Below are 55884 nucleotides of genomic sequence, written 5' to 3'. Positions count from 1 at the left end.
AAAGAAAATGGCCGCCAACGCCGACGATCCCAACAAGGAATGGACCAAAGAAGAGCTCATCGCCCGCGGCGAGAAAGTCTATGGCGCGAACTGCGTGGCCTGTCACCAGGCCAACGGCAAGGGCGTACCCGGTTCGTTCCCTGCGCTTGACGGCGACAAGACGGTGCTGGGTCCCAAGGACGCTCAACTGCAGACGGTGCTGCACGGCCGTCCCGGTACCGCGATGGCGGCGTTTGCCGGTCAGCTGAATGACGTTGAAATCGCCGCCGTCATTACCTATACGCGCCACGCCTGGAGCAATGCGGGCAAGGGCGAAGACCCCGTGGTACAGCCCAAGGACTCGGTGGCCAAGCGCTAGTCGCCGGCCCCGGCCCTTGTTGTAGTCGCACCCGTTACGAGACACGACCGGCCCCGTCAAACGAGGCCGGCACATAGCAGGAAGGAGTCGATCATGAGCAGCGTCACTGTAGACCACGTGTCGCCAGGCCACGGACAGGGCCACGACCACGGCCACGATGACCATCACCACGCGATCCCTACGGGATGGCGCCGCTGGCTATTTGCGACCAACCACAAAGACATCGGGACGATGTATCTCATCTTCTCGTTTGTCATGCTGCTCGAGGGCGGCACGCTGGCGCTGTTGCTGCGCACCGAGCTCTTTGAGCCCGGGCTGCAGTTCTTTCAGCCGGAGCTGTTCAACCAGTTCACCACCATGCACGGCCTGATCATGGTGTTCGGCGCGATCATGCCGTCATTCGTGGGCTTTGCAAACTGGATGATTCCGATGCAGATCGGCGCGTCCGACATGGCTTTTGCCCGCATGAATAACTTCAGCTTCTGGCTGCTGCCCGTGGCTGCCATCATGCTGACGGCATCGTTCTTTGTGCCAGGCGGCGCGACGGCTGCCGGCTGGACGCTGTATGCTCCGCTGTCGGCCCAGATGGGCCCAGGCATGGACCTGGCTATTTTTGCCGTGCACATCATGGGCGCGTCGTCCATCATGGGTGCGATCAACGTCATCGTCACGATTTTGAACATGCGTGCACCGGGCATGACGCTGATGAAGATGCCCTTGTTCTGCTGGACCTGGCTGATCACGGCGTTCTTGCTGATTGCCGTGATGCCCGTGCTGGCAGCTGCCATCACCATGGTGCTGACCGATCGCCATTTTGGCACCGGCTTTTTCAACGCGGCCGCCGGCGGTGACCCGGTGCTTTATCAGCACGTGTTCTGGTTCTTCGGGCATCCCGAGGTCTACATCATGATCTTGCCGGCGTTCGGCATCGTGTCGGCCATCGTGCCCGCCTTTGCCCGCAAAAAGCTGTTCGGCTATGCTTCCATGGTGTATGCGACCTCGGCGATTGCGGTGCTGTCGTTCATCGTGTGGGCTCACCACATGTTTACCACCGGCATGCCCGTCACCGGCCAGTTGTATTTCATGTACGCCACCATGTTGATTTCCATCCCGACCGGGGTAAAGGTTTTCAACTGGATCGCGACCATGTGGCGCGGTTCGATGACCTTTGAAACCCCGATGCTGTTCGCGGTGGGCTTTATCTTTGTGTTCACCATGGGCGGCTTTACGGGCCTGATCCTGTCGGTCGCGCCCATCGATATCCAGGTGCACGATACCTACTACGTGGTGGCGCATTTCCATTACGTGCTGGTGGCTGGCTCGTTGTTCGCCCTGTTTGCAGGCGCCTATTACTGGGTACCCAAATGGACCGGCCGCATGTACAACGAAAAACTCGGCAAATGGCATTTCTGGTCGACGCTGATTTCGTTCAACGTGACGTTCTTCCCGATGCACTTCCTGGGTCTGGCCGGCATGCCGCGCCGCTATGCCGACTACGCCGCGCAGTTCACGACGTTCCACCAGATCGCCACCATCGGCGCATTCTGGTTCGGCCTGTCGCAACTGCTGTTCCTGTACACCATCCTGCGTTGTTACCGTGGCAAGGGCGAGGTCGCTGCCGCAAAACCCTGGGAAGGCGCCGAGGGCCTGGAATGGACCGTGCCATCGCCGGCCCCGTTCCATACCTTTGAAACGCCGCCCGAGGTCAAGTGAATCCGACTCGCAGGTTGTCATGACTCCAGAACAACGTCGTCGTAACCGGATTATCGGATTGGTCTTGCTGGCGCTGGTGGTGGCCATCTTTGCCTGGACCTTCTTTCGAGGTTCGGCGACGCTGGGTGGCGTAGCCGTGAAGTAGGTAACCATGACACACGACATCCGGAATGCCTCGCAACGCAAGCTGAATTTCCTGCAAACGCTGAAAGCGGTGTTGTGGGGCATGTTTGGCGTGCGGCGCGGGGCAGGCTACGAAGAGGATGCGGGCAAACTGAATCCCGTGCATCTGATCGTGGCCGGCGTGTTGGCTGGCGTGATTTTTGTGTTGGTGCTAGTCGCTATCGTGCGATGGGCCGTGGCTAGTTTGAGCTAAGGAGAAGACCATGAGTGCAAGCCACTCGGTTCAAGGAAAAGAGGCACCGTACTACTACGTACCGGCGGATTCTGCTCATCCCGTGCGCAGCGCTGTGGCTTTGCTGGCAACGGGGATAGGCGCGGCTGCCTGGGTCAACGATGTCAGTTGGGGAAAGTGGCTGGTCCTGGCCGGGATACTCAGTCTGATAGTCGTGTTGTATTTCTGGTTCGGCGACGCTATACACGAGTCCGAGACGGGAATGAACAGCAAGCGCATCGACCTGTCGTATCGCTGGGGCATGAGCTGGTTCATCTTTTCCGAGGTCATGTTCTTTGCGGGTTTTTTTGGCGCGCTCTGGTACGTGCGTACGATCACGACGCCCTGGCTGGGAGACCTGGACCACAAACTGATGCTTTGGCCGGATTTCCAGGCGGCATGGCCGAATTTCGGGCCGGCAGGCGTCGTCGAGCATTTCCAGACGGTCGGCCCGTTCTGGCTGCCCACCATCAACACCGCCTTGCTGTTGTCCTCGGGCGTGACGCTGACCATCGCGCACCATGCCTTGCGTGAGAACCATCGCGGTAAAACCATGTTCTGGTTGTTTGCGACCGTGGTGTTGGGCTTTGTGTTTGTGGCCTGTCAGGCTTATGAATACCATCACGCCATCACCGAACTGAATCTGAAATTCAACTCAGGCGTGTATGGGTCGCTGTTCTACATGTTGACTGGATTCCACGGCTTTCACGTCATTATGGGCGCGACCATGCTGACGGTGATCCTGATTCGTTTGATGCGCGGACACTTTACGGCCGACCATCATTTTGGTTTCGAGGGCGCAGCCTGGTATTGGCACTTTGTGGACGTGGTCTGGCTCGGCCTGTACCTGTTCGTGTATTGGTTCTAAATCGTCTGAGCGACCGCGAATGCCCCCGTCAGGGGGCATTCGCACACCAGCGATTGTGATTTGCTGCGAGGGAATGCACCGACGGCCGTATTGTGGCCGGCCAGCCACGCTGGCGCTCATCGATAACCGGTGCTTTCGATCCAGCCCATATGATGGGCGAACAAGACAAACAGAAATAGGGCGACCGACAGCCCGATACGTACGGTCAGTGCGTTGACGGTCCGATTGGTCGTGCCCTTGTCTTTCATCAAATAAATCAGCGCAGAGGCGAGACTGGCCAAAATACCGATGAATGCCAAGACGACAAATATGCGCATTTTGGCCTCCGGGTAAAACGGAATTATTGCAGACATGGCTCATTCAGTTCGGCGTATCTTTGCGGCTTTGGTATTGCTGGGCGTAGCCGTTGCAGTGCTGGCGTCACTGGGGGCGTGGCAACTGCGCCGTGCCGATGAACGGCGAGCCATTGCCGCCAGTATCGAGGCTGGACGGGCACAGCCGCCATTGGTATTGACCCCCGAGACGCAGTCCGATGTGCTGACTGCCTGGCGGCCGGCCCAGGCCACAGGGCAATGGCTGAATCAATACAGCGTCCTGCTGGATAACCGCAATCAGGACGGCAAGCCCGGCTATTGGCTGGCCACGCCGCTATTGCTGGACGCCGCGAGTCACCGGGCGGTGCTGGTTCTGCGAGGCTGGTTGCCGCGCTCGCTGTCCCCCCCGTCGTCTTCATCTCCGTCACCCAGGTCATCGGCGCCGCAATTACCCGACACGCCGGCCGGTGTGCAGTCCGTCATCGGCGAGCTGTCTGCGCGCGTGCCTCGTTTGTTCGAACTCTGGTCATTGGGCGGCGCGTCGCAGGGGCAGTTACCCGACGCGCTGCCTGCCGCGGACGGCCGTGTGCCTCAAGTCCAGAATCTGGAGTTGCCCGCCTATGCTCGAGCCACCGGTCTGAGCCTGCTGCCGGCCGTGCTGATGCAAACGCGTGGCGCGGATACACTGGTGCGCGATTGGCCCCAACCTTCGGTCGATTACAACCAGAATCGGGGTTATGCCTTGCAGTGGTTCTCGTTCGCTGCGATTGCGGCGGCTGCCTGGCTGGTGCTGGCATGGCGTGCCTTGCGCCGCCGGCGCGAACGCCAATTCGATGGTTCCCAGAACCCTTGAATGTGTCGCCGGTCTGATCATTCATTCTTGCACAGGAAAACGCGCGTGGCCCAAGTAACTCCTACTGCTCCTGCAAAAAAACGCTCGCTGATGCCGCTGGTATTGGTGTTCCTGTGCACCTTGGCACCGATTCTGGCGGCCTTTGTCATGTACAACAACCCGCAATGGTGGCCGGACGACTCCAGCAACTACGGCACCTTGATCGAGCCGCAGCGCCCCATGCCGAGCGCGAGCGAGCTGCAATTGACTACACTAGAGGGCAAGCCTTTCGATCTGCAAAGCTTGAAAGGCAAATGGTTGCTGCTCAGTGTGGGTGAAGCGGCCTGCCCGGAATCCTGCGCCCGCAAGCTCTTCATCACCCGTAATTCGCATGCCAGCCAGGGAAAAAACGTCGATCGTCTGGCGCGTGTCTGGTTCATCACTGACGACGGCGACGTCCCCGCCAAAGTGCTGGAGGCCTACCAAGGCACCATCATGGTCCGGGCGCGGCCCGAGCAATTGGCGCGTTTCCTGGTGGCGCGGGATGCGGGGGCGCCTACCACCCCCACCTCTGGCCAGCCGTCTGATTCACCTGTTCCATCGTTATCGAATTCCTCTTCATCCGGTCAATCCGCTTTATCCGCCCCTTCGGACCTATTGGGGCCCATCTGGGTCATTGATCCTCTGGGCAATCTCATGCTGCAGTTTCCCCCAGAGGCCGATGGCGTCAAGGTGCGCAAAGACATCAGCAAACTGATCTATAGCTCGCGCATTGGCTGACGGCCGGTCTTACTATGCAACACATCAAACAACGTTATCGCAAGCTGGTTTTCTTCACTTGGTTTCTGACGCTCGACCTGATCATGTTCGGTGCGTTTGTGCGCTTGACCGACTCCGGGCTCGGCTGCCCGGATTGGCCCGGCTGCTATGGCAAGGTGACGCCCCTGGGCGCCATGGGCGACATTCATCAGGCCACGCAATCCATGCCCTACGGGCCGGTCACGCTTTCCAAAGCGTGGATCGAGATGATTCACCGCTATGTCGGTGCGTTTCTGGGCATGTTGATCATTGCGATTGTGTTCATGGCTTGGCGTTATCGCCGCGAACTGGGGCGTTCTCCGGCGTTGGCGGTCGTGACGCTGGTTGCGGTGTGCGTGCAAGGGGCTTTTGGCGCCTGGACGGTGACGCACAAGCTCATGCCTGCCGTGGTGACCGCGCATTTGGTGCTGGGCCTGTCGCTGCTGGCGCTGATGACGTGGCTGTCGGCCCGCGAGCACCCGCATGCGCCGCTGCCGGCCACTGCCATCCGATGGCGTCCCTGGCTGATCGTGGGCGTTGCGCTGTTGGCCGTGCAAGTCGCCCTGGGGGGCTGGGTCAGTACGAACTATGCCGCCTTGGCATGTCTGGATTTTCCGACCTGCCACGGGCAATGGCTGCCGGATATGGATTTTCACGGTGGTTTTTCCATCATCCGGGGGCTAGGTGAATTGCCCTCTGGCGAGATGATTTCCCAGCATGCCCTGACGGCAATTCACTGGGTACATCGCAATTTTGCGTTTGTAGTGTTGATTTACCTGGGGATTTTGGCGTGGCGCCTGCGGGCGGAGCCCGGCCTGAGGGGGCCGGCCACCCTGACCTTGGCCCTGCTGGCGGCACAGTTGTGTACCGGTTTGACCACGATTTTCTTCCAGTGGCCCTTGCTGATTGCAGTGTTACATAATGGGGGCGCAGCCGGGCTGACCCTGGCCTGCGTGGTCATGTTGGTGCGTCTTTCCAACGCCGGGCGCCCTGCTCCGACCGCCTGATGGCCGTCAGCGTTTAAAATAGCCCCATTATGTCCAGTCTTGCCGCTCCTCAATCCGGCCTGCTACGCCAGTATCTCGTGCTGACCAAACCGCGCGTGACACAACTGGCGGTGTTCTGTGCCGTCATTGGTATGTTCCTGGCCGTGCCAGGCGTACCTGATCTCAACCATGTCGTTTTTGGCACGCTCGGTATTTGGCTCTTGGCCGCCGCGGCCTTTGCCATCAATTGCCTGATCGAACAGGAAGTCGATGCGCGCATGCTGCGCACGGCTCGCCGCGCTACGGCGCAGGGCACGATTTCGTCTGCCCAGGTCATCACGCTGTCGGGCTTGCTCGGCGGGGCAGGCATGCTGGTGCTGTATCACCTGGTCAACCCGCTGACCATGTGGCTGACGTTTGCCACATTTGTGGGTTACGCGATCATCTACACCATCATTCTCAAGCCGCGCACGCCGCAGAATATCGTCATCGGGGGGCTGTCGGGTGCGATGCCGCCGGCCCTGGGCTGGGCAGCAGTCGCGAATTCCGTGCCGGCCGAGGCATGGATACTGGTATTGATCATTTTCATCTGGACGCCGCCGCATTTCTGGGCGCTGGCCCTGTATCGCAGGCACGATTACGTCAAATCGGGCCTGCCCATGCTGCCGGTCACGCATGGGCAGAAATACACGCAGTTGCAGATCCTGCTGTATAGCCTCGTGTTGCTGGCCTCGACCACACTGCCCTATATCATCCGCATGAGCGGGTTATTCTATTTGGCATCGGCACTCGTGTTGGGCGCCGTGTTTGTCGCCTACGCCTGGCGGCTTTATCGTGAATACAGCGACGAGCTGGCGCGCCGGCTGTTCCGCTTTTCCATCCTGTATCTGTCGCTGTTGTTCGCCGCGTTGTTGGTGGACCACTGGGCCGGCATATTGCTTTGACCTGGGAGATCCCGTTTCATGTCCGTGTTTTCTACCCATCGCCGTGCCGTGCTGCGTGGCGCGGCTGCCCTTGTGCTGACGAGTGCTCTGGCCGCCTGCGGCGATCCTGCACCGAAATTCAAAGGTAACGACATCTCCGGTACGCAATTGGGTAAAGCGCTGGCATTGAATGACCATAACGGCCAGGCGCGCACGTTGCAGGATTTCGCCGGGAAAGTCGTCGTGGCATTTTTCGGCTTTACCCAATGCCCCGATGTTTGCCCCACGGCCTTGGCAGAGCTGTCGCAGGTCATGCAGAAACTGGGGCCCGATGCCGATCGCGTCCAGGTGTTGCTGATCAGTGTCGATCCCGAGCGCGATACGCCCGAGATCCTCAAGCAATACGTCACGACGTTCGACCCGCGTTTCCTGGGATTGACCGGCACGCCCGATCAAGTCAAAGCCACGGCCGCCTCGTTCAAGGCCTATTACGCCAAGGTCCCGACCGGGGACGGCAAGAACTACACCATGGATCACACTGCCGCGTTTTACCTGTTCGACGGTAAAGGCGAGTCGCGTGTGCTGGCCAACAGCACCATCGGCGTTGAGGCGATGGTGCACGATATCAAGCTATTGCTCGACTGATCATCGGCCTATTTGTCGATCCAGGGCGATTGCTGCCAGAGCTTGCGAAAATTGGCTTCGCCCACCTCCAGTTCCTTGGCGTAATCCGCTGGCGCCAAATAGCGCAGCGGGGCGAACATATCGCGCGCCTTGGCCTGAAACTCCGGATCTTGCATAGTCTTGTTCAAGGCATCGACCAGCTTGTCGCGCACATCCGCCGGCAGACCCTTGGGCGCGGCCAGGCCGCGTAATGAGGCCAGCTCGATATCGAAACCCTGTTCCTTAAAGGTGGGGATATCGGGCAGCGCTGATGAACGCGTCGAACCCATTTGCCCCAGGAAATGCAGCGGCGTGCCGCCTTTTTTGTATTGCAGAACTTCGCCGACGTTGATGGCGCCGATCATGATTTCGCCGCCTGCCACTGCGCCGCGCACTTCGCCCGCGCCCTTATAGGGCACATGAGTCAGCTTGGCGCCTGACGCGCGTGCGAATTGCAGCATCGCCAAATGGTCATCAGAGCCTGTGCCGGTCGTGCCGACGGTGGCCTTACCCGGTTTTTGCTTGGCATAGGCAGTCAGATCGGCCAAGGTTTTCACTTGATTGGTCTCGAGCACCGCGAAAGCCCCGGGATCATCGACAACGTTGCCAATCAGATCAAAGCTCTTCCAGGTGAATGAGGTTTCGCGCTCAATGGGGATCGTGAGCAGATTCGGGGTGTTGATGAAACCGATGGTGTAGCCATCCGGCTGCGCACGCGCGAGCTCCGCAAAACCGATGGCGCCGCCCGCACCAGGCCGGTTCAGCACCACAATGCGGCTGTCGCTACCCAAGTACTTCTGTAGAAACGGCGCCATCATGCGGGCGACCAAATCCGTCCCGCCGCCAGGGCCATACGACACGATGAAATTAATAGGGTGCGAGGGATAGTTAGCGGCCTGTGCCGTGCCTGTCAGGCCCATTACCGCGCCAAGGCAGGCTGCGCTCGCCGTCAAGCGAATGAAATGGCGCCGCAAGTTCAGAGTCTGCATAAGGTTGTCTCCTGGTGATGGCGGATGTCCCGCTCGTTTTCAGAAAGAATGCCGGCCAAGGCGCTCTAGAAACCGTGGCCAGACATCGGGGTTCAACAGACGTGGCGGCCGTTCGCCGCGCAGCATCATGATGAGTTGTTCTGCCGCGCCTCGCGCGACATTGCGCCGGGCTTCGTGGGTCACGCCCGCCGTATGAAAACTTCCTACGACGTTGTCATGCTGCAGCAGCGGGGCGTCGTTGCCCGGAGGCTCCTGATCCCAGACGTCCAGGCCAGCGCCCGCCAAGTGACCGCTGGTCAAGGCCGCATTGAGCGCGGCCTCATCGTGAATGCCGCCACGGGCCGTGGTGATAAATACCGATCCGCGCTTCATGGCGGAAAATTGATGCGTGCTGAACATCCCGCGTGTCTGAGCATTCAGCGGGCAATGCAGCGAGACGACATCCGCGGTGGCCAGCAACATGTCCAGATCCATCGGTTCGGCTCCGCGTTCGCGGATCGTCGTTGCATCCAGCAGCGGATCATAGGCGCACACACGCATGCCAAAACCCTGTGCGATCCGCACTACCCGGCGGCCAATTTCGCCGACGCCGATCAGGCCTATGCAGGTGCCTCGTATTTCATGGCCCATCAGCGATTCACGGCTGAAGCCGGTCGCAGTGCGGAGTTGCTGGTGAGACAGGACGATGCGTCGCTGTACGGCCAGCAGCAAGGCAAAGGTGTGTTCGGCAACCGAGTCCGCATTCATGCCCGCCTGGTTCACGACGGCTACGCCCGCCTCGGTGCACGCGGCCACGTCGATGGTGTCGTAGCCGGCTCCTGAGGACGAGACGCAAAGCAGCTCAGGGCAATTGCGCAGCAATTCGCGTGAGACAAACCATTCGTGCGGGAGCTCGTCCTTGGCCGCCGAAGCCAGATAGGCATGGGCCTGCTGCAGCTGGGCTAGCGTGTGATCCTTGTTGCCGCGGGCCGGCAATACCGATAGCGTGGCCGATTGCGCGACCAGTTCATCAAAAATCGGATTGACCCACAGGTCCAATCGGCAAACAAGAGGTGTCATTCTCAAACCGTCCTTTAACGTGCGGTGCGCGCTAAGCCGCCGCGCTCGGACAAGCAAGGGACAGTGCGCGGGGCCGGATGCCTACTCAGGCAGTCGCGGCGCGCAAGTCTCCATGATGTCGTTTCGAGGACTGTACGGAACTTATGTGGTGAAATAAAGCGAATATTTTTCCAAAAAATAAAACGCTTTTAGGAAACAAAGATTGGCGAGAAAGGCGTGCAAAGGCGCCGCGCGCATGCCGTCGACTCAGAGCATGCAGCTGGGCGCGTGAAAATCAATGGTCTCCACAGCCAGTTTGCGCATGCTTTCCAACATGGGCCGGGTATCGTCGCGCCGCCATTCAAAGCAATATTGCAGCGGCGTGAGTGGCGGAAACTCCGCCAGCAGCACCATTTCGCCGCGTTGACACAGCAACTGTGCCCAGGCGCTCGGCAAAAAGCCTACGCCCAATCCCTGGCGGATGATCCCCGCCACTGCGCCCCAGCTGTTGCACGACAGCGTACGTCCGGGAGCAAGCCGGTTGCTGGTCAGCCATTCGTCCAGGATACGGATGACGCCGGAGTTATGCGGCAGCGTCACCAGTGTCAGCTCGGACAGTTGTGCAGGTAGTGCCGGGCCGCGCCGGCCGAGCGCGCGAGGTGTGCCCACCCACGAGAATTCCACCTGCCCGATGGTGCTGGACGCAATGGCGGGTCGGGACGAGGGGCCGCCGATGATCGCGAAATCGAGCTCTCCTTCCTCCAGCTTGTCTTCTACCAGATGGCCGACATCGGCAAAGGGCTCGACCCGCAAATCGGGATGATCGCGCTGAATGGCCTCGATAAACTGCGGCATCCACGTCCACGAGGTCAATTCCCCCACGCCGAAACAGCAGCGCCCCGAGTAGTTCAGATGTGTGCCGGCTTGCTGCATGAACAGGTCCGCTCCCCGCAGCAACTCCTTCGCATGAGGCAGCAGGTGATCGCCCAACGGCGTCAGCGTTGCGGTGCGTGCGCTGCGATTAAAGAGTTGCGCGCCCAGCGACGTCTCCAGTTCGCCGATGCGTTTGGAGAGCGACGAGACGGAGATATTCAAACGGTTGGCGGCAATAGCGAAGTTCTTGCAGATTGCTGCCCAATAGAACGCTTCCAGTTGTTTGAGAGTCATATCTCGCCCGGCGGTGGGAAAAAAGCGAAATCAAATATATCAATAAATTCGCTTTTCTGAGATAAACCGTCGCGGACGCTACACCGGGCAATGCCCTTTTCACCCATGCGCTGCGCGCCACGCCTGGTACGCGGCCAGCGCCGCAGGCGTCAACTCGGCCGGCGTGATCTCGCGCTGATGTCCCATGATCATCAACGCGTAAGGCGTCGCCAGGGCGGCAGCCTCGGCACATAGGCGGGCCTCCTCGCCTTGCGAGGGCAGCCGGTTGCGCCAATAATTGATGGCCTGCTCGAGGTCGGGCAATGAGATGGGCGTATTCATGCTGGTATTGTCCCAGAACGACGCGTGAGAAGTCCGCCACGGTTTGCAAAGCGTCACGATAGCAACACGCCGATACTGCGGCCAGATGCTATATAACGGGCCGTGTTGTCGATGGAGGCACATTATGAATACCCAAGTTCCTACGCCGGGCGAAACGCCGCGTCGCCGTTTGCACCCGTTGGTAGCTACCGCCGCCGTGTCGGTCATCGTGTTGTCCACAGTCGCAGTGGCCTCTTTGCTGGGTTGGATTCCCACACCCGGGGCAGAGCCTACCGGCCAGACGCCTGTGCACGAAGCTCAAGTCCAGGCCGAGGCCGAGGCGCAGCAGGCCTCGGCTGACCCCGACGCTTCATCAGGCGTCGTAGGCGAAGGGGAGACTGCTCCCCCGGCCTCCCAGGCTGATGCTTCCGCGCAAGGCCGCACCAAAGCCCCATCGCCCGCGCCAGCCAAGTCCGCCAGCGTCTCAAAATCGTCTGCCTCTCAGACCTCGGCGGCCGGCAAATCGTCCGTGTCCTCTGCCACTTGCGCGAACTGTGGCGTGGTGGAGACCATACGGACCGTCCAGGTTCCCAAGAAAAACGAGGGCTATAACGTGGTGGGCACCGTCGCCGGCGGTGTCGTCGGAGGTGTAGTAGGCCATCAGTTCGGTGGGGGCAGCGGCAAAGACGCTCTGACCGTGCTGGGCGCCGTCGGTGGCGCTTTGGCAGGTCATGAAATCGAGCGTAATATCAGACAGCAACAGACCGTGACACACTACGAGCTGACGGTGCGCATGGATAATGGCAGCAAGCGTACGTTTCGCAGCTCGCAGCCGTTTGCCTATGCCTCCGGTGATCACGTCCGCGTCGAAAACGACCAACTGCTGCCACGCTAAGCATCGCCTCCTGGAGACTGCATGTCCAAGTCCAATACCAATCCCTTTGTTTTGCCTGGTTTAGGGCAGGACAACGACCTTTCGGGTAACCCGTTGCTGGCCAGCATGGAGATGATGCGCAAGGCATGGGCGGGACTGGCGGGCCCGGGGGGCTTGGCACAATCGTTGCCTATTGCCCCTCCGATGAATCTCGAGGAGCTCGAGCGCCGCATTGCCGAACTGCGTACCGTCGAAAGCTGGCTGCGCATGAACCTGTCAATGTTGAGCAGCGCCATCCAAGGCATGGAGGTTCAGCGTTCCACCATCACAACGTTGCGCTCCTTTGTGGCTGGCGCGACCGGGAATGGTCCATCTCCCCTGGAGATCGTGCTGGGACTGAAACCTGCTCAGGGTGCGGCTAAGCCTGCGCCGGCATCGACGGGGGCGTCCTCCCGTTCCGAACCCCGCCCGTCAACTGCCGAGGCACCGGCTTCCTCTGGCGATGAGGGACCGGCGCCATCCGTTGGTGCCGATACTGCCAGCATGGCCGATCAGATGAATCAGGCCTCGCAAGCATGGTGGAATCTGCTGCAGCAGCAATTCAACCAGATCGCGACAGCCACGGCCTCCAGCATGCCCGATCCCGCCGCCATGCAAGCGGCAGCTGAAGCGGCGACCGGGGCTCCTCCTGCGCAAGCGAACTCTGCACCAGCCGCTGCGCCTGCGGCTCCTCGCAAGCGTGCGCCGCGCAAAGCCGCGGCCAAACGTGCGCCCGCCGCACCGAAGTCATAACCTTTCCATTCAATCGCGCGGCGAGCCTGTTGCTTGTCGCCCTAAAGCTGTTTCCTGAATTCCTATGCTAAATGTCGTTATTCTTGCCGCCGGACTGGGTAAACGCATGCAGTCCGATCTGCCCAAAGTCTTGCACCCCCTCGCGGGCAAACCGATGCTCGAGCATGTGCTCGATAGCGCCAGCCAACTGAATCCCGGCCGCATTACGATCGTGGTCGGTCATGGCGCCGACCGTGTCCGTGGGGCATTCGACGGCCGCGCAGACCTCAGCTTTGCCTTGCAACAGCCGCAACAGGGCACAGGCCATGCCGTTCAGCAGGCAGTTCCGTTCCTGCAGGAAGACGGTAAAGACGATGTGACGCTGGTGCTATACGGCGATGTGCCGTTGGTGCAGCCCGACACACTGCGCCGCTTGCTTGACGCGCGCGGCGAGGGTGCTGCCGTCTTGACCGAGATTCTGGACGATGCGACGGGTTATGGCCGTATCGTGCGCAACGACCAGGGCCAGGTCACGCGCATCGTCGAACACAAGGACGCCAGCGAGGCTGAACGCGCCATTCGCGAGGTCAATACCGGCATTCTGGTAGCTCCCACGGCCAAGCTCAAGGACTGGCTCAGCCGTATCGACAACAACAACGCTCAGGGCGAGTACTACCTGACCGACGTGGTCGGCCTGGCTGTCGCCGATGGTGTGCCGGTGGGCGCTGCCCAGCCCGCTGCAGGTTGGGAAACGCTGGGTGTAAACAGTCGCGTGCAGCAAGCCGAGCTGGAGCGCCGTTACCAGCAAGAACAAGCCCGTCGTCTGCTCGAGGCGGGTGTGACGCTCGCTGACCCTGCACGTTTCGACGTGCGCGGTTCGCTGACCTGCGGACGCGACGTGGTCATCGATGTGGGCTGCGTATTCGAGGGCAAAGTCGAATTGGCCGATGGCGTGCGCGTCGGCCCGCATTGCGTATTGCGTGACGTTTCTGTGGGCGCCGGCACGCAGATCGAGGCATTCAGCCATATTCAGCAAGCCGTTGTCGGCAGCGACGCGCGTATCGGCCCCTATGCCCGGCTGCGTCCCGGCGCACAGTTGGGCGATCGCACTCATGTAGGCAACTTTGTCGAAATCAAAAACAGCGTGCTGGACGTGGACAGCAAAGCCAACCATTTGGCGTATATCGGTGACGCCGATATCGGCGCTCGCGTCAACGTTGGCGCAGGGGTCATCACCTGCAACTACGACGGTGCCAACAAGTTCCGCACGACCATCGAGGACGATGCTTTTATCGGTTCGGATAGCCAACTGGTTGCTCCGGTGCGCGTGGGCCGTGGCGCCACATTAGGCGCTGGCACCACGTTGACCACCGACGCACCCGCAGGGAAACTGACCATCTCGCCACGGGCGCGCCCGAGCACGATCGAGGGCTGGCAGCGCCCCCAGAAAAAGTCGTGAGCGCCGCAGCACCGGAGGAACCGGAACCTCGCGAAGAGCCTCGCCCTCGTCCTGCGTTGCCTGATGGCTTGCCGACACCGCGGCGATATTGGGCAGCCGCTACGGTCCTGACGGGCATCAGCCTGTCGGTGTTGGATACCTCCATCGCCAATGTGGCGCTGCCCACCATTTCCGTCGACCTGCAGGCGCAGCCCTCGCAGGCGGTGTGGGTGGTCAACGCCTACAACTTGGCAGTGGTGATGCTGTTGCTGCCGTTGTCCGCCTTATCCGAGCGCATCGGCTTTCGGCGCATGTTTTCGATCGGGTTGGCCTTGTTCACCGTCGCATCGTTATGCGGTGCGATCTCGACGTCGCTGTGGCAATTAACCGCTGCGCGTGTGGTGCAGGGCATCGGCGCAGCTTCGCTGATGTGCATGTTCGGCGGGTTGGTGCGCAATATCTATCCGCTGCACATGCTCGGTCGCGGTATCAGCATCAATGCGACCGCTGTGGCAGTCATGTCCGTGCTGGGGCCCACGATAGGCTCGGTCATCCTCGAGCTCGCACACTGGCGCTGGATCTTTGCCATTAATCTTCCCATCTGCATCGGCGTCATGTTTGGCCTGCGGCATCTACCCGAGGTACCTCGCAGCAACATTCGTCTCGATTGGCGCAGTGCCTTGCTATGCATGTTGACGCTCGGCGTCTTTATTTCCGGTGTGGACACGCTGGGCCAGAACGCCTGGCGCGGTGTGTTGCTCATCGCGGTAGCGGTTGTGGCGGGCTGCATATTGGTGCGTCGTGTGAGTCATCAACCTGCGCCCTTGGTGCCCATCGATCTGTTGCGGATTCGATCCGTTGCCTATGCGGTAGCGGCGTCGGCATGTACTTTTGCGGCCCAGATGGCCTCGTTTGTGTCATTGCCGTTTTATTTTCAACAGGTCCTGGGCCGACCCTATTTAGAGGTCGGCATGTTGATGGGGGCGTGGCCAGTCGGTACCGCCATCGTGGCGCCCTTGGCAGGCCGCATGTCCGATCGTTATTCCGCTGCGATGCTCAGTGGCGCGGGGGCCGCGGCCATGATGTTGGGACTGGCCACCCTGGCATTCTTGCCGCTCAGCGCGAGCAATACCTGGATCATGGTCGCGATGTTCATTACTGGCATGGGGTTCGGTTTTTTTCAGACCCCCAATAACCGGGCCATGTTGTCCTCGGCACCGCGGCAACGCAGCGGCGCTGCGGGCGGTATGCAGGCGACGACACGCGTATTTGGTCAGAGTTTCGGTACGGCATTGGTCGCTATCGCCTTTGGTATGGGTGGTGCTCACGGACCTTCTGTCGCCTTGATATTGGCAACGGTATGCGCGGCGTTGGCGATAGGCGTCAACACAGTGCGAGCCAACAAGCTTCGGACAGATTGAAATCCCGAAAGCATCCCTCGCATGTCGTGCTCCTATAATGCGCCGATATAGGCTTCCTTAGACGTTGCGCATGAAAATCCTGCAACTCAATTTTGAAAAAGGCTGGCGCGGCGGCGAACGTCAAACGCTCTATTGCATGCGCGCCTTTCGCGCCGCGGGCCACGACGTAGAGGTGCTGTGCCGTGCGGGCGCGCCGCTGCAGGCACGTGCTGCCGAAGACGGCTTCGTCGCCCATGGCGTACACAACGTATTTGCGCAACTCGCCTATTTGGCACGCGCCGGCCACCGCTACGACATCATCCATGCGCAAACGGCCAACACCGTGACCTGGGCGGTGCTGACCAAGGCCTTGCATCGTTGTCCCGTTGTGTTTTCCCGCCGCACCTCGTTCGAGGTCAAACCCAACGAAGAATGGAAAACCGGCGCCAAGTGGCGGCGTGTCGACTGTTTTGTCGCCATCAGCGAAATGGCCGCTGCCGAGCCGCGCCGTCTCGGTTTGCATCCCGTCATCATCCGCAGCGCGGTCGAGCCGCACACCATCGATACCGGCAACGTCGGGCGCTTGGTTGCCGAGCTGGGCCTGCAGGGCAAAAAGGTCTTGGCGACCTCAGCCGCGCTCATTCATGACAAAGATCCCATCACGCTGATCCGTGCGGTCGGCGAGTTGGCCCGCACGCGTAGCGACTTTGTTTTTGTGCACTTTGGCGCGGGAGGTGATCGCGAGGTGCAGGCCCGGGCAGAGGTTGAGGCACTCGGATTACAAGATATCTATCTCTTTGCCGGCTTTCGTAAAGGCATCGAAGACTACTACAGCATCTTTGACGTGTTTGTCATGAGCTCCCTCGAAGAGGCGCTGGGCAGCAGCGTGCTCGACGCCTTTCTGCAGCGTGTGCCTGTGGTCTCAACCGACGCCGGTGGCCTGAAAGAAAGCCTCGCAGATGGCCGTGGCGTGTTGTGCGCGGTGGGAGACATGCAAGGCATGGCGCAAGGCATGGCCCGTTGTCTGGATGATGCGGCCTTTCGCGCCGACTGCACCCAACGCGCCTACGATTATGTGCGCACCGAGCATGACGTCACCGAGATGGGACGGCGCTACCTCGCGCAGTTCAACAAACTGCTGGCCTCACGCCGAGTCTGATCGATGCTATGCATCGGGCACTTCGACTCGTGTTTCGAATTTTGCCCGATGCACTGAAAAAAACGTGCGCACGTTACGCACATTCGCTTGTGCCGTGAACGCCCGATGCACTAGCGCATGATAGGCGGGCATATCCCGCACTTGCACGATCACGACAAAATCCGGACCTGTCGATACCCGATAGCATTGCTGTACGGCCGGTTCATCCATCAGGCTGCGTTCAAACGCATTCAGACTTTCTGCCGCCTGCACATCCAGCGTGATCTCCACAATCGCCGTCAAACTGCTGCCCAGCTTTTCCGGCGCCAGGATGGCCACCTGCCGTGCGATCACTCCCGATTCCACCAATCGCCGCACCCGGCGCAGGCAGGTCGGTGGCGATGCATGCACCCGCGCCGCCAACTCCTGGTTCGTCAGCGCGCTGTCCTGCTGCAGCTGATTCAGGATGCGACGATCCAAATCATCCAATTCCAGCGGGAGGGGGTCATTGTCTTGCATTTTTATTTCATAAATATGGATTAAACGAAAATATATTTAATCACGTTTAAGTAAGAAAATAAGATTTCATAGGTAATCAAATAAGGAAATCAAATTTCACTCCATCCGGCGCACAATCTGCCCCATACCCAAATTATTGGAGATCCACCTTATGTGCGGCATCGTTGGCGCCGTCGCTCAACGCGACATTACCCCCATCCTGGTCGAGGGCCTGAAGCGGCTCGAATACCGTGGCTACGATTCCTGCGGCGTCGCGCTGTACATGGACGGACATCTGCGCCGTACGCGCAGCACGCAGCGCGTTGCTGAGCTGGGCGACCAGATCGCCCAGGACAAACTGTCCGGCTTCACCGGCATCGCACACACCCGCTGGGCCACCCATGGCGTGCCCGCCACGCATAACGCTCACCCGCACTTTTCCCATCTCGGCAACGATGAGCCGCGCATCGCACTCGTACACAACGGCATCATCGAAAACCACGATGAACTGCGCGCCGAGCTGCAGGCCGCTGGCTATGTTTTCGAAAGCCAGACCGACACCGAGGTCATCGCTCACCTGGTCAATCACCTGTACAACGGCGATCTGTTCGACAGCGTGCAGCAGGCTGTCCGCCGCCTTCAGGGCGCCTATGCGATCGCCGTGTTCTGCCGTGACGAACCGCACCGCGTGGTCGGCGCACGCCAGGGTTCGCCCTTGGTCGTTGGCGTAGGCCAGAACGAAAATTTCCTCGCCTCTGATGCCTTGGCGCTGGCCGGCACTACCGATCAGATCATCTATCTGGAAGACGGCGACGTCGTCGACCTGCAACTGTCGCGCGTCTGGATCACCGACACCGAAGGCAAGCCCGTAGAACGCAAAGTTCATACCGTGCAGGTACACACTGGCGCTGCCGAGCTCGGTCCCTATCGCCACTACATGCAAAAAGAGATCTTCGAACAGCCGCGCGCGGTGGGCGATACCTTGCAAGACATCGAGACCATCACGCCTGAGCTATTCGGCGACGAGGCGTACAAGGTTTTCAAAGACATCGATTCGCTGCTCATCCTGGCGTGCGGCACCAGCTACTACGCCGGCTTGACCGCCAAATACTGGATCGAATCCGTCGCAAAGATTCCCGTCGCCGTCGAGATCGCCAGCGAGTATCGCTATCGCGACAGCGTGCCCAACCCGCGTTCGCTGGTCGTCACCATCTCGCAATCCGGCGAGACCGCCGACACGCTGGCCGCGTTGAAACACGCCCGGTCGCTGGGCATGGAGCACACGCTGACCATTTGCAACGTGGCTACCAGTGCCATGGTGCGTGAATGCAAGCTGTCGTACATCACGCGTGCCGGTGTCGAGATCGGCGTCGCATCGACCAAGGCGTTCACTACACAATTGACCGCCTTGTTCCTGCTCACGCTGGCCCTGGCCCAGGTGCGCGGCACCCTGAATGCCGAGCAAGAAGCCGAGCATCTGAAGGCATTGCGCCACTTGCCTGTCGCAATCGGTTCAGTACTGGCGCTCGAGCCGCAGATCATGGCCTGGGCCGATCGCTTTGCGACCAAGGAAAACGCCTTGTTCCTCGGGCGCGGGATGCATTATCCGATCGCTTTGGAAGGCGCGCTGAAGCTGAAAGAAATCAGCTACATCCACGCCGAGGCTTATCCTGCTGGCGAACTCAAGCACGGCCCGCTGGCATTGGTCACCGAACACATGCCCGTCGTGACCATTGCCCCGCGCGATGCCTTGCTGGAAAAACTGAAATCCAACATGCAAGAAGTCCGCGCACGCGGCGGTGAGCTGTATGTGTTCGCCGATGCCGACAGCCGTATTGCCAACGCCGAAGGCATGCACGTGATCCGTATACCGGAACACTATGGCGTGTTGTCGCCGATCCTGCATACGATCCCGCTGCAGTTGCTGTCGTATCACACGGCATGCGCGCGTGGGACAGATGTGGATAAACCGCGCAACTTGGCCAAGAGTGTGACGGTGGAGTGACGAGCTGCTGCGTGAGCGATATCGACCTCAGTTGCAGTTTATCGGAACGGAAGCGACTCGCCGCTGTTGTCAGTGGGCTGTACGTAGTGCATCGAAAAACGCTTTCTTTCCGGTTTCGCCGGTTGCGAGTAGTGCGGCCACCGGTTCTCTTCGCTCCCCGGTCCGGTGGGCTCGCTCAAGTGCGCCCGCACGTGTGACGGCGACACGCTCGCTGCCGGCGGTGTGTTTCTTAACGCTGCCAGCGGCGACACTCAACTCAACCTCTGTGCGAGCCGAAGCCAGATCCTTCAAGGCGGCATCCCGCTTCATATTATTCGCATATATGGGCATTCCAATTCGGAATGAGCATGTGCACTTTTCATCTCCGTCTACCGATCTTCATGACATAGTGAAGGCTCATCAAAAAAGCAAAATCAGGTATCGGAGGAGAACACCATGAAGCTGTATCCCACCAGCCAGGCCACTCGTACGCAACGTCCATGGGCGAGCCTGGCAGCCGTATTTCTGAGTTTGGCGTGTTTCGGCCTTTCGCCTGTCGCGGCGGCCGCGCTATCAGAATGGCCGTCCAAGCCCGTACGCCTTGTGGTTCCCTACGCACCCGGCGGCATTGCCGATATCGCTGCGCGCTCGGCCGCGCAAAAGATGGCCGAGCAGACCGGCCAGCCTTTCGTCGTCGAGAACAAGCCTGGCGCTGATACGCGCATTGGTACGGAATATGTTGCCCGTGCCAAAGGGGATGCGTACGTCCTGTTGCTGGCCGGTGGCGGCTTTGCCGTCAACAATGCCTTGTTCGACAATCTGCCGTATGACACGGTCCGCGACTTTGTACCTGTCGGCCTGGTCGTGTCCAATCCTTTGCTGCTGGTGACGGCCGCCGACAAGCCCTATCAGAACGTTGGCGATCTGGTGCAGGCCGCCAAGAAGGGCGAGGTTATTACGCTGGCCTCCGGTGGACGTGGCACGCTCAGTCATATGTCCATGGAGCTGTTGGCGTCGTCGACTGGCGTGCCCATTACGCATGTGCCCTACAAGGGTGGTTCGGCGCATACTGCCGATGTGGTCAGCGGGCTAGTGTCGGGTATCTTCGAGAACCCCAGTTCGGCCTTACCGTTGGTGCGTTCGGGTAAGTACAAGCCCTTAGCCGTGACCGGTGCGCAGCGCAACTCGGCGTTGCCGGACGTGCCGACAGTGATGGAAAGTGGTGTAGAGGGCTTTGAAGTGATTAACTGGTTTGGCATGTTTGCACCGGCAGGCATCGAGCCGGCAACTACTCAGCAGATGGCGGCCGTGTTAGGGCGGGCGCTGCAGGATGAATCTTTGCGCAAGCGTTTTTCCAGCGAGGGGGTCACAGTCGGTGGCCCTCTCGGATCTCAGTTTGGCAGTTTTGTGGCTGACGAAACCAAGAAATGGGCCACCATCGTGGAAAGTAGGAATATTCGTGACAACCAATAGCATGTGCGTTTCTGCGGGTGGCCTTGATGCCGAACTGCATGCCTTTCTGCAAAAAGTAAGCAACCTGGACGCAAGTCTGATCGATAGCGGTCTGGATGATACGCAGCGTCGCCGGCACGTGAGTGAGCTAATTGCGCTGGCCTTACCGTCGCAGCCGGATACGGGCGTTGCCCGTCGCGACACCTATATTGGTGCGGCGGGCCGTGAGATTCCCGTGCGGCTGTATCTACCGCCAGGTGCGCAGGCCACTCGTCGTCGGCTGATGGTGTATTTTCATGGTGGCGGCTGGATGGTGGGCAGTGTGGCGACCCACGATGCGCTGTGTGCACAACTGGCCCTGGAAATGGGTTACGTCGTGGCGAGCGTGCATTACCGTCGCGCGCCGGAGAATCCCTTTCCGGCGCCGTTGGACGATGGCTGGGAGGCGGTGCGCTGGCTGTCAAAACATGGTGGATTGTTCGGCGCCGACCCGCAGGCGCCGCTGGCGCTTGGCGGTGATAGCGCCGGCGCGCACCTGGCTCTGGGCTGCGCCATGCAAGCCAGCTATCAGGGCGGTCCTGCCATTGATCGTTTGCTGCTGTTCTATCCGCCTGTGCACAGGCATGCGGATACGCCTAGTCTGCGCGAGTTCGACCGCGGCCCCGGATTGTCGGCCGCCACAATGCGCCACTTCTGGGATGCCTACATCGGTGATCCGCACAAACATGCGGACGATCCGCGCTTGCATCTCGATCTCTGGACGCGGCCGGCATCTCTGCCTCCGGCTGTCATCATGACCGCTGCCTGCGATATTCTGCGCGATGAAGGCGAAGCCTATGCGCACCGGCTTGCCGAAGGTGGGCTCAAAGTGGTTCTGCTGCGCGCGGCGGCTATGCCACATGGTTTTGCGCGTATGCTCACAGCTAGCGCCCAGGCTCGCGCGCACGTGAGGCAAGCGTGCGTCGAATTGCTAGCGCTGGTCTAGCCATACTGCTCAGATCGGTACACTAAGCACATTTTCGAGTCGCACAGTATCCCGAGAACGAGGTCGGGATACTGTGCTCACCGCCTTGCGTTGCTGGCGCTGTAGTGCACCCTCGTCGTCACGTTTTTTAGCCATTCGCTGGCTAACTCGTCAGCGCGCGCCTTAAGCCAATCTCCCACTTGGCGCAGCGCGCCGGCTGCGCCGCCGGAGCCATCTCGCAGTACCAAGTAGTAACCGCTGCTGCCCAACATCACTTCATCGAAAGGTGCAACCAGTTCGCCGTTGGCCAGCACCTTACGCACCAGCAGCCTGGGCACGATGCCGATACCCAGTTGCGCCTGAATGGCTTCGATCATTACCGAATAGTGGTCGTAGAACTGACCATCTTGGGTGGGCGTGAAACCGGCGTTCATCGCTAAAGCCCATTCCGACCATGCGGAGGGGTAGAGCGTGTGACTAAAGCGGCGCATATGCGCGAGATCGGCGGGCGTGCGCAGTGCCTGTCGCTCCAGCAGCGCGGGGCTGGCGACCACGCACATCTCGCGGCCGAACAGATAGCGCGCCCAAACGCCCTGACCGATGCCAGCGCCAAAACGGATCTCCGCATCCAGGTCCAAGCGGGGCGACCGAGCGCTCAATAGACGCGGCGTGAGCCGCAGGTCTATATCGGGGTGCTCGAGTTCAAAGCGCGGTAGTAATGCTATCAGCCAATATTGCAGCACGGCGGGCGGTGCCAGCAAGCTGATGACGGTCTGCTCAGTATGCGGTTGGGCGATGCGCTGCGCTGCGCGGGTGATCTGATCCAGCGGGGGTTCGATGGCTTCCAGGAACTGTTGGCCTGCTTCGGTAAGGGTTACGCCGCCCGAGCGGGTCAACAGTGGCACGCCCAGTTGTGACTCCAGCAGACCGATGTGTTTGCTCACCGCGCTTTGTGTGAGATGAACTGACTCTGCCGCGCGTGTGAAGCTGCCCAGGCGCGCAACCGCCACGAACACGTGTAGAGTGGTCAGAGAGAAAGACGGACGGTGACGGTTTGCAGGGTACATAGGCTAGGCATGAGAGCAGACGTCAACTATGCAGCCAATTTTCCAGCGTGAGGCCGGTAACGCGATCAAACTCACGCTGGTTGTCAGTGACTAGCGTTGCATCAATGCTGAGAGCTTGGGCGGCGATCCAGAGGTCATTGGCCCCGATGGGTGTGCCTTGTTTCTCCAAGGCAGCGCGGATTCTGCCGTAACAATCCGCCGTGATCTGATCCACCCCTACTTGGATAAAACGATGGACTAAAGAGTCCATCTTGGCGCGATTGCGTTCGACGAATTGGCTTTTCTCCGCCTCAAAATAAAGTTCACCCAGTACGACGGTGGAGAGCCGCAAGCTGTCTTCGGGAATCCGTTGCAACTGTTCGATGACAAGTGGGTTCCGCTTCAATGCGGCAATAAGGATATTGGTATCCAGCAGATAGAATTTGGCCATGCTTCAGTCGTCGAGCGAGATAACATCATCGGTCGGGAGGTCTGCCGGAGCCTGGAGGTCCTCCGATGCGTCGTCCCACAGGGGACGGAAGGCCTCTATGGCCATGCGTGGAGGCTGTGGCACGAGGCGTGCAATGATCTTGCCGTGCCTGGTGACAGCAATCTCTTCGCCAGCTTCGACCTCAGCGAGAAAGGTGGAGAATCTGGCCTTTGCTTCGACGACGGTGATGCTTTTCATGGTGGTCTCCTGATATAATGACCATATGGTCATTATATCTGCGATTTGGGTCGCCGCAAAGGTACTTCCCGATCAGCGAAATACATCCGAGAGGCATGGGATTCACTAGCCTGTCTCGCATGAATGGGGCTTCCGCGTGCTGCTTCAGGCGCATTGTCCGACAGCGATGGTTTTGTATGAGCCCCTGGACCTTAGAATGATCGGACGGATTGCATAGGCCCTCCATCAGGCACCTTCTGCACCGGGATTTCTGCCAGTTTGCTGACTGTGGAAGGCAAAATAATTGCCAACTGAATGGCGAAACCTACTAATGCAGCTATTACACATGCCGCGGGCCCATACCAAGCTGCAATGCCGGCTGCGATCAGCGCACCAATGGGGCGTGCGCCAAACGTGAATGTCGTTATTACGGCGGACACGCGGCCGATCAATGCTTGTGAAGTAACTGCTTGTCGCAGTGTCGCCGTGGTAGCCGCCCAAATAACCGGACCGAATCCGAAAAAGAAGAAGCTAGCCCAAATGGTTAGCTCTGTCGGCAGCCATACAGACGTAGCCATCAATGCGGCCCCAATGACTCCGCCCACCGGCCCCAAAACGACGAGATTGCCAAATGTCAGAATCCTGCCGAGTCGTGGTGTAACTAATGCGCCGCATATCATACCGATGCCATATACGGCCATGGCCGTTCCAACGGCAGCCGCGTCCATATTGAGGTGGGACGCAGCATAGGGCACAAACGATGCTTGCAGTATGAACCATGATGTATTGAACATGACGGCGGTGAATAGGACCGGTCGAAGGTGGATGTTCCCAAAAGTGAAAGTGAAACCTTCTTTCAATTCCAAATATAGATTTCGCTTTGAAGAGGAAGGTGTTGCTATTGGGATCCTGATGATCCAACCAATTGCGCTAAGCGATAAGATAAGTGCAATCGCATAGGATGGAGCTCCGCCGACAGCTGCGTAGATTAGCCCCGCTATACTCGGACCGGCTGTAAACGCCACACTCCTGGCCAACTCTAAGCGACTATTGGCGACAGCCAGATTTTGACGGGACACGAGCAAGGGAGTAGTTCCGGGGACGGTAACGTTGTAAGCGACAGTCCCCGCAGCGCCGATGAAACTCAATACTGCTAAAGAAATCATGTCCAGTGACTCATTGATCAACAGTACGAGGATGATCGCAAAGCAGGATGCCCGGAGCATCTCTGCATTCATCAACATGGAACGGCGAGGAAGTCGATCAGCTAAGATCCCTGAGGGAATTGCAAGTAATAAAAAAGGTGCGCTCTGCACCATTTGAAGAAAAGCTGTTTCGCTAGCTGTTGCAGAAAACAGATAGACAGCCACCATGGGGGCCGTTGCCAATCCGACCTGCTCCGCCGACTGCGCGCAAACATTGGAAAAAGCAAAGTGCCGAAATAGACGATGTCTGTGATCCATTACTTGTCTTGTTGGTGTGGTCGATATCGAGTGCAGCAGAAAAAAACGATGCACGCGACATGTTTTCACAGGGATTTTTATTAATCGCTCTGTTTTTTGCTATCGAACTTGAAAGTTAACTTGTATTGGAATGAGGCTAGATATGGGGCTCGTAGGCATCGCTCCGGGTTTTTACTGTCAAGAGGCTGCCTCAGTGGCGTGAGACGTTGCGTCAGCGGTTGAATTGCCCCGGCTTGTTCGAACCCGGGGCAATTCATTTCTTGTTAAAACACGTCTGCATCAGCAATTTAAAGATCCCATTGTGCGGTATAGGTAATAATCCAGCCTGCCTTTCGATAGCGTGGAGCAGTTCTTGAGCGAAAACAAAGTCCCTAAAAGAAGTATTCTTGCAGCAGTGATCGGCAATGCCCTGGAATGGTATGACTTCCTGGTCTTTGCCTTTATGACACCTATTGTTGCAAAGCTGTTTTTCCCCAGCAATCCAGCCAATCCCGACGACAGCATCAACCAGATTCTGCTGACGACGGCGGTATTTGGCGTCGGCTTTTTCATGAGGCCTGTCGGCGGCATCGTGCTGGGCATCTATGGCGACCGCAAGGGCAGAAAAGCGGCGATGGTTACCGTGACGGGATTGATGGCCGTGGCCATTGCCGTCATTACATTGGCGCCAACCTATGCTGCGGTCGGGATTCTCGCCCCGTTGTTGATCGTCATCGCCCGCTTGCTGCAAGGATTCGCAGCGGGCGGCGAGTTCGGCACCTCGACGGCCTTGCTGATTGAATTGGCGCCGCCTGGCAAGCGCGGCTTCTACGGCTCTTGGCAGATGACCGGACAGATGATTGCGCTGCTGCTTGGCGCTATGGTCGGGACGCTTATCACTGATATTTTTAGCCAAGAAGAGCTCATGGCGTGGGCCTGGCGTATCCCGTTTGCTTTTGGGCTTCTGATCGTTCCTGTCGCGATCTATATCCGCCGCCATGTCGACGAGCCGGAGACCTTCAAGCGTCTGGTGGCTGCCAAAGCCGCCGGCACCGTCAAAGAAATGGGCTTGATGGAGATGCTTCGCACCCATGCTCGCGAAACGCTGACAGGCATGGGACTGGTGGTGACTTGCACGGTTTCCATCTACATCACGTTCACCTACCTCATCACTTTTTCCACGGTCACGCTGAAACTTCCACTGCATGACACGTTCTTGGTTCAGATGGCAGGCGCCGCCCTCATGGTGGTGTTGATGCCGTTCATGGGGGCTTTGTCGGATCGCATAGGGCGGCGTCCGCTACTGATCACGTCGTTGCTCGGCTATCTGGTCATCCTCTATCCGCTTTATGCATGGTTGGTTGCAGAACCCAGCATCGGGAAACTGCTGACCGTTCAGCTAATCATCAGTTTGTTTGTTTCAGCGTTCTTTGGCGTTTTCTCGACGGTCATGGCAGAACTGTTCCCTGCCAACGTCCGTTCGGCCGGTATGTCCATGGCGTACAACATTGCGGTCATGGTCTTCGGCGGCTTTGCGCAATTCATTGTGACTTGGCTGATTCGCGCGACGGGTTCAGCCATGTCGCCTGCGTATTACGTGATGTTTGGTGTCGTACTCGGTGTGATTTCCGCTTTCATGATTAAAGAGCGGGCACACGAGACGCATATCGACAATCATTAAGAAAGGAGTTGTCTGACTCGATGCACCGCAAGCCCCGCCGGCTTCAGTGCGGGGTGGGGGCATCAGCAATCCCGCCGCGAGATAGTACGCAGTTGGCAACCGAAACCACTACAATCCTGCCATTGCCACCTCGAACGAGTTGCCATGATTGCCCTGTCTCGCAAATCCAGCAATTCTCGTCCAGGCCAGGGGCGGCCCGCTTCGAATCACGGAACCCACACCACCGTGCACACCTATGCGATGGTGGAGCGGTCAAACCATCTTGACTTCGATATTCGAGACCAGAGCCTGCGTGCGCCACTCACACAGCCGCACAAGCATGAGTATTTCCAGATCCAGGTAAACCTCGCTGGAGATTCACGGCACCACGTGGGCAGCATCACGCGGCCGTTCATCGCGCGAACGCTGAGCTTCGTGTTGCCGCATCGCATGCATGTGGTGCCGCATCCGCCCGGTGCGCGCTGGTTGGTGATCAACTTCAGCCAGCGCTTCTTGCGGCCAGATCTGGATGTGGATCCGTTGGACCTGGAAGATGTGCCACTCACTGTCGCGCCTGAGTTGGCTCCATTTCAGTTTCAGGAACATTTGGATTTCACATTCGACGAAGCCACCTTCAACGAGGTGCTCGGGCTCATCGCGATCATGCAACACGAGAACATCACGCGCCGCCTGGCGTCGCTCGCGCGCATCCGCGGCTGCCTGCTGCAATTGCTCGCACTGACATGCCAGCAGTGGGAAAGCGAACTGCGCGCTCTGGCCAACACACATGCCCAACAGAGCAGCCGCCGTGCTGCGTTAGCGCGCGTTCTGCGTTATCTGCGCGACGAGCTCGCGCAAGAGCCCACGCTAGCTGATGCTGCCCAGGCCGCGAGCCTGTCGCCGAACTATCTCGCTCACCTTATTAAAAAGGAAACTGGCAAGACATTCACCGACTTGCTCACCGAACGGCGATTGGCACTCGCACAGGAGCTTTTACTCACAACCAGTCAACGCATCAGTGAGGTTGCTCGGCGGTGCGGTTTCACTGACGAGGCCTATTTCGCGCGGCGCTTTCGCCAATGGTATGGAACGAGTCCTCGCGCATGGCGAGACGCACAGAGGCAAGCACTGGGTTAGTCGAGGTTATGTCCAAGTCTTGCGCGGAATTGTCCGGTTTTTGAACGGCACATGAATCTACACTCGGGACGATAACTATCACCTGAGGAGACTGCTACATGAATCGACGAGACGCCTTGATGATATCTACCGCATCCATTGGCGGTGTATTGACAGCAGGTTGCGCCAGCGTAGCCGCTACGTCTGCCCAGCGTACCCCCTTCACCGTACCGCAACCCTCCGTTCCGATCGCTGGCAGCGACGAAGTCTTCCCCGTTCATCGCATCTACTGCATAGGCCGCAACTACGCGGCGCATGCACGTGAAATGGGATCGGATCCTACGCGCGAACCGCCGTTCTTCTTTCAAAAGCCCAGTGACGCGGTGCAGGTCGTGCCGCCCGGCCAGACCGTGGATCATCCATACCCCAGCCTCACGCGCAACTATCACTACGAGGTGGAACTGGTGGCGGCACTGCAGAGTGGTGGCCGCAACATTCCTGTCGAGCAGGCGCTGCAGCATGTCTATGGCTATGCCGTTGGCTTGGATATGACCCGGCGAGATTTGCAGAGCGACATGAAGGACCAGAGGAAACCGTGGGAGATCGGCAAGTCCTTTGATCTATCAGCGCCCATCGGACCCATCCATCGCGTGGCACAAACCGGCCAACTTGAAAAGGGGGCGATCACGCTATCCGTAAATGGCGTAGTCAAGCAGAGCGCCAATCTTAATCAAATGATCTGGAGTGTGGCCGAGCAGATCAGCAAGCTGTCCGAAGCCGTCGAATTGAAGGCCGGAGACCTGATTTATTCGGGCACACCCGAAAACGTAGGTCCGGTCGTGCGCGGCGATGTCATGGTCGCGCATATTGATGGTCTGCCGGATATTTCGCTCAAGGTCGTCTGAATCAGTGGGCGCCGCAGCGTCAGGGTGAATACGGCGCAAGCATACGATAGCGGCTCTGCATTCCTCACAGCCGCTTACAGAGCCATGGCACTGGTGTGGTGAATATAATTTCCAGGTATGTTGCACACCGTCATGTGAACCTGTGCTGCCAGGCGCCCGCTGAATGCATCCCGGCGGGCTCCAGGGCATCGGGTGATCGTCTATTCACCATGGAGCCGAATCGTGTCAAAAATTGGTGTAAAGCTTCGCGAACTTCGTCGCCGGCGTGACCTGGGCGTACGCGAATTGGCCAGCCGCTCCGGCGTTTCGCATTCTTCGATCTCGTTGATAGAGCGAGACAAGATCAGTCCGTCCGTGGACACGTTGAGTGCCATTCTGGATGCGCTCGGAACGACGCTGGTGGGCTTCTTCTCCGAAATTCAAAGCATGACGGCCTATTCTCCCTTTTATCGAGCAGAAGACTTTGTCGAGATAGGAAAAGTGGGAAGGGTTTCGTATCGAATGCTGGGGATCAACCATCCCAATCGTGATCTCCTGATGCTGCATGAAACCTACGCCCCTGGCGGAGAGTCCGGCGATGCTTTTTCCCATTCGGCTCAAGAGGCTGGCGTGGTGACTCGAGGAGCGATCGAGCTGACCGTTGGCGAAGAAGTGCAAATCCTCCGCGTTGGCGATGGATACTATTTTGACAGCAGGCGGCCCCACCGATTCAGGAATGTGGACGAGGGCGAGAGCCAGATTGTCAGTGCGGTGACCCCGCCCACATACTAGCGATGTTTGGTGAATGACCACTCAACATGGTCGGCCATTCCCGCCGTCAAATTGCATGTGTGTGGTCGAAATACTTGACGATCCGTAGTTTCCCCAGCGACATCCCCTTGGCACTTTTCTATAGTGCACATTCCTGACAGTTCATTCTCCATGGCGAGTCTGGCCAGGAAAATACCTATAACTCGGCGGTGTCGTGCAGTCAGTCTGTCTCAACCGCCTTCTTGGGGAAAGCGCATGAGTATTCGTCCGTTTACTGCGGCTATTGCAATCGTGATGCTTGCTGCGCCATTGACGGCATCATTGGCCCAGGCTGATTTCCCGTCCAAGCCCATTCGACTCATCGTACCGTTTCCACCAGGAGGAACGACCGATGTGGTGGCACGCGCGGTGGCGGATCCGTTGGGGAAAATCCTGGGTCAACCCGTAGTGGTGGAGAACCGTAGCGGCGCGGCCGGCCGTATCGGCACGGAGTATGTGATCCGGGCGCCCGCGGATGGATACACGCTGGGCATTGCAACGGTCAGCTCGCACGCCGTCACCCCCGTTGTGTACAGCGATATCTCTTATAACGTTGAGCGCGACTTGGCGCCTATTACCCGCCTAGCCTCCGTCCCCAATGTGCTGACGGTAAGCAAGTCACTAAAGGTGGACGATCTCTCGAGCTTCATCAAGGCTGTCCAAGCCCATCCCGGGCGGTATACCTATGGCTCTGCGGGTTCTGGATCCGAGGCGAACATGATGGGAGAACTGTTCAAACTGACGACCAAAACAGACATGCTGCACGTCCCGTATAAAGGATCAGCGCCTGCGCTGCAGGATGCATTGGGCGGGCAGATTACAGCAGTCTTCGACAACCTGCCGTCCTCGTTGCCATACATCTTGAGTGGCGACCTGCAGGCGTTGGCGGTTGCCGCGCCTGAGCGAGTCTCCTCTATCCCCAATGTGCCGACTTTCAAGGAGGCGGGCGTTCCCGAGTTGAATGACGCCTCGTGGTTTGGTTTGGTCGCCCCTGCGGGAACCCCGCCGGAGATCGTAGAGCAGATCTATCAGGCCACGAAACAAGCGCTCGCCACGCAAGAGGTCAAGACACGTCTTGGCGGATTCTCTGCAGTTCCCGTGGGAAACCGGCCCGAAGCATTCGCTGCTCAATTAAAAGAGGAAATTGAGAAGCAACGAGCAACTGCCAAGCGCGCAAATATCGTCCTTCACTAATCATTTCATCGACCCATGAAACATCGCGCCTACCGCATTCTCGTCGCACAGCTTTTCCAGGAGACGCACGGCTTTACTCCCGTGTTGACGCCGATGTCTGCTTTTGAGTTCGAGCATGGGGCAGAAATGTTAAGCGCGAATCGCGATGCTGATTCCGTATTGGGTGGAATGTTGCGCGTCTTCGCCTCGAACCACTGTGAAGTGATTCCAACGCTGGCGGCTCGTGCGCGGCCGGGTGGGCGCGTGGAGGAAGACAGCTATCGATATATCAAGGAAGTCATTCTCGCCGGCGCAAAAAACAAGGGCTTCGATGCGATCGCATTATGTCTGCACGGTTGCACGCAAACAGAAAGTCTGGATAGTGCAGAGCTGGATCTCTTGAGCGCGTTGCGCGAGGTCGTGGGGCACGACATGCCTATTGTGGCAGGCTTCGATCTGCATGCGAACGCCATTCCTCAGATGTTGAGGCTCTTGACGTTTTGCTCAGCATATAAAACTAATCCCCACGGTGATGCAGGGGATACAGGCGAGCGCGTCGCGAAAGAATTGCTGAAAATTCTCGATGGCACATCAACGCCACGCGCCGCTTATGCACATGTGCCGATGCTGACCAGAGGAAACGATGAAACCACGCATGGTCCATTGGCTATCCTTCATCGGCAGGCCAGAGATTCTATTCTGGAAAATGTTGGCTTGATTGACGCATCCCTGTTCAATGTAAATCCGTTCATTGACGGTAAAGGGGTAGGGCAGAGTGTGCTCGTGTATGCTCAGCCGGGCAGTATCGATCAAGCTAGTACGCTAGCTCGGGATTTGGCCCAAGGTCTCTGGGACGCCAGAGACCTGTTTCAGCACACCTTGCCTGGGCTCGAAGAGGTTCTTCGGGCCCACGAGGGCAGTACTGAAAAGCTCACGCTAGGCGATTTCGGCGATCGCGTGCTGGCCGGCGCTCCAGGCGATAGCGTGTACCTCTTGGAAAGCGTGCTTGCTCATTCCAGAAAGCGGGTGGTTGCCGTAGTGACTGATCCCGTCGCCTACGAGGCGTGCGTTGGCTACGGCGAGGGTGCAGACGTGGAGATCTCAGTCGGAGGCCGTCTTTCGCCCGACTGCACGCCGATGATCGCTCGCGGACGAATCTCCAGACTGGGAGACGGGGCCTACCGCAATCGTGGCAAGTTCATGCGAGGGGCCACTATGCGGCTTGGGCCCTATGCCGTGCTGGAAAGCGACCGTTATCAGCTGCTCATTACGAGAGAGGCTGTGATGTCCCAGGACCCCGGCTGCTACCTGGACGTGGGAATAGATCTGGATTCGGCCGACGTCATCGTGACGAAATCCGGGTATCACTTCAAGCTTGCCTTCGACGTGTTCGGCCCATGCCTGTGTATCGAGACGCCGGGCTATAGCGGATTCCATCCGGAGCGGCTGCCATTCTCGTTGGCGCGACCTATTTATCCGGTAGACCCCATTTCTTTTGCACCTGAGGTCATGACCTGGACACCTCCGCAGCGCCCTTCCCATTGACTCAATCCCGGCTCCCTCACTGATGAAAAACCTGATCGGCGACGTATCCAGCAGCGCGCGCATCCTACCTGATCTCGACGGCGAGAAACTATTCATCTCCCGCGCAGAAGGGCCATACGTCTGGGACAAGGCCGGAAAACGCTATGTCGATACCGCGCTGGGCTTTGGCGCGATTCTGCTTGGGCATTCTCCCTCAACCGTTGTGGAGGCAGTATCCGCGGCACTGCATTCAGGCGCCGCCCCGTCATTTGCGCATACGCGTGAGCACCCCGCTGCGACCATGCTCGCCAATTACACAGGTGCCTTGAGTAAGGTGATGTTCACGAATTCGGGCAGCGAAGCGGTACACCTGGCCTGTCGCGCCGCTCGCGCCTATACGGGCAAGCCTGTCATCGCGAAGATGGCGGCGGGATTCGATGGCTGGTTTGACGAGATCACGCTGGCAAATGTCGGCACGCAGGAGGCGGTGTTTACGGCGGGACAGCGCCCCCTGACGGGCCGGACCACTGTGCTGCGATTCAACGACGAAGCCGATCTCGAGCAGCTCTTTCGTGAACGTCATGATATCGCCGCCATTCTGTACGAACCGATGTTGGCAAATGCGGGATGCATCCTGCCCAAGCCTGGATACCTTCAAAAGGTACAAGACGTCGCGCGAAAACACGGAGCGCTGTTGATCAGCGATGAGGTGCTCATGGGATTTCGCTTGCACGCGGGACTGACCTCCCATCTTTGGGGACTGGATCCCGATATTGCGACGGTCGGAAAAGCGATTGGCACCGGCGTACCAGTGGCTGGCGTCGTGGGTAAGCCGCATATTCTTGCTCCTTTTGAGGAGGGCAGAGTGGCAAGAGGTGGAACGTATAGTGGAAATCCTCTTGCATGCGCAGCGTTGATAGCCACCCTTTCCGCGCTTGGACAGAAAGACTACGTCGAACTCAATCGTCGTGGAGAAGGCCTGCGAACAGCGTTGGAGACTTCTTTTCGGGAGAAAGGAATCGACATTGGGACCTCTGGCTTCGGAACGGTTTTCAGCATCTGGCCTGGGCCGCGAGTCCCGGAAAACTATCAGCTGGCATCCACGACGGCAGACAGTCCCTTTTCGAACGGCCTTCATCTGGCATTACGCAGGCATGGGCTGCTGATGATGCCGTCGGCATACGGCCGCCTGTATCTCTCGTTTTCACACGACGATGCAGTCGTGGAGCAGATGCTGAAATCGTTCGAGAACGCCGCGGAGGAATTGAGCCAACAGATAAAATAATGAGGCAAAGCTCCCGTTAATTGGGTGCCAAAATACGCCAGAGCCCCGACCCGCGACCGCAGCCGCTCGAGCCAATTGTAGTAACCTCGTCTGCGGCGGCCGTCTGTCCGCCAGATCATATTCACCGTACGGAATTCAAAAGAAGCAGACAGTCTCGTCCACAACTCATCAAGGGGAAAACATGTTTCAACGCGTCTCCACATTTGCCGCTGCGGTAGCGCTGTCGGCGTGCGCAGGACTGGCTCACGCAGCGTATCCAGAGCAACCCATCACCGTTATTTCCCCTTTTCCGGCGGGCGGGGCTACCGACGTGCTCACTCGCATTCTGGCCAGCCGGATGAGTACAGCGCTGGACCAGAAAATCATCGTCGAGAACAAGGCAGGTGCTGGCACTACGATCGGCGCGTCCTATGTCGCGCGAGCGCAGCCCGATGGCTACACGCTGCTGATGGCCACCAATTCGACCTTGGTCACCAATCGCTATCTGTATAAATCATTGCCGTACGATCCTGATGCCTATGCTCCCATCGGCATGGTCGGAATCGGCCCAATGATTCTGCTATCCAACAAGAAAAACAATATTGCCAAAATCTCTGACATCGTGGCACAGGCAAAACAGCGTCCTGCTCAACTGACGTTTGCTTCTTTTGGGCCGGGAACGTCATCGCATCTGGCTGGCGAATTGTTCAGGCAAGAGGCGGGGGTTGATCTGTTGCACGTCCCGTTCAAGGGCGCGACACAAGCTCTGCCCGCCTTGATCAACGGCGATGTCGATGTGTTCTTCGACATGGTGGCCACGGGCATGCCTCAGGTTACGGCGGGCAAGCTGAACGTGCTGGGTATTACGAGCAAGAACCGCTTGTCCACCTTGCCGGATGTGCCGACGCTGGCGGAACAGGGCTATCCATCTTTCGACCTCAGTGCGTGGTTCAGCTTTGTCGCTCCACCCGGCACGCCTTCTGACGTGCTGACCACGTTGCAACAAGCATTGACCACGACACTGCAAGACCCAGTCGTACGCGAAAAAATGCTGGGCATGGGCATTGAGCCGCGTTCCGGAACGGCTGCCGAGCTCACCGAGCAGATTCGTGATGAGCAACCTATAGTGAAAAAACTAGTCAACCAAGCGAATCTGACGCCGCAGTGAACATGCATCGCGCACGTGACATTTGATGGTCATACGGCGCGATGTCCTTCCTTCGCCGGCTGATCTATTGCCCGATATCCTGCCCGTATTCCTGAAGCTTGCGCACGGCGATCTCATGATGTAATCGTTCAACCATCATGCCATCCAGGCTGATCACCCCGGCATTTGCGTTCTCGGGCAGGTCGTAGGCTGCCACTATCTTTTTCCACCAGGCAATTTGCCCTTCGTTGGGGCTGAATGCCTTGTTTACCGTTTCGACCTGAGCGGGGTGGATAATGGTTTTTCCATTCATCCCCAGCGCGCGTGCGACTTCGCATTCTGCGCGTAGTGCGTCTGTGTTCTTGATATCGTTAAGCACGCCGTCGATGACCGCCATATCGAACGATTTTGCCACCAGCATGACGTGGCTAAACCAGGGCATCAGATTGCGGCGGTCTTTGCCGGGATCGATATCGCTGTCCTTGACGAGGTCATTGGTGCCGAGGACCAAGCATTCGAGGCCAGAATTTTTGCCTTGCTCTACGATGTGTTCCAGTCGAAGGATACCCAGCGGGTTCTCTACCATGCTCCATATCTTTGGCGCCCGACCTTTGCCTGCAGAGATTTCCACATACGTGTCATGTATATGCTGTGGCGTCGTGACTTTGGGCAAGAGCACCGCGTCAGGCATGATCTGGGCAACGGTGGCGAGATCGTCTTTCCAGTACTCCGTGTCATTGGCATTGACGCGTATGACCAGATACTTTCCCTGAAAACTGGCGCGCTCCTTTGTCAGAAACTCGGCGAGTCCGGATCTCGCATGTGCCTTCTGTTCCGGAAAAACACTGTCTTCCAGATCAAAGATGACTGCATCGACGTGCAGGGTTGCCGCCTTACGCATGGCCTTTTCGTTGATGGCGGGTACGTAAATAACGCTGCGTAGTTTTCTGTTCATATCGTTCAGGAAGGGTTTTTGGCTCGCTTGATAGTATGCCAGACGTGGTTTCGCTACCCTCGTTCTCGCTATGCCTCGACAGCGGGTTGAAAGTGCATTCCGGAGCAGCCCCTGGAGCTTTTTAGGCGCATGGATTAAAAAGGAAGAATCCCCTTTGGAGACGCCACCCATGAACCGCTCACTAACGTCCCTATCTCCCGAAACACAAGCTGATGCCGCTTGGCTTGCCCGAGTTCATCTTGCCGCAGCGAATCGGCTCGCCGTCCATGATCAATTGGAAGAAGGCATCGATAACCATTTCACCATGATGGTGCCCGGATATGAAGACCGCTACCTGGTGCTGCCATTCGGCCGCCATTGGTCGGAGGCTCGGGCCAGCGATCTCATCGTTTTCGACGAGCGCGGACAGGTGTTGGAAGGCGAAGGAGACTTGGAGCTGAGCGCATTCTGTATCCATGCACCGCTGCACCGGATCACCGGCGCCAAGGTCATCCTGCACACGCACCAAACCTGGGCGCTGGCACTGAACATGTTGGAGGACAACCGTCTACTGCCATGCAGCCAGACAGCGGCGTTTTTCACCAAAAACATTGCGTATGACGATGGCTACACGGGACTGGCAGATACCCTGAGCGAGGGAGAGCGCCTGGCTGCCCTGATTGGCGACAAGCAGGTGCTCTTTATGAAAAATCACGGTGTGCTGGTGGTCGGTGATACCGTAGCGCAGGCATACCGCCGTCTTTACAAGCTCGAGAGAGTCTGCAGGGCTCAGATACTGGCGATGTCGGCAGGCAGGCCCCTTTCGGTGCTGCCGGACGCGCTCGTCGACAGGGTGGACACCCCCAACCCTAAAGACAGCCACTCGCGCGCTGAACGTGAGAGGCTTTATTTCGAGGCCATGATGCGCGTGTTGGATCGGGTCATGCCTGGCTACGCCGAGTAAAGTCCCGGCTGCGCACGCTCATCCGCCACGGTGGCTCCGTGCTTTAGGCTGGTTTACGAAAGTCATTCTCGACCCAAGCCGTGGCTGTGCTCAGCGTGAATTTGTAGTTCGGCGCGACTGTCACTTCCGCAATGGTTTCGCCGTATTCATCCACGGCGCTGAGTACTGCAAACGGCTGATCTTCGTCCGGAACGATGTCCAGTTTGATCGTCAGTGTGACCTCCGGCGTTGTCACCCTGATGCTCTTGTGCAACTGCGCGTGCAGTTGTTGCTCGTGCCTGCGGATCACCTCGGATGCCGTCTTGACCAAGGTGCGAAAGGCGGTGGGGTCCAAGGGTTTAGGGTTCTTTTTGTCCCGTCCCATCGTCCAGGGACCCACCAGCGCCGGTTCGGACTCGCCCTCGCGGGTCATCTCGACGGCCCAGCCGTCGTCCTCCTCGTTTTTGATGACACGCGCCGTCCAGCCGTTGTCACGCCATAAGTGCGATTCGTGGATGCTGTCGTCTGTAGTGTCTACGCCCTCGTTCTCGAGGGCGGCCGTTTCGTAGAGTGTGGCCACAGTGGATGTTCCGTGTTGCGATGCCAGTCATCCAAAGTGGATACTGAAAATTCGTCTGCCATTATCGCAGAGTGGCCTCATCTCTCTCTTTGTTAGTTGACACAACGGAACCCAATAGCCGGGGCGCGCACGTTCGAATTTCCAGCTGTGCGCTGACGGACCGCACTGATCTCCTACAAGATTACAAGATAGATAATACGAATCAGTCGTATTAATAGTAAGATGGCGCCCTTGTGAAAATTCTCGGATTATGGAATGCGGCGCGTCATCCTTTCGGCATGTTTACTGAACACAGCAGTTCCCGTAGTGCTGGCTGACGAAGTCGGCGCGACTGGTTCCGTGGAGCTGGAGGCGGTCAGCGTCTACGGCGACACGGAGCGCGCCGACGGGCCGGTGATAGGCTATCGGGCCACCCGTTCCGCGAGCGCCACACGTACTGACGCGGCCCTGCATGAAGTGCCGCAATCGATTAGCGTGGTGCCGCGTGACGTGGTCCAGGACACCAATGCGACGCGCTTGGAGCAGGTGCTGGATTATGCAGGCGGCGTGGGCCGCGCAAACAACTTCGGCGGACAAGGGCTGACTACGGTGACTGTGCGTGGTTTCACCACCGGCGAGTACTACCGTAACGGCTTTCCGATCAATCGCGGCTATCCTAACGCGCCCGATTCCTACACCCTGGAACGCCTGGAGGTGATTCGCGGCCCGAACACGAGCCTGTATGGTCGTGGTGACCCTGGTGGTACGTTCAATGTGGTAACCAAGCAGCCAGAAGCCGAGTCGAGCGTGACGGTAGGCACGCAGTTCGACACGCATGGTATGCGCCGCGCCACGATTGACTCGACCGGCGCCCTTAACGAGGACGGCAGCCTGACCTACCGCGTCAACGCGCTCGCCGAGGGCGGCAATACCTTTCGCGACGACGTCAGCACCGAACGTTACGGCGTCTCGCCCGTTATCAGCTGGCAGCCAAATGCGGCCACCCGCATCACCCTCGAAGCCGAGATGATCCGTAACAACCATCCGCTGGACCGCGGCCTGACCCGCTATCCCAATCAAACTGGGCGCGCTTCGCGCGACACCAATGTCTGGGAGACCGGCACTGACAACAAGCTGCACAACGACAATAACGTGGTGCAGTTGCGCTTCGAACACGCACTTAATGATAATTGGAAGCTTGGCGGAGGCGCGCAATGGCTGGATGGCACGCTCAAGGGCAATGCCGTGGAGGCCAACGCGCTGCAGGCCGATGGCCGCACGCTAGGACGGAATTTCAACTACCGCAAGCTTGATTGGACTGATCGAGACCTCCAGCTCAACCTGACTGGAAACTTCAGCACGGGCAGGCTGCATCACACTCTGCTGGCCGGCGTAGAGCTCGAGGACTATGACTATCAGTCGATCATCCAGCGCTCTGCTGCCGGCGCCAACGCCTACCCTATCGACCTCTATGATCCGGTACTAGGCCAACCGCGTCCCGCGCTCACCCGCACCACCACGCATGACAAGGAAAATTTGAAGACCTGGGCCGCGTTCGTGCAAGACCAGGTGGCCATTACCGAGCGCTTCAAGCTGCTGGCGGGATTGCGGTTTGAGCGCTTCGAACACACTTACCGCGATCGCTTGCCCACTGGCAGCAGTTGGCAGACCACTGACTCGGCCATCACACCACGCCTGGGTGTTCTTTACGATCTGACCGACACGCTCGCCATATACGCGAACACCGCGCGTTCCTACAAGCCGAACACGGGTGCGGATCGGCAAGGTAATGGCTTTGACCCCGAGGAGGGAGAGTCGTTTGAGGTAGGCGCCAAATGGGAACTCCTCGATGGCCAACTAAGCCTGGATTTCGCGGCCTATCAGATCGACAAAACGAACGTGCTGACGGTCGATCCGGCTGACTCCACCTATCGAGTAGCGGCCGGCGAGGTTCGCAGCCGAGGTTTCGATCTCAACATAGCCGGAAACATTACCCGTGAATGGCGCATGATCGGCGGATACTCGTTCGTGGACGCCAAAGTCACCCGCGACAACACGCTGCCCAGGGGCACGCGGCTGGCCAATATCCCACGCAACTCGTTCAGCTGGCTCAACATGTACGAGTTTCACGAAGGACCCGCGCGAGGGCTAGGTCTGGGCGTCGGAGTGCGCTATGTGGACGATCGAGCCGGCCAGACTGCGGCATCGTCTTACACCATGGATTCCTATGTGGTGGTGGATCTCTACAGCTTCTACCAGGTTAACAAGAACCTGCGCGTGAACCTGGATGTGACCAACCTGTTCAATCGCAATTACGACGAGGGCGCTTTCAACAGCTATGTCTATCCAGGCGCGCCGCGTACCGCGCAATTGGGCATCAGCTATACCTACTGACACGCGGCAAGCCGAGCTCGCCGCGTGCTTTGCGTCTATGAATGCGTAATGTTCGTCCCCAACACTTTCATGCACTCGCGCATGAAAGCGGCCAGGCCCGTCCAGCCCTTGGCCGACACCATGGTGCCATCCACATAGGCTTCGTGTGGCTTCACGTCGATGTAAGTGCCTCCGGCCAGGATGACTTCGGGTTCGCAGGCACCGAGCGCGGCGACCTTCTTTCCGCGGATCACCCCTTCGACGGCGACGAGAATCTGCACCCCGTGGCATATGGTGAAGATCGGTTTTTTAGCCTCATGGAAGTGACGCACCATGGCCTGGATCCGCTTGTCCGTGCGGATGTATTCCGGACCGCGGCCGCCCGCGCAATATACCGCGTCATATTCTTCGACGTTCACCTCGGAGAACGTCTTGTTGATTTCGGCCAGATGGCCAAATCGCTCGATATAGGTTTGATGCCCCTCGAAATCGTGCAGTGAGGTCTGGATCATTTCGCCCGCTTTCTTGTCGGGGCAGATCACATGGACGGTATGGCCTACGGCCTCCATTCCTTGCTGGAACACATAGATTTCATATTCTTCGGTGAATTCACCGCAGAGCATCAGAATTTTCTTGCCACTCATTTGGTTCTCCTTTTGGCTGTTGTCACGACCGGATGGTGGTCCGGCCACCTGTCGTCAGAATGGGCTGTCAGGGAAATAGAACTGGTCGGCGTTCTCGGGGGTGATCAATGGCGCGTCGAGTTTGAAATTGCCACGCATCGGCGCTTGACCGCTGAGCTGGGCCGCCGTCATATAGATCGCCGATTTGATCATCGACGGCGGATAGGGGGTTGAGATGGGGGTGACCGGGTTCTTTGCCTTTACCAGTTCGATCACGTCCTTCATGCCGTTGCCGCCCAGCGCGTATTTGATCTCGGTACGACCGGATTGCTTGATTGCTTCCAGCACCCCCAGCAGCATGTCGTCGTCATTGGCCCAGACGGCGTCGATCTGGGGATACTTGGCCAGATAGTCCTGCATCAGCGTAAAGGCCTGATCCTGGTTCCAGTTGGCATACTGAATATCGAGTATCTTGATGTCTGTGCCCTTGATGACGTCGGTGAACCCCTTGATGCGTTCATCGTCAATGACGGTCGGAATGCCGCGCAGCACGACGATTTTTCCTTTCTTGCCCAACTTTTCCGCCAGCCACTTCGCCGTGTTCGCGCCGACGGCGATATTGTCACCCGCGACATATAGATCCTGAATCGTGGGATCCGTCAGGCCGCGATCCACGACTGCGATAAAGGCGCCACCTGCCTTGACCTGGGCGACAGGGCCGGTCAGCTCTTCTGAGGTGAACGGCAGGATGACCAACGCATCGAGGTTTCGGCCGGCGGATAGGTCTTCCAATGCCGACACCTGCGCAGTCGCCGAAGGCGATGTCTTTACCACGACGTCGATATTCGGAAATGCGGCTTTTATCTCTTTCGCAGCCTGTTCTGCGTGATAAACAACGCCTCCTGTCCAGCCATGGGTGGCCGCCGGGATGGAAACGGCGATGGTCTTTTTGCTTTGTGCCAAAGCACTGGTTGCGGTACATGCCATAAGGCTGACTGCCAGCATGGCGAGCGCACGCTTGGTCATGGATGTCATTTTGTCTCTCCTGATTATGGTTGTCATTTCATGTCTACTCTGAAGGCGTCCATCCTTCGTCGTGATGGTTATTTGATGAAGCGGTGGGCCAGCATGGCGAGGATGATGATTACGCCTTGTACGGCCGCGACGAGGTATTCCGAAACCATGTTGGATAGCACCATCAGATTGGCGATCATCTCCAGAATCAATGCACCGGCGACGGTTCCCCAGATTCGCGCCTTGCCTCCTCGAAGTAATGTGCCGCCGATCACAACGGCGGTGATGACCTGCAGTTCCCACAGTTGGCCTGTCGTCGGCGTCGCGGCGCCGAGTCGAGGGATGTAGCAGATCGCCGCAATGGCGACACATAGCCCCTGTATCACAAAGGCAATGGTGCGGACCTTCGTGACCGAAATGCCCGAAAAGCGAGCCACATCGGCATTTGAGCCGACGGCCATGCAACGGCGCCCGTATTTTGTCCGGTACAGAATGAAGGCCCCGACCAGGGCGACGATCAGTGTGATGGCCACTGGTATCGGAATGCCCAGCACATCGCCGAAATAGACGGGCCGGTAGGGTTCGCGTAGCGCCCGGGCCATCGGGATCGAACCACCATCGGACATCCACGTGATCAGGGCACGAAAGATTCCCATCGTGCCAAGCGTGGCGATAAAGGGTTCGATCTTGCCCACCGTCACGATCAGCCCATTGAGCAGCCCACAGGCCGCACCAACCAGGATCCCCACGACCGCACCGACAAAGATGGCGTTTGCTCCGATCGATGGCTCAAGCCGGTTCATCGTCAGAATCATGATGCCCGTCACGAATGCCATCATCGACCCGACCGACAAGTCGAGACAGCGAGACGAGATCACAAACGTGGCGCCCACTGCGATGATGGCAATGAACGCCGATCGCGTGACGACGTTCGCCATATTGGTGCCGGTCGCGAAGTTCGAGTTCAGCACCATGCCAGCCAACATCACCACGGCCAGCGCGATGAAGGGACCCATAGCGGCCCAGCGGATGCGCCGTGGCGCTTTAATGATCGCGATATGCGTCGTCGCGCTTGTCATTCTCGTCTCCTACCTTATTTATCGTTATGTGGTCTTGCAGATCTGTCTCGTACGCGTTCGCACTGGTGGCCGCATAGACGACGTTATGCTCGGTAATCTGGTCGCCAGTGAGTTCGGCGGCGATGCGTCCTCCACGCATCACCAGAACCCTGTCTGCCAGGCCGACAAGCTCCGGCAGCTCTGATGAGATCACGATGCAAGCTTTATTCGATCGAACCAGGTGATCGATGAAGTCGTAGATCTGGCTTTTGTTGCCGATGTCGATGCCGCGTGTCGGCTCATCGATGATGACAACGCAAGGGTCGGTCATCATCACCTTTGCCAGCAGCAGCTTTTGCTGGTTGCCTCCGGACAGTTGACCCGCATTCAAATGGACCGATCGGGCGCGAATGTCGTAGTCGCGAACGGCCTTATCCAGCGCAGCGGCCTCTTTGTCGCGATTCAGCGCAAGGCGCGGATGGATCCGGTCGAGCGCTTGTAAGGTCAGGTTCGGGGCCAGCGGCTCGTCCAGCAGAAGCCCCTTTCCCTTGCGGTCCTCGGTGAGATAAACCAGCCCCAGTTCTCGCCAGTCCTTGACAGAGCGGTGCTCCACCGCATTACCCGCCAGCTCGATTCGGGCCGCCTCGGCGGGCCGCAGGCCCATCAACCCTTCAAACAATTCGGTCCGGCCAGAACCGATCATGCCGCCGATACCCAGTACCTCGCCGCGACGAACCGCCAGGCTCGCTTGAACCGCGCCGTGATCGACCGATAGCTGTTCGACCGCCAGCAGTGGTGTGCCTGACGGCTGCGGGCGTTTAGGGGGATACAAGACGTCGAGTTGGCGACCGACCATGAGCTCGGCCATGCGGCGTTGCGACAGGTCAGCCGCCGGCCATGTGCCGATCATCTTTCCATCGCGCAGCACGGTGACGCGGTCGGCCAGTGCTTCGACCTCGTCCAGACGGTGCGAAATATATAGGACAGCGGCTCCTTGAGTCCGTAGCCCCCGGACGACTTCCAGCAATGCGGCGACTTCGTCGTTGGCCAGGACGGCGGTAGGCTCATCAAAAATCACGACCTTGCGTGGTTGCAGCAGAGCCCGGCCGATTTGTACCAACTGCCGCTGCGCCAACGGCAGGTCGCCCACATGGTCGCGCGGGTGGCAATGTGCGCCGATAGACGCCAGCACTTCGGCAGTGCGTCGGTCCATGTTTCGATCATCGATCAGGATGCCGCGCGACAGCTCTCGGCCAAGAAAGAGGTTCTCTGCAACCGTCAGATCCGGCGCCAGCAGGATTTCCTGATGCACTAGCACTACGCCCGCGGCCTCTGCTGCGGCAGCATCGGGGAAAACGATGGGCTGCCCCTGCATGAGCAGGTGACCCGCGGTGGGGCTCACGTAGCCGGCCAACAGCTTCATCAGCGTGGATTTCCCGGCGCCGTTTTCACCTATGACCGCGTGGACCTCGCCGGCGCGAATATCCAGCGTGACGTCGGACAGGACGGTGACCGGTCCATAGGCCTTCGTCAGCCCCTCCGCGGCAAGCGCTGCAGGGGTACGCGCTTTTACCGCCAACGGGATGGTGGCCGATAGCGATAGAGCGCCCACGGCATTCATTCGAAGGCCGCCATCAGCCGGTCACGTGAACACAGGATGTGTTCACGCATCGCCGTTTGCGCAGCGACCGCGTCCCCTGCTCGGAAGGCGGCCAGCAGCTTCTCATGTTCTTCCAGCGCCTCTTGGGTAACGCGGCTGTGGAACATCAGGCGAAACAGGTGCAGGTGGACATGCTGGTTGAAAAGCGTGGTGCGGATGACCTCGTTTCCCGCAATCCGCATGATCTCGTCGTGAAAGTGCGAGTCGATCCGAGCAAAGCGTGAATAACGGCTGGTCCGATCTATCGGCGTCCCGCCGTCCGCCATGTCGGCGGCAATGCTTTCAATATGGTCCAGTGCGGCGGGAGTCATATTGAGCGCCGCCAAACGTGCGCCTTCCGGCTCGACGAGCAAGCGAAAATTGAATAAATCCTCGAATTGCTTGCGGCCCAGTTGCGGAGCGGCGCTGTAGCCGATGAGGTGTGCCTTGTGGACCAACCCTTCGCGTTCCAGGCGCGAAAGGGCTTCCCGCACAGGTGTCTGTGAAACGTTCAGTTCTCGCGCGATCAAGTCGATGGGAATGCGGGCGCCAGGCGCGATGGCAAGCGACATCAGCCGTTCATTGATGGCGTCATAGACGTCATCGACCACGCTGGAGCGGCGTACGGATACACCGGTTTGAGTTTCTCGTTGTACAGCCATTTTGCTCGCGCACACCTTCTAAGTAGACCTTGACATGCTCAGATGGTGACAAATACCATATCGAATGTCAAATAAAATATCCTATAGGATATGATTTTAAGGCCCGGCACAACACCCGGATAGCGCGCAAACAGCGGCCAGCAGACAACGAACACAATGAGGGGACAGTGATGATGTATTTCGGTGCAATGAGATCGCCGGGCGAAGTGATATTTGGCTGCGGACAACGCAAGGCTCTGGGACTCGTGGCGAAACGGCTGGGGCAGCGGGCGCTGGTCGTCACAGACCAACGCCTCGCGGCGGATGCCGATTTCCAGGCCATGATGGTGGACTTGAAGACCAGCGGCCTGATCGTGCGAATCGAAAGCGGAACCTTGCCGGACGTGCCGGTCCGAGCTGCCGTCCTTGCTGCCGACGCGGCGCGCGAGTTTGCCGCCGACGTGGTGATAGGCGTCGGCGGAGGCTCTTGCCTGGACATGGCCAAATGCCTTGCATTGCTGCTGAGGCATGGCGGACAACCCCAGGATTACTACGGCGAACTGAAGGTGCCTGGCCCAATTCTGCCGGTGATCGCCATCCCGACGACTGCCGGAACCGGGTCAGAGGTCACCCCGGTCGCCGTCCTGTCAGATGACCAGCGCACACTCAAGGTGGGTATCTCCAGTCCGTATCTGATTCCCACGGTAGCGATCTGCGATCCTGAGTTGACGTTGACTTGTCCGTCGACGTTGACCGCTATCGCCGGCGCTGATGCGCTGACTCATGCGATCGAGGCTTTCACTGCCGCGCGTCGCGAGGTGGCTCCAGGCTTGACTCAGGAAAGGGTGTTCATCGGCAAAAATGCCATATCAGATCAGTTTGCGCTGACCGCGATCTCATTATTGTGGCAAGGACTCGAGACTGTTTGCGCCGATGGCGGCAACTTGGCCGCCAGGTCTCAAGTCATGCAGGGGGCGACGTTCGCGGGCCTGGCTTTTGGTGTCGCCGGAACGGCCGCAGCCCATGCCATTCAATATCCCGTTGGGGCCGTTACCCACACCGCGCACGGTGCAGGGGTAGCCTGCTTGATGCCTTGGGTGATGGAGTGGAATCGTCCGGTGATCGGCACCGAACTGGATCAAATGGCTGCCGTCATGAATCTGGCTGATGGTGCCGCTGTGATCCCCGCCGTCGCGGCGCTATTCGCCCGTATCGGGATTCCATCCACGCTAAGCCAGCTTGGATTGGCCGAAGACCAACTGGATTGGGTAGCGGATCAAGCGTGCGGCATCGAGCGGCTGATCCAGAACAACCCTCGTCCGCTTGATCGCAATAACATGCGAACGCTGATTGAGGCGTCTTATTTTGGTGTCGCCGATTTGATGCGGGACGCAAAGGCAGCATAGCAGGCGCGCTCAAATTCACGTAATCGCAGTATTTAACGGTGGACTTTCAACGATGGCCCAGGACCTTTATCGAAACCGTGACTTCATCCCGGACTTCGACGAGATCGTTGCCGAGACGGCTGCACGTTCTCGCGAGTTCGCGAGGGGTGTCGATATGCGGCTCGACGTGCCCTATGGTTCGAGCCCGCGCGAACGGATGGACATCATTCTTCCGCCTCGTATGGCAAAAGGTGCTCCGATCCATGTGTTCATTCACGGCGGCTACTGGCGCTCGGGCAGCAAAGAAGCTCACTGGCTGGTTGCTGCGCCGGTGCTGGCTGCGGGCGGTGTTGCCGTCCTTGTCACGTACGACCTCATGCCTGCCACGAGACTGGGCACCATCGTTTCCCAAGTTCGCGCGGCTGTCCGGCACGTAGTCAAGATGGCTGCCGATATTGGGGCGGATCCCACAAGGCTCACTGTCAGCGGCCATTCGGCAGGCGCACATTTGGCGAGTTACTTAGCTGCGCAGGGACCCGAGGAAGGTGCACCACCGGACTTGCCTGCGCTTGGCGGCCTGCTGCTCGTCAGCGGCATTTACGACCTGACCGATATTCCAGGCAGTTTCCTGAAGAACGAAGCGCAGATGACGCCGGCTGAGGCCGCGGCATGGTCGCCTCTGACCTCTTTTCAATTCCCCGGTCCTCGACGTATCGTGATGGTCAGTGAAACGGACACCGCTCCATTTCACTCTCAAGGCCGAGAGTTTGCCTCTTTGCTCGAGCGCACCACGCACGACGGGCAGTTCCGGACCGAAGCGGGGGCGAACCATCTCACGATTGTTCTGGCCTTGGGCGATCCCAAGAGCCCTGCAGGGCTTTGTCTCTCGGACTTGGTTAGCGGCTAAGGTCCTCCAGTCTGGTCAAGTGCGGCTATCCTCCAATGCTTGATCCCGAATTACGACAGTGATGCATACCTAACTCTTGCCTGGTGCTACGGGTTTCAATGGCACTGGCGGTCCGATCACTGGCGTATTCAACGGCGCAGCCGCTCCAATCAGGATAACTACCGAGTTGCCCCCGGGGTTCAGATCAGGATTTGGGTTCTGCTTCCAATTGTTCATTACCCACAAATTCCCCGATCTATCGATCTGGCCGCCGGTGATGCGTTCCAGTGCATCACTCGTATAGCCGGTCGCCGGCGAGATGGGATCGCCCACCTTTGCGCCTGGCCGGCATTTGCTCGTATCCGCGCCGCAGAATCGACTGATGCCTGTCAGCGCGGTTGTCGGTGTGGGTTCAACGCCGTCAGGTCCGAAATTGAACACCCACACCGTGTCATCGCCGTCCACCGAGATCCCCCATGGCACGGTGAGGCCGCCGCCGGTAAAAGGAGAGCCCGGATAAGGATCGTGGGTGCCCGTTTGATACATCGTGATGGAAGGGTTCGTCGCAGGACCTTCGCGCGCGCTGGCCGGGCAAGGTGCATCCAACCAATCCGAATTCGCGATCCAGACGTTTCCCTTGCTATCGGCGGCGTTTCCGATGGGATGATTAATCAGCGGGCGCGCAGGGTCAGCCTCGGCATTGGTCAGCGTCTTGAGGATGGTGCCATCCGGCGCAATCACCACCACCGTGTCGCCGCGGTTAGTGGTGACCCAGACGTTACCATCCAGGTCCACTACCGTGCCGAATGGCTTGAGCCGCGGCAGCCCCTCAGGGCCGAGCGGGCCCAGCGGGATATTGACAGCCTGCGCCGGGTCTCCGTTGGGAATCTTGGTGATCGAGTCGTTGCCGCAGTTGGCGACCCAGATGTTGCCTGCACGATCCGCCGATGTGCCTTGCGGCCACGATATCTTGCCCTGCGTGAATCCGGTGTTCGGGGAAATCGGGGTGCCATCGGGCTTGAATACCGAAACGCTGTTGTGAGGCGCCTCCGCCGGCGTGCCAATGCAGGGCGGATCCTGGAAACCGAAATTGCCCGTCCAGATGTTGCCGGCCAGATCGAGTGTGATGCCAAACCCCGCGCCGCTCAGGCCGCCACCAAAGTAAGGTGAGCCGGATATGACCTGCGCCGCGGGCGAGAACTTGATCAGTCGCAAACCCGCACACGCCGGTTGGCCAACATACTGTGGCTCGTAGTTGTCGTTTGCCCAGGCGTTACCCTCGGCATCAAACGCGATGTTGCCTACACCGTTGACGACATTGGTGGGGCTTTGCTCGCTGAAAAAGCCGCCAGTGACTTTCAGGAACAGCAGCCAGTTGTTAGGGCGTGAAGCGAGGCCCAGATAATTTGCCGGTGATGCTTTAGCCAGGTTGAACAAGGGATCGGTTGCATCATTCGGATATCCAGGGTACGAGGGATGCTTGACGATATTGGACAGCGCCTGCAATACGTTGACCGGCGCGCTACCGCCGGGTGGCGTTGCCGCGGCGAACAGCTTGGCGCAATTATCATGCTCTGCGGCGCAGGCTGCGACGACGTTGGCCAGCGAGTTGTATGTCGCCAATGTTGAAGTCTCATCACCGTTAGGCGACGAGGCAATCGCAGCGCCGACAGCGCCGGAAATGGGATCAACCAGATTCGTCGCCATCTGGGCCGCATTGCGCATTCCGATGGCGTCGCCCGCGATGCCCAATGCGCTGATGAATTGGGCAAACGCGTTGCCCGTGGCAACGGTTGTGTGGTCATTGATCACGATAGACGAACTCACCTCACCGTTATCACTGCCGATCGCACTGGCCAGCATCGAGGGACCTGACGTCGCTTCGACAAACAGGACGGCTTGCTGACTACGCTGCGCATCCGAAAGTGCATAATGAATGGTGAACGCACCGTCACTGTCTGTCGATCCCGAGCCCAGCGGAACCCGCGATCCGCCATCATCCGAAAAGCTGCCGTACAGCTCGACGCGATAATCCTCAACACCTGCCGAGCTGCTTTGAACGAGACCCGAGAGCTTCAGGTGTTTCTGGTTGGTAGAAGACGATCCTCCATCCGAGCACGCCCCCAGGATCAGCGCCATGCCGGCAGACAATGCGATGGATCGCCACATATTGCTCCGGCCTGGGGGTTGGACGCTCTTTGAATGTGCCATGTTCACCACCGTAGTTGGCTGACGCGTTTCGTGACGCGTGGATTAACGCGAGAAAACTACATGAACAACAGCGGCCGATCTAGCTTTTTTCGATGAAAGCGCGTATCCGTTCGACGAAAAGACAGAGACGTTTATGTGGGGGCAGATTTATTCATCATGCGCGCAGATAGAGAGACGTGTTTGTTTCTTGTCATTTGACCGTCATGTTTTTGTAATGCCAGTGGTATTGGCTAAGGCACGCAGTCCTGTGCGACAGGAGAACACTCACCAGCCCGTTCTCCACGCAAACTCAAGGCGAGGTATGACGATTCAGTTCAATGCCCAATTCGCTACCGAGCCAATTGATGAAGTAATGAAGCGGCCGTTTGATTGTCGCCGCCACGGGAAAGACCAGCGTGTGATTACACGTGTGAATATCGACCGATTTTCTGGTCAATGGCGCGACTAGTTTTCTTTCTGCGATCTCCCGTTGTGCAATCAGTGAAGACTCCAGGGCGACGCCCAGACCGTCTACTGCTGCACGGACACATAAGAAATTGCGATCAAAACTCAGGCCTTTGATTGCAGGCGCAGCAACGCCATTGTCCGAAAACCATTGCATCCAACGGACTTGACGGTTGTAGCTATCCAATAGCGGCAGCTTGAGCAGATCCGCAGGTTTCTTGATCCGGCGCGCCAATTCCGGCGAGCACAACGGAGTAATGATTTCATTGCCCAGGGGAAGTTCGCAAAGGCCATCTGCCGGCCGGTGATCAAACACAATGTCGGCGTCGAATTCATGGCGTTGAAATCGCAAATAGTCCGTGTCGGCCGACAAATGCAGCTCAATGCTCGGATGCCGTGAGACGAATGAAGACAAGCGCGGAGTCAACCATTGCGCGGCAAAGCTGGGGGCGCAATGCAAGCGCAGGCGCTCGGGCGTAGCGCCCGAGATCGCCTCGATTCCACGGCGCAAGTCATCGAATCCTCTCCCCACGTACAGCATCAAGGCTTCGCCATCCGGAGTCAGTTGGACGCTCCTTCCTTCGCGTTGAAACAAGCTCGTCCCCAACTGCGCCTCCAGTTTTCGAACCGCATGACTGACGGCACTGGGTGTCAGAAATAGCTCCGCGGCTGCTTTCGTGATCGAGCGGGTGCGTGCGGCGGCTTCGAAGCTGCGCAGCAATACGACCGGGATGTGGTTTGTCATAGTCAATATGTGAATTCAATTCAACTATTTATGTATATAACGCGTTTGTGAAAACGGCTTGGGTATCGCAGAATGAATTGAGCTGCTTATAGACAAGAAAAGGCGGTTCCCGGCAATGCCGGAGAAAAACAATAACCTACTTGGAGACAACAGAGACATGAATTCAATTTTCAGATGCTTGGCTATTGCCGTCGCCGTCATGGCGGCCGCGCCATCCGCCTTCGCGCAGACCAAGGCGCGCCTGGGTCATGTGTTCGCGCAAGGGTCGCCTGCCGACGTCGCCAGCCATAAATTCGCAGACTTGGTAAAGGAACGCACGAACGGCGAAGTGCAGATCACCATTTTCCCCAACAATCAATTAGGCGGCGATGAGGCCTTGGGTCGGGACCTGAGCCGTGGCTCGTTGGAGTTCGCCTTTCTCAATCCGGGATCGTTAGCGGGCTTGGATCCTCTGCTGGATTTTCACTATCTCCCTTATATCGCCAGCACGTTCGACCAAGTAGACAAACTTTTCTTCAACCCGGATGGCATCCTGCAAAAGACATTGAGCGCTGCACTTGTCAAACAGAACATGACACCACTCGCGTTCTTCGAGTTGGAGTTTCGTGCCGTGACCAACTCAAAGCGGCCCGTTGTGTCGCCTGCCGATCTGAAAGGGCTGAAGGTTCGCGTTCCAGGCTCGGCCTCGATACGCAGCTTCTTTGAGGCTGCGGGCACGCAGACGGTGACGATGCCATTCTCGAACTTGTTTGTCGCCCTGCAGCAAGGCACTGTGGATGGACAGGACAATGGCGCCACGATCACCTACAACTCACGGTTGTTTGAGGCACAGAAATACATGACGTTGACCAATCACGTTTACGCCATGGGCACCGTGACGGCCAGTCAGCGATTCTGGAAACGACTGACCGACAAGCAACGTGAAATCATTACCCAGGCGGCAATCGAGGCCGCCGCAGAAGAAGTCAAAAACAGCAGGGCGATGAACGGCGAATATCTCGAAAAAATCGCGGCGGCCGGGGTCAAAGTGACCCGCCTCAAACCTGAGGAAATGGCGAAATTCGTCAAGGTGGGTCAGATCGGTTGGGAACAACTGGCATCGACCTACGGCAAAGATCGGATTCAAGCGCTCAAAGACGAAATCGCGGCCGCCTCGCGTCCCTAGGAGGCCCCCTCATGTCTCACCATGATGTTGGCAGGGACGCAGGTGCCCTGGTGTCGCCGCGCCCGCTCAAGTCCTGCTTCCATAGCGCACTGGACAAGTTGATGCGATTCGAACTGATCGTGGCCAGAGTGGAAAGCAGGATTGCCATGGCCAGTTGGTTGGTGGCGACGCTATCCGTCCTGGCTTCACTGGTCATTCGCGCTTTTGCACTGCCCATCCCCGACACAGGCGAATGGGCGCTGGTTGCGATGTCGCCGCTGACATTTGTGGGTGCCGCCCTGTGTAGTCATCTGCACAAGCATTTGACGGCCGACATCGTCGAGATGTTGCCGCGCGGAACGCTGCTGCAGGTATTGGAGGCTGTGATCGCAATCCTGTTCATTATTTTCTCGGTGTTTCTTTCTGCCTTGGCGCTCGACCTGTTTGACTATGCCTTGTCCTCCAGTGAGCGGCTGACCGATTTGGGCACTCCGCTTGCCGTGCCGGTCGCGTTCATCTTGCTGGGCGCCCTTCTCATGGGTTTTCACGCCATTGTTGACCTGTTGCGGGCCTGTGCGGGCCGCTCACCTGGAGGGATCAATCCATGGTGATGATTTTCTTCCTGATGGGCGTCATATTGCTTGTCGGTGCGCCGCTGGCGGTGGGATTTGGCCTGCCTATTTTTTTCAGTCTCGATGCATTGGGTCTATCGATCACGAGCCTCAGCAATATCCCTTACGAGGAAATATCCGCCTTCTCGCTGATCGCCATACCCCTGTTCATGTTCACCGGCGGCCTGATGAGTGCCAGTGGAATGGCCAGGGAACTGATCGCGCTTTCGGATGTCGCCTTGGGTCGGATTCGCGGCGCGTTCGGTTATATCGCCATTGCCGCGTCAGCGCTCTTGGGGGCCATCACCGGATCTTCTGTTGCCACCGTGGCCGCTGTAGGCGGCATCGTGAGTCCGGAGATGATACGGCGAGGTTATCCCGCGGGTTACGTGGCCGCATTGACAGCGACAGCAGGTCTGTTGGGGGTCTTGTTGCCTCCCTCCATTCCGCTCATTCTGTATGGCGCGACCGTGGGCGTGTCTGTCTCGCAATTGTTCACGGCGACACTGCTGCCGGCCGCATTGATGGCGACACTCTTTCTGATCGTGCATGTGTTTCTATCACGCCGTCTCTTGCCCAACGGCGTGGAGCAGCGCACCTCAGAAAACAACGCTGCGCTTGACCATCAGGCTGTCATCCCGTTGCGGATAGCTGGTCGAGCGAGCTCGGTGCTGCTGTTGCCGTTCATTATCCTGGGCGGTATCTATGGCGGCATCATGACCCCGACCGAGGCGGCGGCGGTTGGCTGTCTCTATGCAGTAGTCGTCGTGGTTCTGCGCCGCATGGTCAGCCACAAAGTGATGGCCGGCGCATTGCGCGAGGCTGTCATCACTGGCGCGGGGATCTTGTTCGTCATTGCCTTGACCGGGGTTTTCAATCGCGCCATGGTGCTGAACCAAGTGCCCCAGGATTTGGCAATGTGGGTAGCTACGCATATTGATAGTCCGCTCATTTTTCTGCTCACCGTCAATGTCGTCCTGCTCGTGGTCGGGTCGTTTATGGAAACGAATGCCTCGATCTTGTTGATGGGGCCGCTACTGGCGCCCGCCGCCGCGCAATTCAATATCGACCCGGTCCATTTCGGCATCATCGTCGCAACCAATCTGGAGATCGGCCTGCTCACTCCTCCGATGGCGGCCAACCTCTATGTCGCGGCACGCGCGGCCAATGTGCCGATGCTGAAGATGCTGCGGTATCTCGCGTATTTCTTCACTGCAGCATTGGTCGGCCAGGCGCTGATCACCTATGTCCCCTTCTTCACCCTCTGGTTCCGGTAACTTTTCCCCGTAGTGAACTCACACATGAATGATGACAACGAAACATACCTGGGCGCTGCGCTGCCCAGGTTTTCCAAGGCTGCAGTCGTGCGAGCATTCGGCACACCGCTGGAAATCAAAGACGTGCCGATTCCGACGGAGGTCGAGCCTGGCGCGCTGATCGTCAAGACTTCTGCATGCTCGATATGTGGCACCGATGTGCATTTGGCGCGAGGCAATTTGGCGTTGAAAGTAGACCTCCCGGTTATTCTCGGACATGAAATGGTCGGCCGTGTGGTTGCTATCGGGCAAGGGGCCGAGCGAGATAGCGTCGGCCAACCCGTACGGATCGGTGACCGCATTTTATGGACGCACACCTCCTGCGGTTCCTGCTACTTCTGCACGGTCGCCAACCAGCCGACGCTCTGTGAAAACAGACGTGCCTATATGTACGAGAGCAGTGAAAAACCCCCGTATCTGCTGGGTGGCTTTTCAGAGTATGGCTATGTATTGCCTGAGTCCGGCCGTGTGCGCGTCCCTGACAATCTGGACGACGCCGTGGCGAGCTTGTGCAGTTGTGCCTTTCGATCGGTCATGAATGCGTTCGACAATCTGGGTCCGATCGATCCTTCAGAACATGTCGCTATTCAGGGTGCGGGACCGCTGGGGATTCTCGCCGCCGCGGTGGCACGTGTGGCTGGCGCGCGTACGGTCAGTGTGATTGGCGCGCCCGCCAGCCGCCTGCAGATGGCCAAGGATTTCGGCGCGACCCATACCTTCAACCTGGAAGGCTCTACTCACGAGGAGCGCGCGGAGCAACTTCGGGCAATGACAGGAGGCCGGGGCCCGGATATGGTGCTGGAGTTCACGGGGTTTCCAGGCGCGTTCAATGAGGGGCTGGACCTGGTTCGCAAGGGCGGGCGCTATCTCACCGTGGGCCAGCTTGGCGCTGGCTCGACGACGTTCAGCCCCTCTCTCATTGTCAAGAAGAACATTCGAGTCATCGGTTCCTTCTCGGGTGATGTAAAGTCATATTGGAAAGCCCTGCAGTTCGCGTCGGCGCATATCGATCACATTCCGTTCAGGAAAATGATCTCCGGTACTTACAGACTGGAGGACGTGAATGTGGCTCTGGAAAAGATGCACCGCCTGGAAGAAATCAAACCGCTGATCTTGATGGAATAAGGCGTACGTCGGTTGCCCGTTTGCCTTTTTTCACTCCAAAGGATGATCATGAAAACTTACAGCAATTTCATTGATGGCAAGGCTGTTGAACCCGTAGGCCAAACCTGGATGGACACGGTGAATCCCTATACCGGCGAGGTGTGGGCGCAGATTCCCCGCAGCGATCAACGCGATGTCGATCTGGCGGTCCAGGCTGCAAAGCGCGCCATGACAGAAGGCCCGTTTTCCAAGATGACGGCAACTCAGCGCGGCCAGATGATGTACCGTCTGGCACAGTTGATCGCCGACAATGCCAAGCGTCTGGCCGAAACCGAGGTACGCGATAACGGCAAGCTGATTGCCGAGATGCAAGGCCAGTTGAACTATGTCCCCGAGTGGTGGCGTTACTACGGCGGGCTCGCCGACAAGATCGAGGGCTCGGTCATGCCCATCGACAAGGCCGATCACTTCGCCTACACCACGCACGAGCCTGTTGGCGTCGTGGGTGCATTGACCGCGTGGAACTCGCCGCTGCTTTTCGTGGGCTGGAAATGCGCACCTGCCATTGCCGCGGGCTGCGCGGTCGTGATCAAACCCTCTGAATTTACTTCGGCATCCACGTTGGAATTTGCCGAGCTCACCAAACAAGCCGGTTTCCCCGACGGCGTATTCAATGTCGTGACAGGTTTAGGCCAGGAAACTGGCGCCGCGCTGGTAGAGCACCCCGACGTAGCCAAAATCACGTTCACGGGATCCGATGCAACGGGCCGCCTGATCTATGCACAGGCGGCCAAGACGATGAAGCGGATCACCTTGGAGTTGGGCGGAAAGTCGCCCAATATCGTGTTCACCGATTGTGACCTCGACAAAGCCGCCGCAGGCGTGATCTCGGGCATTTTCGCGGCCACCGGCCAGACGTGTATCGCAGGCTCGCGTCTGCTGGTACAGAACTCCATCAAGGATGAGTTCGTACAGCGCTTGATCAAACTAGGCACCACGGCCAAGAAAGGAAATCCCATGGAGGCCGACACCAACATCGGCCCGGTCACCACGCCGCCGCAGTATAAAAAAATCCTGGACTACATTGACATCGCCAAACGCGAAGGCGCCCGATGCGTCTTGGGTGGACAAGCAGCATCCAGCATGCCCGGCGGTCAATTCGTGGAGCCCACTATCTTTGTGGATGTGACGCCTGATATGCGCGTGGCACGCGAGGAAATTTTCGGTCCAGTGTTGGCGGTGATGGGATTTGACGATGAGGCAGAGGCTATCCGAATGGCCAACGATACGATCTATGGTCTAGGCGCCGGTGTCTGGACCGAAGACATCGGCCGGGCACACCGGGTCTCAAAGGCGTTGAAAGCCGGTACCGTGTGGGTCAACACCTATCGCGCAGTCAGCTACATGATGCCGTTCGGCGGAATGAAACAATCCGGGCTGGGCCGGGAAAGCGGCGTCGAGTCCATACGCCACTATCTGGAAACCAAGAGCACCTGGATATCCTACGCGCAAGGCGCTCCCGCCAATCCGTTTATCTTGCGCTGAGCGTGCCCTATCACCATATAAAACGTGGATAGGCGCAGAGGCACGTATTTCTAGGCGATCAAATGGCAATATAGACCGCTCCGCTCGCGGGGAGTACCCCAGCGCCCCGCCCCC

Annotated in this window: 54 protein-coding genes (1 of these 54 only partly in view); 35 read left to right on the top strand and 19 right to left on the bottom strand. The window is 58.5% G+C overall.

Annotation, left to right across the window (positions count from 1 at the left end; translation table 11 throughout):
* The 5 genes from coxB to ACNA0I_RS03705 all read left to right on the top strand — a co-directional run.
* A protein-coding gene (coxB, locus tag ACNA0I_RS03725; RefSeq protein ID WP_415804700.1) for a cytochrome c oxidase subunit II crosses the window boundary here: on the top strand, window positions 1–358 show its end. It extends 803 nt beyond the left edge of the window; only the last 358 of its 1161 coding nucleotides appear in the window; the start codon falls outside the window, past its left edge; its stop codon occupies window positions 356–358.
* Between the two features lie 93 nt (window positions 359–451).
* Window positions 452–2071 carry a cytochrome c oxidase subunit I gene (gene ctaD, locus ACNA0I_RS03720; RefSeq protein WP_415804699.1) on the top strand — a complete coding sequence of 540 codons (1620 nt, stop codon included), beginning with the start codon at window positions 452–454 and terminating at the stop codon, window positions 2069–2071.
* Window positions 2072–2090: 19 nt separating this feature from the next.
* Window positions 2091–2216 carry a cytochrome oxidase small assembly protein gene (locus ACNA0I_RS03715; protein ID WP_217903900.1) on the top strand — a complete coding sequence of 42 codons (126 nt, stop codon included), beginning with the start codon at window positions 2091–2093 and terminating at the stop codon, window positions 2214–2216.
* Window positions 2217–2222: 6 nt separating this feature from the next.
* Window positions 2223–2447 (top strand): DUF2970 domain-containing protein, encoded by a 225-nt coding sequence (locus tag ACNA0I_RS03710; RefSeq protein WP_415804698.1) that lies wholly within the window; start codon window positions 2223–2225, stop codon window positions 2445–2447.
* Window positions 2448–2457: 10 nt separating this feature from the next.
* Window positions 2458–3333 carry a cytochrome c oxidase subunit 3 gene (locus ACNA0I_RS03705; RefSeq protein ID WP_415804697.1) on the top strand — a complete coding sequence of 292 codons (876 nt, stop codon included), beginning with the start codon at window positions 2458–2460 and terminating at the stop codon, window positions 3331–3333.
* Window positions 3334–3449: 116 nt separating this feature from the next.
* On the opposite strand, the gene ACNA0I_RS03700 is transcribed toward ACNA0I_RS03705, so the two are convergent.
* Window positions 3450–3650, bottom strand: a complete 201-nt coding sequence (locus ACNA0I_RS03700) for a twin transmembrane helix small protein (RefSeq protein WP_094819629.1) — start codon at window positions 3648–3650, stop codon at window positions 3450–3452.
* A 34-nt stretch (window positions 3651–3684) separates the two neighbouring features.
* On the opposite strand from ACNA0I_RS03700, the gene ACNA0I_RS03695 reads away from it, so the two are divergent.
* The 5 genes from ACNA0I_RS03695 (at window position 3685) to ACNA0I_RS03675 (ending at window position 7831) form a co-directional block, all read left to right on the top strand.
* The gene (locus tag ACNA0I_RS03695) at window positions 3685–4500 is read left to right on the top strand and encodes an SURF1 family protein (protein WP_415804696.1); all 816 of its coding nucleotides are present in this window, start codon (window positions 3685–3687) and stop codon (window positions 4498–4500) included.
* Between the two features lie 90 nt (window positions 4501–4590).
* Window positions 4591–5259, top strand: coding sequence for an SCO family protein (locus ACNA0I_RS03690; protein WP_415804836.1), 669 nt, complete (start codon window positions 4591–4593; stop codon window positions 5257–5259).
* 14 nt (window positions 5260–5273) lie between these two features.
* On the top strand, window positions 5274–6284 hold the full coding sequence (locus ACNA0I_RS03685; protein ID WP_415804695.1) for a COX15/CtaA family protein: 1011 nt from the start codon (window positions 5274–5276) through the stop codon (window positions 6282–6284).
* 29 nt (window positions 6285–6313) lie between these two features.
* Complete coding sequence (gene cyoE, locus ACNA0I_RS03680; protein ID WP_415804694.1) at window positions 6314–7207, top strand: heme o synthase; 894 nt, start codon at window positions 6314–6316, stop codon at window positions 7205–7207.
* 18 nt (window positions 7208–7225) lie between these two features.
* Window positions 7226–7831 (top strand): SCO family protein, encoded by a 606-nt coding sequence (locus tag ACNA0I_RS03675; protein WP_415804693.1) that lies wholly within the window; start codon window positions 7226–7228, stop codon window positions 7829–7831.
* A gap of 8 nt (window positions 7832–7839) precedes the next feature.
* On the opposite strand, the gene ACNA0I_RS03670 is transcribed toward ACNA0I_RS03675, so the two are convergent.
* The 4 genes from ACNA0I_RS03670 to ACNA0I_RS03655 form a co-directional block, all read right to left on the bottom strand.
* Window positions 7840–8838: a Bug family tripartite tricarboxylate transporter substrate binding protein gene (locus ACNA0I_RS03670; RefSeq protein ID WP_415804692.1), complete on the bottom strand. Its 999-nt coding sequence runs from the start codon at window positions 8836–8838 to the stop codon at window positions 7840–7842.
* A gap of 39 nt (window positions 8839–8877) precedes the next feature.
* Window positions 8878–9897 carry a hydroxyacid dehydrogenase gene (locus tag ACNA0I_RS03665; protein WP_415804691.1) on the bottom strand — a complete coding sequence of 340 codons (1020 nt, stop codon included), beginning with the start codon at window positions 9895–9897 and terminating at the stop codon, window positions 8878–8880.
* A 246-nt stretch (window positions 9898–10143) separates the two neighbouring features.
* Window positions 10144–11043 carry a LysR family transcriptional regulator gene (locus ACNA0I_RS03660; protein WP_415804690.1) on the bottom strand — a complete coding sequence of 300 codons (900 nt, stop codon included), beginning with the start codon at window positions 11041–11043 and terminating at the stop codon, window positions 10144–10146.
* Window positions 11044–11142: 99 nt separating this feature from the next.
* Window positions 11143–11364 carry a DUF3717 domain-containing protein gene (locus ACNA0I_RS03655; RefSeq protein ID WP_094819496.1) on the bottom strand — a complete coding sequence of 74 codons (222 nt, stop codon included), beginning with the start codon at window positions 11362–11364 and terminating at the stop codon, window positions 11143–11145.
* A 124-nt stretch (window positions 11365–11488) separates the two neighbouring features.
* On the opposite strand from ACNA0I_RS03655, the gene ACNA0I_RS03650 reads away from it, so the two are divergent.
* The 5 genes from ACNA0I_RS03650 (at window position 11489) to ACNA0I_RS03630 (ending at window position 16985) form a co-directional block, all read left to right on the top strand.
* Window positions 11489–12238: a glycine zipper 2TM domain-containing protein gene (locus tag ACNA0I_RS03650; protein ID WP_415804689.1), complete on the top strand. Its 750-nt coding sequence runs from the start codon at window positions 11489–11491 to the stop codon at window positions 12236–12238.
* Between the two features lie 21 nt (window positions 12239–12259).
* On the top strand, window positions 12260–13009 hold the full coding sequence (locus ACNA0I_RS03645; RefSeq protein WP_415804688.1) for a PhaM family polyhydroxyalkanoate granule multifunctional regulatory protein: 750 nt from the start codon (window positions 12260–12262) through the stop codon (window positions 13007–13009).
* Window positions 13010–13073: 64 nt separating this feature from the next.
* On the top strand, window positions 13074–14447 hold the full coding sequence (glmU, locus tag ACNA0I_RS03640) for a bifunctional UDP-N-acetylglucosamine diphosphorylase/glucosamine-1-phosphate N-acetyltransferase GlmU (protein ID WP_415804687.1): 1374 nt from the start codon (window positions 13074–13076) through the stop codon (window positions 14445–14447).
* Window positions 14444–15847, top strand: a complete 1404-nt coding sequence (locus ACNA0I_RS03635) for an MFS transporter (RefSeq protein WP_415804686.1) — start codon at window positions 14444–14446, stop codon at window positions 15845–15847. Before glmU ends, ACNA0I_RS03635 begins: the two co-directional genes overlap by 4 nt.
* A 70-nt stretch (window positions 15848–15917) precedes the next feature.
* The gene (locus tag ACNA0I_RS03630; protein WP_415804685.1) at window positions 15918–16985 is read left to right on the top strand and encodes a glycosyltransferase family 4 protein; all 1068 of its coding nucleotides are present in this window, start codon (window positions 15918–15920) and stop codon (window positions 16983–16985) included.
* Window positions 16986–16991: 6 nt separating this feature from the next.
* On the opposite strand, the gene ACNA0I_RS03625 is transcribed toward ACNA0I_RS03630, so the two are convergent.
* Entirely contained in the window at window positions 16992–17483 is a 492-nt protein-coding gene (locus ACNA0I_RS03625) for an Lrp/AsnC family transcriptional regulator (protein ID WP_415804684.1), read from the bottom strand.
* 151 nt (window positions 17484–17634) lie between these two features.
* On the opposite strand from ACNA0I_RS03625, the gene glmS reads away from it, so the two are divergent.
* The 3 genes from glmS (at window position 17635) to ACNA0I_RS03610 (ending at window position 21883) form a co-directional block, all read left to right on the top strand.
* Window positions 17635–19467, top strand: a complete 1833-nt coding sequence (glmS, locus tag ACNA0I_RS03620) for a glutamine--fructose-6-phosphate transaminase (isomerizing) (protein WP_415804683.1) — start codon at window positions 17635–17637, stop codon at window positions 19465–19467.
* Window positions 19468–19902: 435 nt separating this feature from the next.
* The gene (locus tag ACNA0I_RS03615; protein ID WP_415804682.1) at window positions 19903–20919 is read left to right on the top strand and encodes a Bug family tripartite tricarboxylate transporter substrate binding protein; all 1017 of its coding nucleotides are present in this window, start codon (window positions 19903–19905) and stop codon (window positions 20917–20919) included.
* Complete coding sequence (locus ACNA0I_RS03610) at window positions 20906–21883, top strand: alpha/beta hydrolase (protein WP_415804681.1); 978 nt, start codon at window positions 20906–20908, stop codon at window positions 21881–21883. The genes ACNA0I_RS03615 and ACNA0I_RS03610 overlap by 14 nt, the downstream gene beginning before the upstream one ends.
* 77 nt (window positions 21884–21960) lie before the next feature.
* Here ACNA0I_RS03610 and ACNA0I_RS03605 read toward each other — a convergent pair whose 3' ends face one another.
* The 4 genes from ACNA0I_RS03605 to ACNA0I_RS03590 all read right to left on the bottom strand — a co-directional run bounded on the left by ACNA0I_RS03605 (window position 21961) and on the right by ACNA0I_RS03590 (window position 25092).
* Window positions 21961–22929 (bottom strand): LysR substrate-binding domain-containing protein, encoded by a 969-nt coding sequence (locus ACNA0I_RS03605; protein WP_415804680.1) that lies wholly within the window; start codon window positions 22927–22929, stop codon window positions 21961–21963.
* A 22-nt stretch (window positions 22930–22951) separates the two neighbouring features.
* Window positions 22952–23359, bottom strand: coding sequence for a PIN domain-containing protein (locus tag ACNA0I_RS03600; RefSeq protein WP_415804679.1), 408 nt, complete (start codon window positions 23357–23359; stop codon window positions 22952–22954).
* A 3-nt stretch (window positions 23360–23362) separates the two neighbouring features.
* Complete coding sequence (locus ACNA0I_RS03595; protein ID WP_415804678.1) at window positions 23363–23596, bottom strand: type II toxin-antitoxin system Phd/YefM family antitoxin; 234 nt, start codon at window positions 23594–23596, stop codon at window positions 23363–23365.
* Between the two features lie 191 nt (window positions 23597–23787).
* Entirely contained in the window at window positions 23788–25092 is a 1305-nt protein-coding gene (locus tag ACNA0I_RS03590) for an MFS transporter (protein ID WP_415804677.1), read from the bottom strand.
* A 298-nt stretch (window positions 25093–25390) separates the two neighbouring features.
* Between ACNA0I_RS03590 and ACNA0I_RS03585 the strand changes: the two genes are divergently transcribed.
* The 8 genes from ACNA0I_RS03585 (at window position 25391) to ACNA0I_RS03550 (ending at window position 34616) form a co-directional block, all read left to right on the top strand.
* Entirely contained in the window at window positions 25391–26698 is a 1308-nt protein-coding gene (locus ACNA0I_RS03585) for an MFS transporter (protein WP_415804676.1), read from the top strand.
* A gap of 144 nt (window positions 26699–26842) precedes the next feature.
* Entirely contained in the window at window positions 26843–27814 is a 972-nt protein-coding gene (locus ACNA0I_RS03580; protein ID WP_415804675.1) for a helix-turn-helix transcriptional regulator, read from the top strand.
* A 98-nt stretch (window positions 27815–27912) separates the two neighbouring features.
* The gene (locus ACNA0I_RS03575) at window positions 27913–28698 is read left to right on the top strand and encodes a fumarylacetoacetate hydrolase family protein (protein WP_415804674.1); all 786 of its coding nucleotides are present in this window, start codon (window positions 27913–27915) and stop codon (window positions 28696–28698) included.
* Window positions 28699–28890: 192 nt separating this feature from the next.
* Window positions 28891–29469: a cupin domain-containing protein gene (locus ACNA0I_RS03570; protein ID WP_415804673.1), complete on the top strand. Its 579-nt coding sequence runs from the start codon at window positions 28891–28893 to the stop codon at window positions 29467–29469.
* A 234-nt stretch (window positions 29470–29703) separates the two neighbouring features.
* Window positions 29704–30681 carry a Bug family tripartite tricarboxylate transporter substrate binding protein gene (locus tag ACNA0I_RS03565; RefSeq protein WP_415804672.1) on the top strand — a complete coding sequence of 326 codons (978 nt, stop codon included), beginning with the start codon at window positions 29704–29706 and terminating at the stop codon, window positions 30679–30681.
* Between the two features lie 15 nt (window positions 30682–30696).
* Complete coding sequence (locus ACNA0I_RS03560) at window positions 30697–32205, top strand: M81 family metallopeptidase (RefSeq protein WP_415804671.1); 1509 nt, start codon at window positions 30697–30699, stop codon at window positions 32203–32205.
* Between the two features lie 22 nt (window positions 32206–32227).
* Entirely contained in the window at window positions 32228–33469 is a 1242-nt protein-coding gene (locus tag ACNA0I_RS03555; RefSeq protein ID WP_415804670.1) for an aspartate aminotransferase family protein, read from the top strand.
* A gap of 181 nt (window positions 33470–33650) precedes the next feature.
* A complete protein-coding gene (locus tag ACNA0I_RS03550; RefSeq protein WP_415804669.1) occupies window positions 33651–34616 on the top strand; it encodes a Bug family tripartite tricarboxylate transporter substrate binding protein in 966 nt (321 codons plus the stop codon).
* A gap of 64 nt (window positions 34617–34680) precedes the next feature.
* On the opposite strand, the gene ACNA0I_RS03545 is transcribed toward ACNA0I_RS03550, so the two are convergent.
* The gene (locus tag ACNA0I_RS03545; RefSeq protein WP_415804668.1) at window positions 34681–35721 is read right to left on the bottom strand and encodes an HpcH/HpaI aldolase/citrate lyase family protein; all 1041 of its coding nucleotides are present in this window, start codon (window positions 35719–35721) and stop codon (window positions 34681–34683) included.
* Here ACNA0I_RS03545 and ACNA0I_RS03540 point away from each other — a divergent pair.
* Entirely contained in the window at window positions 35720–36493 is a 774-nt protein-coding gene (locus ACNA0I_RS03540; protein WP_415804667.1) for a class II aldolase/adducin family protein, read from the top strand. The genes ACNA0I_RS03545 and ACNA0I_RS03540 overlap by 2 nt on opposite strands.
* A gap of 43 nt (window positions 36494–36536) precedes the next feature.
* On the opposite strand, the gene ACNA0I_RS03535 is transcribed toward ACNA0I_RS03540, so the two are convergent.
* A complete protein-coding gene (locus ACNA0I_RS03535) occupies window positions 36537–37052 on the bottom strand; it encodes a hypothetical protein (RefSeq protein WP_415804666.1) in 516 nt (171 codons plus the stop codon).
* 255 nt (window positions 37053–37307) lie between these two features.
* Here ACNA0I_RS03535 and ACNA0I_RS03530 point away from each other — a divergent pair, with 255 nt between their 5' ends.
* Window positions 37308–39425: a TonB-dependent siderophore receptor gene (locus ACNA0I_RS03530; protein WP_415804665.1), complete on the top strand. Its 2118-nt coding sequence runs from the start codon at window positions 37308–37310 to the stop codon at window positions 39423–39425.
* Window positions 39426–39460: 35 nt separating this feature from the next.
* On the opposite strand, the gene ACNA0I_RS03525 is transcribed toward ACNA0I_RS03530, so the two are convergent.
* The 5 genes from ACNA0I_RS03525 to ACNA0I_RS03505 all read right to left on the bottom strand — a co-directional run bounded on the left by ACNA0I_RS03525 (window position 39461) and on the right by ACNA0I_RS03505 (window position 44400).
* Window positions 39461–40048 (bottom strand): DJ-1/PfpI family protein, encoded by a 588-nt coding sequence (locus tag ACNA0I_RS03525; RefSeq protein ID WP_415804664.1) that lies wholly within the window; start codon window positions 40046–40048, stop codon window positions 39461–39463.
* A gap of 54 nt (window positions 40049–40102) precedes the next feature.
* Entirely contained in the window at window positions 40103–41062 is a 960-nt protein-coding gene (locus tag ACNA0I_RS03520) for a substrate-binding domain-containing protein (RefSeq protein ID WP_415804663.1), read from the bottom strand.
* A 68-nt stretch (window positions 41063–41130) separates the two neighbouring features.
* A complete protein-coding gene (locus ACNA0I_RS03515) occupies window positions 41131–42120 on the bottom strand; it encodes an ABC transporter permease (protein WP_415804662.1) in 990 nt (329 codons plus the stop codon).
* Entirely contained in the window at window positions 42086–43720 is a 1635-nt protein-coding gene (locus ACNA0I_RS03510; RefSeq protein WP_415804661.1) for a sugar ABC transporter ATP-binding protein, read from the bottom strand. The genes ACNA0I_RS03515 and ACNA0I_RS03510 overlap by 35 nt, the downstream gene beginning before the upstream one ends.
* Window positions 43717–44400 (bottom strand): GntR family transcriptional regulator, encoded by a 684-nt coding sequence (locus ACNA0I_RS03505; RefSeq protein WP_415804660.1) that lies wholly within the window; start codon window positions 44398–44400, stop codon window positions 43717–43719. Before ACNA0I_RS03505 ends, ACNA0I_RS03510 begins: the two co-directional genes overlap by 4 nt.
* A 170-nt stretch (window positions 44401–44570) precedes the next feature.
* Here ACNA0I_RS03505 and ACNA0I_RS03500 point away from each other — a divergent pair, with 170 nt between their 5' ends.
* Together ACNA0I_RS03500 and ACNA0I_RS03495 are read left to right on the top strand one after the other, a co-directional pair.
* Window positions 44571–45785 (top strand): iron-containing alcohol dehydrogenase, encoded by a 1215-nt coding sequence (locus tag ACNA0I_RS03500; RefSeq protein ID WP_415804659.1) that lies wholly within the window; start codon window positions 44571–44573, stop codon window positions 45783–45785.
* A gap of 52 nt (window positions 45786–45837) precedes the next feature.
* A complete protein-coding gene (locus tag ACNA0I_RS03495; RefSeq protein ID WP_415804658.1) occupies window positions 45838–46671 on the top strand; it encodes an alpha/beta hydrolase in 834 nt (277 codons plus the stop codon).
* 69 nt (window positions 46672–46740) lie between these two features.
* Here ACNA0I_RS03495 and ACNA0I_RS03490 read toward each other — a convergent pair whose 3' ends face one another.
* Complete coding sequence (locus ACNA0I_RS03490; RefSeq protein WP_415804657.1) at window positions 46741–48819, bottom strand: NHL repeat-containing protein; 2079 nt, start codon at window positions 48817–48819, stop codon at window positions 46741–46743.
* Window positions 48820–49150: 331 nt separating this feature from the next.
* On the bottom strand, window positions 49151–50050 hold the full coding sequence (locus tag ACNA0I_RS03485; RefSeq protein WP_415804656.1) for a LysR substrate-binding domain-containing protein: 900 nt from the start codon (window positions 50048–50050) through the stop codon (window positions 49151–49153).
* 157 nt (window positions 50051–50207) lie between these two features.
* On the opposite strand from ACNA0I_RS03485, the gene ACNA0I_RS03480 reads away from it, so the two are divergent.
* From ACNA0I_RS03480 to ACNA0I_RS03460, 5 genes are read left to right on the top strand one after another with little or no spacing between them, the layout of a single operon-like run.
* On the top strand, window positions 50208–51215 hold the full coding sequence (locus ACNA0I_RS03480; protein ID WP_415804655.1) for a TRAP transporter substrate-binding protein: 1008 nt from the start codon (window positions 50208–50210) through the stop codon (window positions 51213–51215).
* Window positions 51216–51226: 11 nt separating this feature from the next.
* Window positions 51227–51805 (top strand): TRAP transporter small permease, encoded by a 579-nt coding sequence (locus ACNA0I_RS03475; protein ID WP_415804654.1) that lies wholly within the window; start codon window positions 51227–51229, stop codon window positions 51803–51805.
* Window positions 51799–53082 (top strand): TRAP transporter large permease, encoded by a 1284-nt coding sequence (locus ACNA0I_RS03470; RefSeq protein ID WP_415804653.1) that lies wholly within the window; start codon window positions 51799–51801, stop codon window positions 53080–53082. The genes ACNA0I_RS03475 and ACNA0I_RS03470 overlap by 7 nt, the downstream gene beginning before the upstream one ends.
* A gap of 24 nt (window positions 53083–53106) precedes the next feature.
* A complete protein-coding gene (locus tag ACNA0I_RS03465; protein WP_415804651.1) occupies window positions 53107–54246 on the top strand; it encodes a zinc-binding dehydrogenase in 1140 nt (379 codons plus the stop codon).
* A gap of 48 nt (window positions 54247–54294) precedes the next feature.
* Window positions 54295–55770: an aldehyde dehydrogenase gene (locus tag ACNA0I_RS03460; protein WP_415804650.1), complete on the top strand. Its 1476-nt coding sequence runs from the start codon at window positions 54295–54297 to the stop codon at window positions 55768–55770.
* Window positions 55771–55884 lie beyond the last annotated feature (114 nt).

This window comes from Bordetella muralis, from assembly GCF_965139205.1.
In the GTDB taxonomy this organism is placed as follows: domain Bacteria; phylum Pseudomonadota; class Gammaproteobacteria; order Burkholderiales; family Burkholderiaceae_B; genus Bordetella_A; species Bordetella_A muralis.
Note: the sequence above shows the minus strand (reverse complement) of the source record. Positions and strands in the feature narration are given on the sequence as shown.

What these genes read in the sequence shown, in the direction of transcription:
- ACNA0I_RS03665 (WP_415804691.1), bottom strand. Translation starts at nt 9,897, where the DNA reads ATGACACCTCTTGTTTGCCGATTGGACCTGTGGGTCAATCCGATTTTT.
- ACNA0I_RS03660 (WP_415804690.1), bottom strand. Translation starts at nt 11,043, where the DNA reads ATGACTCTCAAACAACTGGAAGCGTTCTATTGGGCAGCAATCTGCAAG.
- ACNA0I_RS03540 (WP_415804667.1), top strand. Translation starts at nt 35,720, where the DNA reads ATGAACCGCTCACTAACGTCCCTATCTCCCGAAACACAAGCTGATGCC.
- ACNA0I_RS03605 (WP_415804680.1), bottom strand. Translation starts at nt 22,929, where the DNA reads ATGTACCCTGCAAACCGTCACCGTCCGTCTTTCTCTCTGACCACTCTA.
- ACNA0I_RS03490 (WP_415804657.1), bottom strand. Translation starts at nt 48,819, where the DNA reads ATGTGGCGATCCATCGCATTGTCTGCCGGCATGGCGCTGATCCTGGGG.
- ACNA0I_RS03710 (WP_415804698.1), top strand. Translation starts at nt 2,223, where the DNA reads ATGACACACGACATCCGGAATGCCTCGCAACGCAAGCTGAATTTCCTG.
- ACNA0I_RS03500 (WP_415804659.1), top strand. Translation starts at nt 44,571, where the DNA reads ATGATGTATTTCGGTGCAATGAGATCGCCGGGCGAAGTGATATTTGGC.
- ACNA0I_RS03695 (WP_415804696.1), top strand. Translation starts at nt 3,685, where the DNA reads ATGGCTCATTCAGTTCGGCGTATCTTTGCGGCTTTGGTATTGCTGGGC.
- ACNA0I_RS03625 (WP_415804684.1), bottom strand. Translation starts at nt 17,483, where the DNA reads ATGCAAGACAATGACCCCCTCCCGCTGGAATTGGATGATTTGGATCGT.
- ACNA0I_RS03645 (WP_415804688.1), top strand. Translation starts at nt 12,260, where the DNA reads ATGTCCAAGTCCAATACCAATCCCTTTGTTTTGCCTGGTTTAGGGCAG.
- ACNA0I_RS03460 (WP_415804650.1), top strand. Translation starts at nt 54,295, where the DNA reads ATGAAAACTTACAGCAATTTCATTGATGGCAAGGCTGTTGAACCCGTA.
- ACNA0I_RS03675 (WP_415804693.1), top strand. Translation starts at nt 7,226, where the DNA reads ATGTCCGTGTTTTCTACCCATCGCCGTGCCGTGCTGCGTGGCGCGGCT.
- ACNA0I_RS03575 (WP_415804674.1), top strand. Translation starts at nt 27,913, where the DNA reads ATGAATCGACGAGACGCCTTGATGATATCTACCGCATCCATTGGCGGT.
- ACNA0I_RS03545 (WP_415804668.1), bottom strand. Translation starts at nt 35,721, where the DNA reads ATGGGTGGCGTCTCCAAAGGGGATTCTTCCTTTTTAATCCATGCGCCT.
- ACNA0I_RS03480 (WP_415804655.1), top strand. Translation starts at nt 50,208, where the DNA reads ATGAATTCAATTTTCAGATGCTTGGCTATTGCCGTCGCCGTCATGGCG.
- ACNA0I_RS03565 (WP_415804672.1), top strand. Translation starts at nt 29,704, where the DNA reads ATGAGTATTCGTCCGTTTACTGCGGCTATTGCAATCGTGATGCTTGCT.
- glmS (WP_415804683.1), top strand. Translation starts at nt 17,635, where the DNA reads ATGTGCGGCATCGTTGGCGCCGTCGCTCAACGCGACATTACCCCCATC.
- ACNA0I_RS03495 (WP_415804658.1), top strand. Translation starts at nt 45,838, where the DNA reads ATGGCCCAGGACCTTTATCGAAACCGTGACTTCATCCCGGACTTCGAC.
- glmU (WP_415804687.1), top strand. Translation starts at nt 13,074, where the DNA reads ATGCTAAATGTCGTTATTCTTGCCGCCGGACTGGGTAAACGCATGCAG.
- ACNA0I_RS03530 (WP_415804665.1), top strand. Translation starts at nt 37,308, where the DNA reads ATGCGGCGCGTCATCCTTTCGGCATGTTTACTGAACACAGCAGTTCCC.
- ACNA0I_RS03485 (WP_415804656.1), bottom strand. Translation starts at nt 50,050, where the DNA reads ATGACAAACCACATCCCGGTCGTATTGCTGCGCAGCTTCGAAGCCGCC.
- ACNA0I_RS03580 (WP_415804675.1), top strand. Translation starts at nt 26,843, where the DNA reads ATGATTGCCCTGTCTCGCAAATCCAGCAATTCTCGTCCAGGCCAGGGG.
- ACNA0I_RS03510 (WP_415804661.1), bottom strand. Translation starts at nt 43,720, where the DNA reads ATGAATGCCGTGGGCGCTCTATCGCTATCGGCCACCATCCCGTTGGCG.
- ACNA0I_RS03560 (WP_415804671.1), top strand. Translation starts at nt 30,697, where the DNA reads ATGAAACATCGCGCCTACCGCATTCTCGTCGCACAGCTTTTCCAGGAG.
- ACNA0I_RS03705 (WP_415804697.1), top strand. Translation starts at nt 2,458, where the DNA reads ATGAGTGCAAGCCACTCGGTTCAAGGAAAAGAGGCACCGTACTACTAC.
- ACNA0I_RS03505 (WP_415804660.1), bottom strand. Translation starts at nt 44,400, where the DNA reads ATGGCTGTACAACGAGAAACTCAAACCGGTGTATCCGTACGCCGCTCC.
- ACNA0I_RS03715 (WP_217903900.1), top strand. Translation starts at nt 2,091, where the DNA reads ATGACTCCAGAACAACGTCGTCGTAACCGGATTATCGGATTGGTCTTG.
- ACNA0I_RS03595 (WP_415804678.1), bottom strand. Translation starts at nt 23,596, where the DNA reads ATGAAAAGCATCACCGTCGTCGAAGCAAAGGCCAGATTCTCCACCTTT.
- ACNA0I_RS03690 (WP_415804836.1), top strand. Translation starts at nt 4,591, where the DNA reads ATGCCGCTGGTATTGGTGTTCCTGTGCACCTTGGCACCGATTCTGGCG.
- ACNA0I_RS03550 (WP_415804669.1), top strand. Translation starts at nt 33,651, where the DNA reads ATGTTTCAACGCGTCTCCACATTTGCCGCTGCGGTAGCGCTGTCGGCG.
- ACNA0I_RS03520 (WP_415804663.1), bottom strand. Translation starts at nt 41,062, where the DNA reads ATGACATCCATGACCAAGCGTGCGCTCGCCATGCTGGCAGTCAGCCTT.
- ACNA0I_RS03515 (WP_415804662.1), bottom strand. Translation starts at nt 42,120, where the DNA reads ATGACAAGCGCGACGACGCATATCGCGATCATTAAAGCGCCACGGCGC.
- ACNA0I_RS03555 (WP_415804670.1), top strand. Translation starts at nt 32,228, where the DNA reads ATGAAAAACCTGATCGGCGACGTATCCAGCAGCGCGCGCATCCTACCT.
- ACNA0I_RS03670 (WP_415804692.1), bottom strand. Translation starts at nt 8,838, where the DNA reads ATGCAGACTCTGAACTTGCGGCGCCATTTCATTCGCTTGACGGCGAGC.
- ACNA0I_RS03615 (WP_415804682.1), top strand. Translation starts at nt 19,903, where the DNA reads ATGAAGCTGTATCCCACCAGCCAGGCCACTCGTACGCAACGTCCATGG.
- ACNA0I_RS03465 (WP_415804651.1), top strand. Translation starts at nt 53,107, where the DNA reads ATGAATGATGACAACGAAACATACCTGGGCGCTGCGCTGCCCAGGTTT.
- ACNA0I_RS03700 (WP_094819629.1), bottom strand. Translation starts at nt 3,650, where the DNA reads ATGCGCATATTTGTCGTCTTGGCATTCATCGGTATTTTGGCCAGTCTC.
- ACNA0I_RS03685 (WP_415804695.1), top strand. Translation starts at nt 5,274, where the DNA reads ATGCAACACATCAAACAACGTTATCGCAAGCTGGTTTTCTTCACTTGG.
- cyoE (WP_415804694.1), top strand. Translation starts at nt 6,314, where the DNA reads ATGTCCAGTCTTGCCGCTCCTCAATCCGGCCTGCTACGCCAGTATCTC.
- ctaD (WP_415804699.1), top strand. Translation starts at nt 452, where the DNA reads ATGAGCAGCGTCACTGTAGACCACGTGTCGCCAGGCCACGGACAGGGC.
- ACNA0I_RS03650 (WP_415804689.1), top strand. Translation starts at nt 11,489, where the DNA reads ATGAATACCCAAGTTCCTACGCCGGGCGAAACGCCGCGTCGCCGTTTG.
- ACNA0I_RS03470 (WP_415804653.1), top strand. Translation starts at nt 51,799, where the DNA reads ATGGTGATGATTTTCTTCCTGATGGGCGTCATATTGCTTGTCGGTGCG.
- ACNA0I_RS03475 (WP_415804654.1), top strand. Translation starts at nt 51,227, where the DNA reads ATGTCTCACCATGATGTTGGCAGGGACGCAGGTGCCCTGGTGTCGCCG.
- ACNA0I_RS03630 (WP_415804685.1), top strand. Translation starts at nt 15,918, where the DNA reads ATGAAAATCCTGCAACTCAATTTTGAAAAAGGCTGGCGCGGCGGCGAA.
- ACNA0I_RS03655 (WP_094819496.1), bottom strand. Translation starts at nt 11,364, where the DNA reads ATGAATACGCCCATCTCATTGCCCGACCTCGAGCAGGCCATCAATTAT.
- ACNA0I_RS03525 (WP_415804664.1), bottom strand. Translation starts at nt 40,048, where the DNA reads ATGAGTGGCAAGAAAATTCTGATGCTCTGCGGTGAATTCACCGAAGAA.
- ACNA0I_RS03600 (WP_415804679.1), bottom strand. Translation starts at nt 23,359, where the DNA reads ATGGCCAAATTCTATCTGCTGGATACCAATATCCTTATTGCCGCATTG.